Annotated in this window: 48 protein-coding genes and 1 pseudogene (2 of these 49 running past the window's edge); 24 read left to right on the top strand and 25 right to left on the bottom strand. The window is 72.5% G+C overall.

The window, feature by feature from the left end; all coding sequences use genetic code 11:
* The 3 genes from ACVCAH_RS02825 to valS form a co-directional block, all read left to right on the top strand.
* Positions 1–1,771 carry the 3' portion of an ABC transporter ATP-binding protein gene (locus ACVCAH_RS02825; RefSeq protein WP_447134459.1) on the top strand. Its footprint begins 116 nt before the window's first position, so only the last 1,771 of its 1,887 coding nucleotides appear in the window; the start codon falls outside the window, past its left edge; its stop codon occupies positions 1,769–1,771.
* A 155-nt stretch (positions 1,772–1,926) separates the two neighbouring features.
* The gene (locus tag ACVCAH_RS02820; protein WP_447134458.1) at positions 1,927–3,492 is read left to right on the top strand and encodes a S1 family peptidase; all 1,566 of its coding nucleotides are present in this window, start codon (positions 1,927–1,929) and stop codon (positions 3,490–3,492) included.
* Between the two features lie 102 nt (positions 3,493–3,594).
* Positions 3,595–6,159: a valine--tRNA ligase gene (valS, locus tag ACVCAH_RS02815; protein WP_447134457.1), complete on the top strand. Its 2,565-nt coding sequence runs from the start codon at positions 3,595–3,597 to the stop codon at positions 6,157–6,159.
* A gap of 10 nt (positions 6,160–6,169) precedes the next feature.
* Here valS and ACVCAH_RS02810 read toward each other — a convergent pair whose 3' ends face one another.
* The 5 genes from ACVCAH_RS02810 to ACVCAH_RS02790 all read right to left on the bottom strand — a co-directional run bounded on the left by ACVCAH_RS02810 (position 6,170) and on the right by ACVCAH_RS02790 (position 10,636).
* On the bottom strand, positions 6,170–6,793 hold the full coding sequence (locus ACVCAH_RS02810; protein ID WP_447134456.1) for a hypothetical protein: 624 nt from the start codon (positions 6,791–6,793) through the stop codon (positions 6,170–6,172).
* Between the two features lie 383 nt (positions 6,794–7,176).
* The gene (locus tag ACVCAH_RS02805) at positions 7,177–7,887 is read right to left on the bottom strand and encodes an ABC transporter permease (protein WP_447134455.1); all 711 of its coding nucleotides are present in this window, start codon (positions 7,885–7,887) and stop codon (positions 7,177–7,179) included.
* 4 nt (positions 7,888–7,891) lie between these two features.
* The gene (locus ACVCAH_RS02800; protein WP_447134454.1) at positions 7,892–8,848 is read right to left on the bottom strand and encodes an ABC transporter ATP-binding protein; all 957 of its coding nucleotides are present in this window, start codon (positions 8,846–8,848) and stop codon (positions 7,892–7,894) included.
* Positions 8,845–9,729: an ABC transporter permease gene (locus ACVCAH_RS02795; protein WP_447134453.1), complete on the bottom strand. Its 885-nt coding sequence runs from the start codon at positions 9,727–9,729 to the stop codon at positions 8,845–8,847. Before ACVCAH_RS02795 ends, ACVCAH_RS02800 begins: the two co-directional genes overlap by 4 nt.
* On the bottom strand, positions 9,722–10,636 hold the full coding sequence (locus tag ACVCAH_RS02790) for an ABC transporter ATP-binding protein (RefSeq protein WP_447134452.1): 915 nt from the start codon (positions 10,634–10,636) through the stop codon (positions 9,722–9,724). The genes ACVCAH_RS02795 and ACVCAH_RS02790 overlap by 8 nt, the downstream gene beginning before the upstream one ends.
* 232 nt (positions 10,637–10,868) lie before the next feature.
* On the opposite strand from ACVCAH_RS02790, the gene ACVCAH_RS02785 reads away from it, so the two are divergent.
* The 5 genes from ACVCAH_RS02785 to galT all read left to right on the top strand — a co-directional run bounded on the left by ACVCAH_RS02785 (position 10,869) and on the right by galT (position 16,744).
* Positions 10,869–12,389 carry a glycosyltransferase family 2 protein gene (locus ACVCAH_RS02785; RefSeq protein WP_447134451.1) on the top strand — a complete coding sequence of 507 codons (1,521 nt, stop codon included), beginning with the start codon at positions 10,869–10,871 and terminating at the stop codon, positions 12,387–12,389.
* Between the two features lie 105 nt (positions 12,390–12,494).
* Positions 12,495–13,061, top strand: a complete 567-nt coding sequence (locus ACVCAH_RS02780; protein WP_447134450.1) for a DM13 domain-containing protein — start codon at positions 12,495–12,497, stop codon at positions 13,059–13,061.
* 141 nt (positions 13,062–13,202) lie between these two features.
* Positions 13,203–14,732 (top strand): adenylyl-sulfate kinase, encoded by a 1,530-nt coding sequence (gene cysC / locus ACVCAH_RS02775; RefSeq protein ID WP_447134449.1) that lies wholly within the window; start codon positions 13,203–13,205, stop codon positions 14,730–14,732.
* A gap of 117 nt (positions 14,733–14,849) precedes the next feature.
* Positions 14,850–15,671 carry a DeoR/GlpR family DNA-binding transcription regulator gene (locus ACVCAH_RS02770; RefSeq protein ID WP_447134448.1) on the top strand — a complete coding sequence of 274 codons (822 nt, stop codon included), beginning with the start codon at positions 14,850–14,852 and terminating at the stop codon, positions 15,669–15,671.
* Entirely contained in the window at positions 15,668–16,744 is a 1,077-nt protein-coding gene (gene galT, locus ACVCAH_RS02765) for a galactose-1-phosphate uridylyltransferase (RefSeq protein ID WP_447134447.1), read from the top strand. Before ACVCAH_RS02770 ends, galT begins: the two co-directional genes overlap by 4 nt.
* Before the next feature lie 326 nt (positions 16,745–17,070).
* Here galT and ACVCAH_RS02760 read toward each other — a convergent pair whose 3' ends face one another.
* Positions 17,071–18,288, bottom strand: a complete 1,218-nt coding sequence (locus ACVCAH_RS02760) for an NADP-dependent isocitrate dehydrogenase (RefSeq protein ID WP_447134446.1) — start codon at positions 18,286–18,288, stop codon at positions 17,071–17,073.
* A gap of 273 nt (positions 18,289–18,561) precedes the next feature.
* Here ACVCAH_RS02760 and ACVCAH_RS02755 point away from each other — a divergent pair, with 273 nt between their 5' ends.
* Positions 18,562–19,257 (top strand): MBL fold metallo-hydrolase, encoded by a 696-nt coding sequence (locus ACVCAH_RS02755; RefSeq protein WP_447134445.1) that lies wholly within the window; start codon positions 18,562–18,564, stop codon positions 19,255–19,257.
* A gap of 116 nt (positions 19,258–19,373) precedes the next feature.
* Here the strand turns inward: ACVCAH_RS02755 and mdh are convergent, their stop codons facing one another.
* The gene (mdh, locus tag ACVCAH_RS02750; RefSeq protein WP_447134444.1) at positions 19,374–20,324 is read right to left on the bottom strand and encodes a malate dehydrogenase; all 951 of its coding nucleotides are present in this window, start codon (positions 20,322–20,324) and stop codon (positions 19,374–19,376) included.
* Positions 20,325–20,456: 132 nt separating this feature from the next.
* Positions 20,457–21,317 (bottom strand): bifunctional methylenetetrahydrofolate dehydrogenase/methenyltetrahydrofolate cyclohydrolase, encoded by an 861-nt coding sequence (locus ACVCAH_RS02745; protein ID WP_447134443.1) that lies wholly within the window; start codon positions 21,315–21,317, stop codon positions 20,457–20,459.
* Between the two features lie 425 nt (positions 21,318–21,742).
* Between ACVCAH_RS02745 and ACVCAH_RS02740 the strand changes: the two genes are divergently transcribed.
* The 5 genes from ACVCAH_RS02740 to ACVCAH_RS02720 all read left to right on the top strand — a co-directional run bounded on the left by ACVCAH_RS02740 (position 21,743) and on the right by ACVCAH_RS02720 (position 27,477).
* Positions 21,743–23,347, top strand: coding sequence for a peptide ABC transporter substrate-binding protein (locus ACVCAH_RS02740; RefSeq protein WP_447134442.1), 1,605 nt, complete (start codon positions 21,743–21,745; stop codon positions 23,345–23,347).
* Between the two features lie 185 nt (positions 23,348–23,532).
* Positions 23,533–24,471, top strand: coding sequence for an ABC transporter permease (locus ACVCAH_RS02735; protein ID WP_447134441.1), 939 nt, complete (start codon positions 23,533–23,535; stop codon positions 24,469–24,471).
* On the top strand, positions 24,464–25,420 hold the full coding sequence (locus ACVCAH_RS02730; protein WP_447134440.1) for an ABC transporter permease: 957 nt from the start codon (positions 24,464–24,466) through the stop codon (positions 25,418–25,420). The genes ACVCAH_RS02735 and ACVCAH_RS02730 overlap by 8 nt, the downstream gene beginning before the upstream one ends.
* 4 nt (positions 25,421–25,424) lie before the next feature.
* A complete protein-coding gene (locus tag ACVCAH_RS02725; protein ID WP_447134439.1) occupies positions 25,425–26,462 on the top strand; it encodes an ABC transporter ATP-binding protein in 1,038 nt (345 codons plus the stop codon).
* Positions 26,446–27,477 (top strand): ABC transporter ATP-binding protein, encoded by a 1,032-nt coding sequence (locus ACVCAH_RS02720; protein ID WP_447134438.1) that lies wholly within the window; start codon positions 26,446–26,448, stop codon positions 27,475–27,477. Before ACVCAH_RS02725 ends, ACVCAH_RS02720 begins: the two co-directional genes overlap by 17 nt.
* 75 nt (positions 27,478–27,552) lie before the next feature.
* On the opposite strand, the gene purH is transcribed toward ACVCAH_RS02720, so the two are convergent.
* The gene (gene purH / locus ACVCAH_RS02715) at positions 27,553–29,124 is read right to left on the bottom strand and encodes a bifunctional phosphoribosylaminoimidazolecarboxamide formyltransferase/IMP cyclohydrolase (protein WP_447134437.1); all 1,572 of its coding nucleotides are present in this window, start codon (positions 29,122–29,124) and stop codon (positions 27,553–27,555) included.
* Positions 29,121–29,741, bottom strand: a complete 621-nt coding sequence (purN, locus tag ACVCAH_RS02710; protein ID WP_447134436.1) for a phosphoribosylglycinamide formyltransferase — start codon at positions 29,739–29,741, stop codon at positions 29,121–29,123. Before purN ends, purH begins: the two co-directional genes overlap by 4 nt.
* Positions 29,742–29,920: 179 nt before the next feature.
* On the opposite strand from purN, the gene ACVCAH_RS02705 reads away from it, so the two are divergent.
* Entirely contained in the window at positions 29,921–30,220 is a 300-nt protein-coding gene (locus ACVCAH_RS02705) for a CD225/dispanin family protein (protein ID WP_447134435.1), read from the top strand.
* 27 nt (positions 30,221–30,247) lie between these two features.
* Positions 30,248–30,862 carry a DUF4190 domain-containing protein gene (locus ACVCAH_RS02700; protein ID WP_447134434.1) on the top strand — a complete coding sequence of 205 codons (615 nt, stop codon included), beginning with the start codon at positions 30,248–30,250 and terminating at the stop codon, positions 30,860–30,862.
* Between the two features lie 138 nt (positions 30,863–31,000).
* On the opposite strand, the gene ACVCAH_RS02695 is transcribed toward ACVCAH_RS02700, so the two are convergent.
* Positions 31,001–32,296, bottom strand: a complete 1,296-nt coding sequence (locus ACVCAH_RS02695) for a cell division protein PerM (protein WP_447134433.1) — start codon at positions 32,294–32,296, stop codon at positions 31,001–31,003.
* A gap of 156 nt (positions 32,297–32,452) precedes the next feature.
* On the opposite strand from ACVCAH_RS02695, the gene ACVCAH_RS02690 reads away from it, so the two are divergent.
* Positions 32,453–32,713, top strand: a complete 261-nt coding sequence (locus ACVCAH_RS02690) for a DUF4190 domain-containing protein (protein ID WP_447134432.1) — start codon at positions 32,453–32,455, stop codon at positions 32,711–32,713.
* A gap of 48 nt (positions 32,714–32,761) precedes the next feature.
* Here the strand turns inward: ACVCAH_RS02690 and sucD are convergent, their stop codons facing one another.
* The 3 genes from sucD to ACVCAH_RS02675 all read right to left on the bottom strand — a co-directional run bounded on the left by sucD (position 32,762) and on the right by ACVCAH_RS02675 (position 35,640).
* A complete protein-coding gene (sucD, locus tag ACVCAH_RS02685; protein WP_447134431.1) occupies positions 32,762–33,649 on the bottom strand; it encodes a succinate--CoA ligase subunit alpha in 888 nt (295 codons plus the stop codon).
* A 2-nt stretch (positions 33,650–33,651) separates the two neighbouring features.
* Positions 33,652–34,830, bottom strand: a complete 1,179-nt coding sequence (gene sucC / locus ACVCAH_RS02680; RefSeq protein WP_447134430.1) for an ADP-forming succinate--CoA ligase subunit beta — start codon at positions 34,828–34,830, stop codon at positions 33,652–33,654.
* Between the two features lie 405 nt (positions 34,831–35,235).
* The gene (locus ACVCAH_RS02675) at positions 35,236–35,640 is read right to left on the bottom strand and encodes a cobalamin B12-binding domain-containing protein (protein ID WP_447134429.1); all 405 of its coding nucleotides are present in this window, start codon (positions 35,638–35,640) and stop codon (positions 35,236–35,238) included.
* Between the two features lie 432 nt (positions 35,641–36,072).
* On the opposite strand from ACVCAH_RS02675, the gene ACVCAH_RS02670 reads away from it, so the two are divergent.
* Both ACVCAH_RS02670 and ACVCAH_RS02665 read left to right on the top strand, forming a co-directional pair.
* Positions 36,073–36,780 (top strand): M23 family metallopeptidase, encoded by a 708-nt coding sequence (locus ACVCAH_RS02670; protein ID WP_447134428.1) that lies wholly within the window; start codon positions 36,073–36,075, stop codon positions 36,778–36,780.
* Between the two features lie 273 nt (positions 36,781–37,053).
* Positions 37,054–37,824, top strand: a complete 771-nt coding sequence (locus tag ACVCAH_RS02665) for a M23 family metallopeptidase (RefSeq protein WP_447134427.1) — start codon at positions 37,054–37,056, stop codon at positions 37,822–37,824.
* Between the two features lie 65 nt (positions 37,825–37,889).
* Here the strand turns inward: ACVCAH_RS02665 and pcrA are convergent, their stop codons facing one another.
* Positions 37,890–40,292, bottom strand: a complete 2,403-nt coding sequence (pcrA, locus tag ACVCAH_RS02660; protein WP_447134426.1) for a DNA helicase PcrA — start codon at positions 40,290–40,292, stop codon at positions 37,890–37,892.
* Between the two features lie 283 nt (positions 40,293–40,575).
* On the opposite strand from pcrA, the gene ACVCAH_RS02655 reads away from it, so the two are divergent.
* Positions 40,576–40,974 carry a chorismate mutase gene (locus ACVCAH_RS02655; RefSeq protein ID WP_447134425.1) on the top strand — a complete coding sequence of 133 codons (399 nt, stop codon included), beginning with the start codon at positions 40,576–40,578 and terminating at the stop codon, positions 40,972–40,974.
* Positions 40,975–41,169: 195 nt separating this feature from the next.
* Here ACVCAH_RS02655 and ACVCAH_RS02650 read toward each other — a convergent pair whose 3' ends face one another.
* The 5 genes from ACVCAH_RS02650 to ACVCAH_RS02630 all read right to left on the bottom strand — a co-directional run bounded on the left by ACVCAH_RS02650 (position 41,170) and on the right by ACVCAH_RS02630 (position 46,911).
* Positions 41,170–42,183, bottom strand: coding sequence for an ABC transporter ATP-binding protein (locus tag ACVCAH_RS02650; RefSeq protein ID WP_447134424.1), 1,014 nt, complete (start codon positions 42,181–42,183; stop codon positions 41,170–41,172).
* On the bottom strand, positions 42,176–43,198 hold the full coding sequence (locus tag ACVCAH_RS02645) for an ABC transporter ATP-binding protein (protein ID WP_447134708.1): 1,023 nt from the start codon (positions 43,196–43,198) through the stop codon (positions 42,176–42,178). Before ACVCAH_RS02645 ends, ACVCAH_RS02650 begins: the two co-directional genes overlap by 8 nt.
* Before the next feature lie 26 nt (positions 43,199–43,224).
* A complete protein-coding gene (locus ACVCAH_RS02640; protein WP_447134423.1) occupies positions 43,225–44,202 on the bottom strand; it encodes an ABC transporter permease in 978 nt (325 codons plus the stop codon).
* Positions 44,195–45,121 carry an ABC transporter permease gene (locus tag ACVCAH_RS02635; protein WP_447134422.1) on the bottom strand — a complete coding sequence of 309 codons (927 nt, stop codon included), beginning with the start codon at positions 45,119–45,121 and terminating at the stop codon, positions 44,195–44,197. Before ACVCAH_RS02635 ends, ACVCAH_RS02640 begins: the two co-directional genes overlap by 8 nt.
* Before the next feature lie 146 nt (positions 45,122–45,267).
* Positions 45,268–46,911 carry a peptide ABC transporter substrate-binding protein gene (locus ACVCAH_RS02630; RefSeq protein ID WP_447134421.1) on the bottom strand — a complete coding sequence of 548 codons (1,644 nt, stop codon included), beginning with the start codon at positions 46,909–46,911 and terminating at the stop codon, positions 45,268–45,270.
* A 429-nt stretch (positions 46,912–47,340) separates the two neighbouring features.
* Between ACVCAH_RS02630 and ACVCAH_RS02625 the strand changes: the two genes are divergently transcribed.
* Positions 47,341–48,075: a PIG-L deacetylase family protein gene (locus tag ACVCAH_RS02625; RefSeq protein WP_447134420.1), complete on the top strand. Its 735-nt coding sequence runs from the start codon at positions 47,341–47,343 to the stop codon at positions 48,073–48,075.
* 228 nt (positions 48,076–48,303) lie between these two features.
* On the opposite strand, the gene ACVCAH_RS02620 is transcribed toward ACVCAH_RS02625, so the two are convergent.
* The 3 genes from ACVCAH_RS02620 to ACVCAH_RS02610 form a co-directional block, all read right to left on the bottom strand.
* The gene (locus ACVCAH_RS02620; RefSeq protein WP_447134419.1) at positions 48,304–49,446 is read right to left on the bottom strand and encodes a thioester domain-containing protein; all 1,143 of its coding nucleotides are present in this window, start codon (positions 49,444–49,446) and stop codon (positions 48,304–48,306) included.
* A gap of 191 nt (positions 49,447–49,637) precedes the next feature.
* Complete coding sequence (locus ACVCAH_RS02615; RefSeq protein WP_447134418.1) at positions 49,638–50,324, bottom strand: response regulator; 687 nt, start codon at positions 50,322–50,324, stop codon at positions 49,638–49,640.
* Complete coding sequence (locus ACVCAH_RS02610) at positions 50,324–51,562, bottom strand: PspC domain-containing protein (protein ID WP_447134417.1); 1,239 nt, start codon at positions 51,560–51,562, stop codon at positions 50,324–50,326. Before ACVCAH_RS02610 ends, ACVCAH_RS02615 begins: the two co-directional genes overlap by 1 nt.
* A gap of 197 nt (positions 51,563–51,759) precedes the next feature.
* Between ACVCAH_RS02610 and ACVCAH_RS02605 the strand changes: the two genes are divergently transcribed.
* The 3 genes and pseudogenes from ACVCAH_RS02605 to ACVCAH_RS02595 all read left to right on the top strand — a co-directional run bounded on the left by ACVCAH_RS02605 (position 51,760) and on the right by ACVCAH_RS02595 (position 55,453).
* Positions 51,760–53,433, top strand: a complete 1,674-nt coding sequence (locus tag ACVCAH_RS02605; protein WP_447134416.1) for a PspC domain-containing protein — start codon at positions 51,760–51,762, stop codon at positions 53,431–53,433.
* Positions 53,430–53,693 (top strand): annotated as a pseudogene (locus ACVCAH_RS02600) (hypothetical protein); the annotation flags it as partial. The gene ACVCAH_RS02605 and the pseudogene ACVCAH_RS02600, both read left to right, overlap by 4 nt.
* A gap of 512 nt (positions 53,694–54,205) precedes the next feature.
* Positions 54,206–55,453, top strand: a complete 1,248-nt coding sequence (locus ACVCAH_RS02595; RefSeq protein ID WP_447134415.1) for a phosphatidylserine decarboxylase — start codon at positions 54,206–54,208, stop codon at positions 55,451–55,453.
* 54 nt (positions 55,454–55,507) lie between these two features.
* On the opposite strand, the gene ACVCAH_RS02590 is transcribed toward ACVCAH_RS02595, so the two are convergent.
* Together ACVCAH_RS02590 and ACVCAH_RS02585 are read right to left on the bottom strand one after the other, a co-directional pair.
* The gene (locus ACVCAH_RS02590; protein WP_447134707.1) at positions 55,508–56,419 is read right to left on the bottom strand and encodes a CDP-alcohol phosphatidyltransferase family protein; all 912 of its coding nucleotides are present in this window, start codon (positions 56,417–56,419) and stop codon (positions 55,508–55,510) included.
* Positions 56,420–56,837: 418 nt separating this feature from the next.
* On the bottom strand, positions 56,838–57,113 hold the end of the coding sequence (locus tag ACVCAH_RS02585; protein ID WP_447134414.1) for an NUDIX hydrolase. It continues 636 nt past the right edge of the window; only the last 276 of its 912 coding nucleotides appear in the window; its start codon lies off the right edge, out of view — the gene reads right to left on this strand; it ends in the stop codon at positions 56,838–56,840.

Below are 57,113 nucleotides of genomic sequence, written 5' to 3'. Positions count from 1 at the left end.
CACGCCCGAGGCGGTGGCCCGGCTGCGGGCCCGCAGCCGGCTGCTGCTGCGGGACCTGCTCCGCCCGCACCGGCGCCGGCTCGGCGCGGCGGTCACGCTGCTGCTGAGCCAGAACGCGGCCGCGATGGCCGGGCCGTACCTGGTGATGCTCGGCATCGACCGGGCGATCCCGCCGCTGCGCGCCGGCGACGCCGGCCCCCTGGTCGCGGTCGCCGGCGCGTTCGGCGTCGCCGCCGCCGTCGAGTACCTGGCCCGGCGCGGCTTCCTCACCCGCTCCGCCCAGATCGGCCAGGCCGTCCTGCTCGACCTCCGCCAGCGGGTGTACGGGCACTTCCTGCGCCTGCCGGTGGCGTTCCACGAGCGGTACACCTCCGGGCGGATGGTCTCCCGGCTCACCAGCGACCTCGACTCGATCGCCGAACTCGTCGACGGCGGCATCGACAGCCTGGTCCTCGCCGTGCTGTCGATCGTGTCGGTGGCCGCCATCCTGCTCTGGCTGGACCTCCCGCTGGCCGCCGTGACGCTGCTCGCCTTCCCGTTCCTGTTCTGGCTCTCCCGCTGGTTCGCCCGCGCCTCGGCCGGCGCGTACCGGCGCACGCGTGAGGCCATGGCGCTGGTCATCGTCCACTTCGTCGAGTCGACCCGAGGCATCCGCGCGGTGCAGGCGTTCCGCCGGGAGCCGCGCAACCAGCACATCTTCGCGGCGGTGAACGACGACTACCGGCGGGCCAGCCGGGACGCGTTCCGGCTGATCGCGACGTACTCACCGGGGATCAAGGTGATCGGCAACGTCACCGTGGCGGTGGTGCTCTGCTACGGCGGCTGGCGGGTGCTGGGCGGCGCGACCGGGATCGGCGTACTCGCCGCGTTCCTGCTCTACCTGCGGCGGTTCTTCGAACCGATGCAGGAGCTGAGCCAGTTCTACAACTCGCTGCAGTCGGCCACGGCCGCGCTGGAGAAGCTGGCCGGGGTGCTCGACGAGCGACCGGCGGTGGCCGAGCCGGCCCGGCCCGTGCCGCTGCCCGCCGGGCCGGAGCGCGGCGCGGTGGCGTTCCGGTCGGTCACCTTCGGCTACCGGCCGGAGACACCGATCCTCACCGAGCTGGACCTCACCGTCCCGGCCGGGCAGACCGTCGCGCTGATCGGCCCGACCGGGGCGGGCAAGTCGACCATCGCGAAGCTGCTCGCCCGGTTCCACGACCCGCTCACCGGCTCGGTCCGCCTCGACGGGGTCGACCTGCGGGAGGTCGCCGACGCGGAGCTGCGCCGCGCGGTGGTGCTGGTGACCCAGGAGACCCACCTGTTCGGCGGCACGGTCGCGGAGAACATCCGCTTCGGCCGGCCGGCCGCCGACGACGCCGCCGTCGAGGCCGCCGCCCGGGCGATCGGCGCGCACGACTTCATCGCCGCCCTCCCCGACGGGTACGCCACCCAGGTGCACCGCCGCGGCGGCCGGCTCTCCGCCGGGCAGCGGCAACTGGTCGCGTTCGCCCGGGCCTTCCTGGCCGACCCGACGGTGCTGATCCTGGACGAGGCGACCTCGTCGCTGGACGTGCCGACCGAGCGGCTGGTCCAGCACGCGCTCGGCACCATCCTGCGGGACCGGACGGCCCTGGTCATCGCGCACCGGCTCTCCACCGTGGAGATCGCCGACCGGGTGCTGGTCCTCGACGGCGGCCGGATCGTCGAGGACGGCCCGCCGGCACGGCTCGCCGCCGCCGGTGGCCGGTACGCCACCCTGCACCGGCAGTGGCGGGAGTCGCTGCTCTGATCCGCACGGCCGCACCGCGGAGTGGGCCGCGCCGGCCGCCGGCGCGGTGCCGGGCCCCGCGGTGATCATGCGAGCCACTAGACTCCCCTGGTCGAGGGGTCGGGCCCGGCCCGCCGCTCGACAAGGCACCGCCGAGAACACGGGGAGGTCACGGCGTGCGAATCCGACGACGGGTGATGATCGCCGGGGTGGTGGTCGCCGGCCTGCTGGGCGCGGCGGGCGTGGCCCTGGCACCGGACGGCGCGGACCCGACACCGGTCGCCGCGACCGGAGCGCCGGCCGGCACCGCGGAGGTGCCGGCGGACGAAGCGGCCGGCGCGGAGAGCGGCCTCGGCAGCCGACCCGGCGCCAGCGGCGGCGCACGCCGCCCGGCGCAGACCGCCGCCCGGCCGGCCGGCGAGGTCGCCCGGGACACTCCCGCCTCGATGTCCTACCTGCGCGACCGCTATCGGGTCGACCGGGACGAGGCGGCCCGGCGGCTCGCCCTCCAGGAACTCTCCGCACCGCTCGCCGAGCGGCTCGCCACCGAGTTCCCCGACCAGTACGCCGGGATGTGGCTGGACCAGGCCGGCGGCGGCGTGCTCACCATCGCGGCCACCGACCCGGCGCCGCTGCGCGCGGCGGTGGCCGACCTGCCGGACGCGGCACACGTCAAGGTGGTGCCGGTGCGGCATTCGCTGCGCCAGCTCACCGCCGGCGCGACCAAGCTCGCCGGCGCCCTGGACGCCGCCGCCGGCAGCGACGTGGTGGTCGACGTGCAGACCAACGAGGTCGCGGTGCTCACCGGCGACGTAATCGAGGCCGACGACCCCCGGCTGGCCGACGCGCTCGGCGCGGCCGGGGTGCCGGCGAAGGCGCGTACCCGGCTGCCCGCGGGCACGGTCCAGAAGGCGTGCGACCCCCGCTACTGCGCGAAGGCGCCGATGCGCGGCGGGATCCGGCTCGACGTGCCCCGCGACGACGGCACGGTGGGCGGCTGCACCTCCGGCTTCAACCTGCGCGCCCGCTCCGGGGCGTACTACGTGCTGACCGCCGGGCACTGCGTGGTCGGCGGCCGGCACCAGTTGCAGGACCGCACCTGGCACCAGTTCCTCGGGCCGAAGGTGCCGGTCGGGGTCGAGTCGACCAGCCCGGTGCTGGCCGAGAACGCCGCCTTCCCCATCGACTACGCGGTGATCCCGTATCAGCCGGGGGCGCTGGACCGCTGGGCGTACCCGCGCCGCACCACCACCGACCCGCTCAACCTGGTCAACTACTGGTGCGTGCCGGACAATCCGCGCTGCACCGACGAGCAGGGCAGCCGGGACGTGCCGGTGACCGGATACGTGGCGGCGAGCGCGATCCACGTCGGCTGGATCGTCTGCGCCACCGGGTCGGCGTACACGCCGAAGGCCGGTGAGACCTACGTCGACTCGGGGGCCGGCGCGGGTTACGTGCCGGGCACCCGGTGCGGGGAAATCTTCAGCAAGGGCAGCGGCGGGATCGACGTACACATCTGCGCCCGGCCGGGCGACAGCGGCGGGCCGCTCTTCACCGAGTCGGACGGCAAGGCGCTGGGCATCCTGTCCGACGGCGACCCGGGCCAGGGCGCCTGCACCAACCCGACCGAGCGCAACTACTACGCGCCGGTCTCCACCATCCTCGACCGGGTGAACGCCCGCACCGGGCTCGGCTTCCAGCTCCCCACCCGGGCCCCGCTGCTCGGCCCGATCGTGCCGTAGCCACCGATCCCGCCGCTGGCCGCCGGGCCGGCGGCGGGAAATCGGTCGCGGCGCGCGGGATAAGCCGTGGTCCGGGCTCCGGCCGCTGCCTACGATCGACGGATGACCGATACGGCGAGGACGGCCCGCGCCGGCGTCCCCGAGCGTCCCACCCTGGACGGCATCGAGGAGACCTGGGCGCGCCGCTGGCAGGAGGAGGGCACGTACGCGTTCGACCGCTCGAAGCAGCGGTCCGACGTGTACGCGATCGACACCCCGCCGCCGACCGTATCGGGCGAGCTGCACATGGGGCACGTCTTCTCGTACACGCACACCGACCTGGTGGCCCGGTTCCAGCGGATGCGCGGCCGGGCGGTCTTCTACCCGATGGGCTGGGACGACAACGGCCTGCCCACCGAGCGCCGGGTGCAGAACGTCTACGGGGTGCGCTGCGATCCCGCCCTGCCGTACGACCCGGGCTGGCGGCCGCCGGCCACGCCGGTCAGCGAGGCCGCCCGCCGGGACCCGGCGCCGATCTCCCGGCAGAACTTCATCGAGCTGTGCGAGCGGCTGACGGTCGCCGACGAGCAGGTCTTCGAGGCGCTCTGGCACCGGCTGGGGCTGTCGGTGGACTGGTCGCTGACGTACACCACGATCGGCCGGGTGGCCCGGGCCACGTCGCAGCGGGCGTTCCTGCGCAACCTGGCCCGGGGCGAGGCGTACCAGGCGGAGGCGCCGACGCTCTGGGACGTCGGGTTCGCCACCGCGGTCGCCCAGGCGGAGCTGGAGGACCGGGAACGCCCCGGGGCGTACCACCGGCTGCGGTTCACCGGGCCGGGCGGGCGTGAGGTGCTGATCGACACCACCCGGCCGGAGCTGCTGCCGGCCTGCGTGGCGCTGGTCTGCCACCCGGACGACGAGCGCTACGCCGACCTGGTCGGCGGCACCGCGCGCAGCCCGCTCTTCGGCGTCGAGGTGCCGGTGCGCGCGCATCCGCTGGCCGACCCGGCCAAGGGCACCGGCATCGCGATGGTCTGCACCTTCGGCGACCTGGCCGACGTGACCTGGTGGCGCGAGCTGCAACTGGACACCCGCGTGGTGATCGGCCGGGACGGCCGGCTGCTGCCCGAGCCGCCGGCCGGCGTGCCGGTCCAGCCGTACGCGGCGCTGGCCGGGCAGACCGTCAACGGCGCCCGGCGGACCATCGTCGAGCTGCTGGCCGACGCGGGTGACCTGGTCGGCGAGCCGCGGTCGATCACCCACCAGGTGAAGTTCTACGAGCGGGGCGACCGGCCGCTGGAGATCGTCTCGACCCGGCAGTGGTACCTGCGCAACGGCGGCCGGGACGCCGCGCTGCGCGACGCGCTGCTGGCCCGGGGCGGGGAACTGCACTGGGTGCCGGAGCACATGCGGCACCGCTACGAGCACTGGGTCAGCGGGCTGACCGGCGACTGGCTGGTCAGCCGGCAGCGCTTCTTCGGCGTGCCCGTGCCGGTGTGGTACCGGCTCGACGACGCTGGCGAGCCGGACTGGTCCCAGCCTCTCACGCCGGAGGAGTCCGCGTTGCCGGTCGACCCGTCCAGCGACGCCCCGCCCGGATACGAGGAGTCCCAGCGCGGGCGGCCGGGTGGCTTCGTCGCCGACCCGGACGTGCTGGACACCTGGGCCACCTCGTCGCTCACCCCGCAGATCGTCGGCGGTTGGGAGACCGACCCGGATCTGTTCGCCCGGGTCTTCCCGATGGACCTGCGCCCGCAGGGGCAGGAGATCATCCGGACCTGGCTCTTCTCCACGGTGGTCCGTGCCCACCTGGAGCACGGCGTGCTGCCCTGGCGGGACGCGGTGCTCTCCGGCTGGATCCTCGACCCGGACCGGAAGAAGATGTCGAAGTCCAAGGGGAACGTCGTCACCCCGATGGCGCTGCTCGAGCAGCACGGCTCCGACGCGGTCCGGTACTGGGCGGCGAACGGCAAGCCCGGCATGGACCTCGCCTTCGACCCGGCGCAGATCAAGGTGGGCCGGCGGCTGGCCACCAAGCTGCTCAACGCGTCGAAGTTCGCCCTCGGGCTGGGCGCCGCCGACGCGTTGCGCGCCCCGGCGACCGAGCCGCTGGACCGCGCCATGCTCGCCGAACTCTCCGGCCTGGTCGCCACCGCGACGTCCGCGCTCGAGGCGTACGACCACACCGCGGCGTTGCAGGCCACCGAGGCGTTCTTCTGGCGGTTCTGCGACGACTACATCGAACTGGTGAAGGAGCGCGCCTACGGCTCCGGGCCGGGGGCCGACTCGGCGCGGGCGGGGCTGGCCAACGCGCTGTCGGTGCAGTTGCGGCTCCTCGCCCCGGTGCTGCCGTTCGTGACCGAGGAGGTCTGGTCCTGGTGGCGGTACGGCTCGGTGCACCGGGCGCCGTGGCCGACCACCCACGAGGTGGGCCGGGCGATCCAGGGTGAGGGCGATCCGACGCTGCTGCGGCTGGCCGGGGACGCGCTCAGTCAGGTGCGGCGGGCCAAGTCGGAGCGGAAGCTGTCGATGAAGGCGGAGGTGCCGCTGGCCGAGGCGCTCGGCCCGGCCGCGCTGCTGGACCAGCTCACCCTGGTCGCCGACGACCTGCGGGCGGCGGGCCGGATCGGCAAACTCGATCTGCTTCCCGACCGCACCCCGGAACTCGTCATCGCCTGCGCCTTCTGACCCTCCGCGGTCACCAGCCGCGGAGGAGGCGGAGGCCGAGCAGGAAGGCGACCACCGCCGGGCCGACCAGCAGGGTGATCGCCTGGAGCCGGTACGGCATCCGGTGCCGGGTCAGCTCGACCGCGTTGCCCAGCACTATCACGCCGGCCAGCATCAGGCAGGCACCCCAGAGCCGGGCCGCGCCGACCTCGACCAGGCCGACCCGGGTCAGCTGGTAGGCACCGCCGAGCAGCGCGCCGGCGAGCGCCAGCAGGGCGGCGGCCCGGTGCAGCCCGCGGGCCAGCGGGTGGGCCGGCCGCCAGAGGTAGGTGCCGGCGACCGCCAGGCAGGGCAGGATGATCATTACGGGCCAGCCTCGGCCCATCACGCCGAACATCAGCAGCGCCCCGACCGCGAACACCAGCGCCCCGACGCAGGCGATCACGTAGCCGGCGAACGCCCGCCCGCCGCCGCGGGCGAGCAGCGGCCCGCCGGTGGCCGCGATCAGCGCTCCGGGGATCAGCACGAACCCGGCCCACCAGTGGAAGTGACCGCTGCCCTGGGCCGCCGTGGTGGTCGCCGCGGCGGCCGCCCCGGCGACGGCCAGGCTGATCAGCCAGTGCCGACCGGCGGACGACTCACGCGGCATGACCATTCCCGCCTCCACATTCACGCCGACAGCCTTCCCGGTCGGCCCTCCCCCGGTCCATCCGGCCAGCCCTACCATGCACCGCCCTGCTCCCCATCCCACGACCGCCGGGCCCGGCACCCGCCCGGCCCAGACCCGGTCGGCCGGCGCCCGCGGCGGGCGGGCAGGACTGTCCGGTCGACGAGCAGCATTCCGCAGCGGCATAAATATGCCGCTGCGGAATGTCGCTCGACTGCGAAACGGGCCTCCCGGCCCCACGGCCGGCGGGATCTCACCGCTCCGGCCTTGCCGCCAACCGGACGGACTCAGGTGCCGGCCCTTCACCGCGTGCCGGGCGGCTACGCGCTGACGTGGGCGGACTCAGCCGGTCCGCCGGACGACCGCGCGTCTCAACTGGTTTCGCCGGCCACGCTGAACGAGCGGAGGCGGTCGATGGCCAGCACGGTGAATCCGACCGCGATGAGCGCCGTCATCACGGTCGCGACCGGCACCGACACGTCCGTGGCGAGCAGCTCGGTCGGGGCGAACCGGTCGGCGAGCGAGATCACGTACTGCTGGATGGAGAGCACCTTGGTGCCGCTGACGAAGTTGCCGAGCAGCCCCTCCCAGATCAGCACGTAGACCAGCCCGAGCAGCACCGGCCGCCGGGTGACCAGGCTGAGCGCGAGGAACAGCGCGCAGTAGGCCAGCGCCCCGATCGACCCGGCGGCGGCGAGCGCCAGCCCGAGGCGGACCGAGTGGGCGAGCACCCCCGCCACGTAGAGCGGGACGGCGACGGTGACCGCGGTGACGCCGGCGGCCACCGCGAGCTTCGGCAGCACGATCTGCCAGCGCGGCAGCGGCTTGGTGAGGATGTGCACCACGGTGCCGTCGTCGATCTCGGCGCCGAGCACCCCGGTGCCGACGATCAGGGCGATCACCGGCAGCACCACGGCCAGGCCGAGGCCGACCAGCACCGGCGGGCCCCACTCGCCCGGGTCCACGCCCAGGGCGCGGGACAGCACGGCGAGCAGCACCAGCAGCACCGGCAGCGGGAACAGCAGCAGGAAGCGGCGCCGCCCGAACAGCCCGCGCGCGGTGATCCAGGAAACGGTTGACATGTGCTCAGGCCTCCACCAGGTAGGAGAAGACGCTCTCCAGGGACTCGTCCTCCGGTACCAGCTGCCGGACCCGGATGCCGTGGGACAGGGCGATCTTCGGCAGCGCCCGGGTGAAGGCGCCGTAGTCGCCGGCCCGTACGGTCAGCCCGGCGCGGTCCAGCTCCACCCCGGTGACCGACGGCTCGGCCATCAGCGCCACGGCGAGCGCCCGGTCGTCGGTGGACCGCACCGCGAAGACGTGCGGCCGGTTGGTCATCAGGCGGCGGATGGTGCGGAAGTCGCCGGAGGCGGCGAGCCGGCCGGCGACCATCACCTGCACGGTGCCGGAGACCTGCTCGACCTCCTCGAGGATGTGCGAGCTGAACAGGATGGTCCGTCCCGCGTCGCCGAGGCGGTGCAGCAGCTCCATCATGTGCAGCCGCTGGCGCGGGTCCATCCCGTTGAACGGCTCGTCGAGCAGCAGCACCTGCGGGTCGTGCACCAGCGCCGCCGCCACCCGGGCGCGCTGCCGCATGCCCTTGGAGTAGGTGCCGATCCGGCGGGACTGCGCGGCCTCCAGCTCCACCAGGGCGATCGCGCGGCGGGTCGCCCCGACCGGGTCCGGCAGCCGGTGCAGCTTCGCGCTGGCCAGCACGAACTCGTACGCGCTGAGGAAGGTGTGCACCGCCTCCCGCTCGCTGACCAGGCCCAGCCGCCGGTAGACCTCCGGGTTGCGCCAGGTCGGCGCGCCGTCGAGGGTGACCGTGCCGCGCGACGGGGCCAGGAAGCCGGCCATCATGTGCAGCAGGGTCGTCTTGCCGGCGCCGTTGGGCCCGAGCAGTCCGGTGACGCCCGGCCCGAGGCGCATGCTGACGTCGTTGACGGCCACCACGTTGCCGTACCAGCGGGAGACCCCCGTCAGGTCCAGCGTGCTCGTCGTGCGGGTGGGTGCCGTGGTCGGCTCGGCACTGATCGCGCTCATCGGGTGGCCACCTTCCGGTACCGGGCCAGCAGCAGGGTGAGGCAGGCGGCGACGAGCAGCACGGCGGCGAGGGCGTAGACCGGGCCGAAGTCACCGATCGGGATGTCGGCGTCCTGACCCGCCGGCACCAGCAGGTCGCCCAGCGCCCAGGTGCCCACGCCGCCCACCAGGGTCGACGGCGAGGCGAGGAAGGCCAGCTCGTTGACCGCCCGCGAGGGCAGGATGGAGAGGATGCCGACGATCGGCGTGGTCATCAGGAACACCGCCACGATCCCGCCGGCGGCGAACGCCCGCTTGCCGGTGAGCGCGGCGATCAGCAGGCCGATCGAGGCGAACACCACCGCCCAGAGACCGGCGTAGAGCAGGCCCGGCAGCAGGTCGAGCAGCTCGTTCCAGACCCCCCGCATCCCGTCCTTGGTGGTGAACGCGGCGCCCAGGAACATCACCAGCTGCGGCCCGCCGAGCAGCAGCCACAGCGCGGTGACCAGGGCGAGCAGCTTGGCCAGCGGATAGTCCGACCGGGGCAGCGGCCGGGAGAAGTACAGCGGCAGCACGCCGCTGCGCAGATCACGGCTGACCAGCTCGGGGGCAGCCACCGCGACGAAGAAGATGACCAGCCAGCTCATGTTGTCGGCGAACTGCGCGTACGTCAGCACGACCTCGCCGATCTGGCTGCGCACCGCGGTGACCCCGGCGGCCACCAGGGTCACGATGCCCACCACCAGCCAGGGGAAGATCTTCGCCTTGGCGCTGCGGCCGAAGCCGAAGACGGTCCGCAGCCCGTGCAGGTACAGGGCGGCGAAGACGGCGCCCCGGCCCAGTCGGGGACCGGTGTAGCGCTGGTATCCGATGTCGTGGATGACACCGGCCGGCTCAGACATGGCTGGGCTCCCTCGTGGCGAACAGCTCGGCCACCCGGTGCCGGCGCTGGTCCAGCCGGTGCAGCGGCAGGTCCAGCTCGGCGACCGCGCCGAGGATCAGGTCGTAGGTGGCGTCGTCGGCGAGTTCGACGAGCAGCAGCCGCCCCTCGCGGGTCACCGGCAGGCGCAGCGCGGCCAGCCGGGCGGCCAGCTCCTCCGTGCCCTCGCTGACCTCGACCGCGAGGACGTCGGTGGCGGTGGTCATCGCGGAGATGTTGTCGGCGCGCAGCAGCCGGCCGCCGTCGATGGCGACCAGCGTGTCGCAGATCCGCTCCACCTCGCCGAGCAGGTGCGAGCAGACGAGGACGGAGATGCCGAACTCGGTGCCGATCCGGTGCACCAGGGCCAGCATGGCGTCCCGCCCGGCCGGGTCGAGGCCGTTGGTCGGCTCGTCGAGCAGCAGCAGATCGGGGTCGTGCACCAGCGCCTGGGCCAGCTTCACCCGCTGCTTCATGCCGGTGGAGTAACCGCCGACCGGGCGGTAGCGCTCCTCGTAGAGCCCGACGTGCCGCAGTGCCTCGCTGGCCCGTTCGCGGGCCACCGTCCTGGGCAGGCCGCTCATCCGGCCGAGGTGGGTGACCAGCTCGGCGGCGGTGAGGTCGGGTGGCAGGGCGTCGTGCTCGGGCATGTAGCCGACCCGGGCCCGCACCTGGTCAGGTTGGGTGGTCGGGTCCAGCCCGAGCACCCGTACCCGCCCGCTGGTCGGCGGGAGCAGGCCGAGCAGGATCTTGATCAGGGTCGACTTGCCGGCGCCGTTCGCGCCGACCAGGCCGATGATCCCGGGTTCGACCGCGACGGTCAGATCGGCCAGCGCGGTGACCCCACCCCCGTACGTCTTGGTCAGCGACTCGGTCGCGATCAGTGTCACGCCGCCCAGCGTAGGCAGTCCGCGCCCGCCGCGGGCCACATGTGCCCCTGGCGCTCCCCTGATTCTGCCGCCGGCGCCCCCTAGGGTCTGCCGCGCCGGCCGTCCGGGAGGCCGGCGCCCGGGGGCGTCGAGGGCCCCCGACGTGCCGCCCCCACAGCCTGCGGCGACGGGGTCAGAATGGTGCGGTTCATCGAACACATCCTCGACGGGTCGCGAACCCAGGGGAGGAAGCATGGCCCTCGACACCGGCACTCCCCGGGTCAGCGTGGTGGTTCCGGCGTACAACAGCGGGCCGCACCTCGAGAAGCTGGTCGGTTCGCTGCTGCGCCAGTCGCTGCCGGCTGACCAGTTCGAGGTGATCTTCGTCGACGACGGCTCCACCGACGGCACTCCGGCCCGGCTGGACGAGCTGGCCGCGGCGCACCCGCACGTCCAGGTGCTGCGCATCCCGAACTCGGGTTGGCCCTCGCGACCGCGCAACCTGGGCATCGAGCAGGCCCGCGGCGAGTACGTCTTCTTCGCCGACGACGACGACTGGTTCGGCGACGAGGCGCTCGAACGCCTCCACGACTGCGCGGAGACGCACGACGCCGACGTGGTGGTCGGCAAGATGGCGGGACACGGCCGCCGGGTGCCGCGCGAGTTGTTCCGCCGGAACCGCTTCGACGCCACGCTCGCGAACTCCCCGCTGATCGACAGCCTGACCTGCCACAAGCTGTTCCGGCGGTCCTTCCTCGACAAGCACGGGATCCGCTTCCCCGAGGGACCGCACCTGCGGCTGGAGGATCACCGGATGGTGATCCGGGCCTACCTGCTCTCCCGGCGGACCTGTGTCCTGGCGGACTACACCTGCTACCACCACCGGCGACGCCAGGACGCCGGGAACGTGACGGCGAACCGGTTCTTCGACGCGGCCAGCTACTACGCCGGCCTTCGCGAGGCGCTCGACATCGTCGACGCGCACATCGCACCGGGCGAACTGCGGGACCGCCTGCACCGCCGGTGGCTGCGCAACGAGATGCTCAACCGGCTGCGCCGGCGGCGGCTCCTCGACGCCCCGCCGGAGTGGATCGAACAGGTCGCCCGGGAGGTACGGCAGATCATCCGGGAGCGCTTCGCGCCCGGCGTCGCCGCCGGGCTGCCGCCCCTGTACCGGGTGGCGGCCCACCTCGCCGAGCAGGGGCGGGTCGACGACCTGCGCCGGCTGGCCGAGTGGGAGACGGGAGTCTCGGCCGCCGGTACCGTGCACCGCCGTGAGCTGAGCGGCTCGACCCTGACCGTCGCGGTCTCCGCCCGCCTGGAGTCCGACGGCCGGCCGCTGGCCTTCACCGCTGACGGCGGCCGGGAGGTGCTGGTGCTGCCGGTGCCGGGCGTCGACCCGGGGCCGCGTGACTCGACCGGCACGCTCGGCAAGAGCCGGCTCGACCTGATCGCCCGGCGTCGGGAGACCGACGAGGAGGTCTTCCTGCCGGTCACCTCCCGCAGCGAGAAGGTGGCCGGCACCGCGGGTGACGGCACGCTGCACCTCGTCCACCACGCCACCGCCACGATCGACCTGGGCCAGCTCAACTCCGGCCGGACGAAGGGCACCTGGTTCCTGAAGGCCCGGATCGCCAGTGCCGGTTGGACCGCGGACACCTACCTGGCGCTCGTCTTCCACTTCCCCGCCGACGGCGCCCGGCCGGTGGTGCGCACCAGGGTGGGGCTGTGGAGCCGGGCCCGCTGGGCCGTCACGCGCCGCCGCCACGGGTGACCCCCGCTGCCGCCTGCCGGGCGGGGGCGAGCGGCGGGATCGGTAAGCCTTCCGTAACCGGCCGCCGTGATGACCGCCCGCCGCCCGGCCGCGAGACTGGGTGCCATGCTCACCCGCCTGTTCCGTACGCCGTTGGCCTGGGTCGCTGTCGTCGCGCTCGGCGCCGGAGCCGCCCTCGGCCTCTGGTGGTTCCAGCCGTGGAAGCTGGTCACCGACGCCGAGGTCGACGAGGAGCTGTCGGTGGTGGCCACCGCCGCGCCGAGCGCACCGGCGACCGGCGGCCCCTCGGCCACCCCGACGCCCGCGCCGGCCGGGCCCACGGTGGTCCGCAGCGGCGAGTTCGTCACCCACGAGCACGACACCTCCGGCACCGCCCGGATCGTCCGCGACGCGGACGGCCGGCACCGGCTGGAACTCGTCGGGCTGGACACGTCGAACGGGCCGGACCTGCGGGTCTGGCTGACCGACCAACCGGTGCGCGGCGGCACCGCGGGCTGGCGGGTCTTCGACGACGGCCGCTGGGTCGAGCTGGGCCGGCTCAAGGGCAACCGGGGCGACCAGGGCTACCCGATCCCGGCCGGAGTGGACCTGACCGGGGTGACCAGCGTCTCCATCTGGTGCAAGCGGTTCGCCGTGTCGTTCGGGGCGGCGCCGCTGCACCCCGCCGGCTGATCCTCCCGCACCCCACCGGGCTCCGGGCCGCCGCAGCTCACCGACCGGCCACGCCATCGACGCGACGGGAGTGGAGTGGCGCTCTCGACCGATCCACGGTCGACTGAGAAACTGTGTGCCGGTCAGCGGGTTGGGGGTCTGATGAGCAACGGATGGGTGCTGTCCGACGAGGTGCTGCGGGACGCGCCGGCGTACACGCCGCGCCCCGGCGAGCTGGCCGATCTGGAACTGCTGCTGATCGGGGCGTACGCCCCGCTCAACGGCTTCATGACCCGCGCCGACCTGGTCTCGGTCAGCCGCCGTGGCCGGCTCGCCGACGGCACCCCGTGGCAGGTCGCGGTGACCCTCCAGGTGCCCGCGGCGCTGGCCCAGGGGCTCGATCCGCGTGACCCGGCGCGCCGGGTGCTGGTGCTCACCGACGGCGAGGGCGCCCCGGTGGCCGCGCTGGACGTGGCCGACACGTGGCAGGTCCGCGAGGGGGTGGCCGGCGTCGGCGGCACGGTGCGCCGGCTCGGCGACGGCGGCCGCGGGCCGTTCCAGCGGCTGCGCCGCACTCCCGAGGAGGTCCGTGCGCTGCTGCCCCCCGGCCGGGTGCTCGGGGTGGTGGCCGACCGGCCGCTGCACCGGCCGCAGCTGGCCCAGATCGCGCACGCCGCCCGCACGCTCGCCGCGCACCTGCTGGTGATGATCCCGGTGGGCGAGGACGGCACCGGCGGGCTGCCACCGGAGGCGTTGGTACGCAGCATCTTCGCGGCCCGCGACCGGATGCCGCCGGCCACCCTGGTGGCGGTGCCGCTGTCCCGCCGCCGCGACGAGATCAGCGACGCGCTGCTGCGGGCCCGGGTCTCCGCCGCGTACGGGGTGACCCACCTGCTCTCCACCGGCGAGATGCTCTCCGGCGCCGGGCTGCGGGTGCTGGTGCCGCGCGAGCTGGCCTACGACAACCGGGACGGGCAGTGGCGCTGGCGGGAGGACATCCCGCCGCGCAACCGGCGGCTCGCGCTCACCCAGGCCGAGATCGACGACCTGCTGGACCGGGGCTTCCCGCTGCCGGAGTGGCACACCCCGCCGGCGGTCGCCAAGGAGCTGGCCCGGGCCCGGCCGCCCCGGCGGCACCGGGGCCTGGTGGTCTTCCTGACCGGCCTCTCCGGTTCCGGCAAGTCGACCATCGCCCGCGGCCTGGCCGACGCGCTGCGCGAGCAGGGCGACCGGACGGTGAGCCTGCTCGACGGCGACGTGGTGCGCCGGGAACTCTCGGCCGGCCTGGGCTTCAGCAAGACCGACCGGGACCTCAACGTCCGCCGGATCGGCTGGGTGGCCGCCGAGATCGCCCGGCACCGCGGGGTGGGCATCTGCTGCCCGATCGCCCCGTACGCGCAGGCGCGGGCGACCGCCCGGGAGATGGCGCTGGTGGCCGGCGCCGGTTTCCTGCTGGTGCACGTCGCCACCCCGCTGGAGGTCTGCGAGCAGCGCGACCGCAAGGGCCTGTACGCGCGGGCCCGGGCCGGCCTGCTCACCGGGATGACCGGCATCGACGACCCGTACGAGGAGCCGACCGACGCCGACCTGGTCGTCGACACCACGGAGCTGACCGTCGAGGAGGCGGTGCAGACGGTGCTGCACCACCTGACCGAGACGGGTTGGGTCGAGCCCCGGCTCCAGTCCACCTGATCCACCGCACCGCCCGGGGTTGCTTCCGGTGGTCGAGCCGTACGCGCTAGTGTTCATTCTTGTTGGAACACGTTCGACCGCGTGAGAGTGCGCGGCTGGCGCGGGAGGTGCGGCGGGGTGCTCGCGCAGCAGCGGCAGACGGCCATCCTCGACCGGGTGCGCAGCACCGGCGGGGTCCGGGTCACCGAGCTGGCCGCCGAGTTCGGCGTCTCGGACATGACCATCCGGCGTGACCTGGAGGCGCTGCACGAGCGCGGCCTGCTGGCCAAGGTGCACGGCGGGGCGACCATGGCCGGCCCCGGCTCCACCGACGAGCCCGGCTTCCGGGCCAAGTCGGTACGGCAGCTGGCGGAGAAGGCGGCCATCGCGAACCGGGCGGCCGAACTGGTCCGGCCCGGCGCGGCGATCGCCCTCTCCGCCGGCACCACCACCGCCGAGCTGGCCCGCCGGCTGGTCGACGTGCCCGGCCTGACCGTGGTGACCAACTCGCTGCCGGTGGCCGAGATCCTGCACGCCGGCGGCCGGCCCGACCAGACGGTGGTGCTCACCGGCGGGGTGCGTACGCCGTCGGACGCGCTGGTCGGGCCGCTGGCCGTGGGCGCGATCCGGTCGCTGCACCTGGACCTGCTCTTCCTCGGCGTGCACGGGATCAGCGAGCGGGCCGGCTTCACCACGCCGAACCTGATGGAGGCGGAGACCGACCGGGCCCTGGTGGCGGCGGCGGACCGGCTGGTGGTGCTGGCCGACCACACCAAGTGGGGCACGGTCGGCATCTCCTCCATCGTCGAGCTCTCCGCCGCCCACGTGCTGGTCACCGACGACCGGTTGCCGGCCGCGGCCGGTCGGGTACTCGAGGAGCAGGTGGGTGAGCTGGTGATCGTGACCGGTACGGGCGGGGGACGGACCACCACGCCGACGAGTGGAGAGGTGGCCAAGTGAAGCGCACGGCGATCCGGCTGGCCGACGGCCGCGAGCTGATCTACTTCGACGAGCGGGACGACGCGGTCCGCGACCAGCCGGACCGCCGGGAACTGCCGCCGCTCCCGGCCGCGTCGCAGCTGCGCCACGACCCGCTCACCGACGAGTGGGTGGCGGTGGCCGTGCACCGGCAGACCCGCACCTTCCTGCCGCCGGCGAACGAGTGCCCGCTGGACCCCTCCGTCGGTGACCGGCTCACCGAGATCCCGGCGCCGGACTACGACGTGGTGGTCTTCGAGAACCGCTTCCCGTCACTGAGCGGCCGGGTGGCCGACGAGCCCGGGGAGATCACCCCGTTCACCCCGGTCCGGCCGGGCCTGGGGCGGTGCGAGGTGGTCTGCTTCACCGCCGACCACGACGCCTCCTTCGCCAGCCTGCCGCCGAGCCGGGTGCGCACCGTGCTGGACGCGCTGGCCGACCGCACCCTCGCGCTCGGCGAACTGCCCGGGGTGGAGCAGGTGTTCTGCTTCGAGAACCGGGGCGTGGAGATCGGCGTCACCCTGCACCACCCGCACGGCCAGATCTACGCGTACCCCTTCGTGACGCCGCGGACCCGGTCGCTGCTGGCCGCCGCCCGCCGGCACGCCGAGCGCACCGGCGGCGGCAACCTCTACGCCGACGTGCTCGCCGCCGAGCGGGCCGCCGGCGACCGGGTGGTCGCGGCCAACGAGCACTGGACGGCGTACGTACCGGCGGCCGCCCGCTGGCCGTTCGAGGTGCACGTCGCCCCGCACCGGCCGGTGCCCGACATCCCGGCGCTGGACGACGCGGAGCGGGACGCGTTCGGCCCGCTCTACCTGGACCTGCTGCGCCGCTTCGACGCGCTGTTCGACCTGCCGATGCCCTACATCGCCGCCTGGCACCAGGCCCCGGTCCGGATCGACCGCGAGCTGGGGCACCTGCACCTGCAGCTGTTCAGCATCCGGCGGGCGAAGGACAAGCTGAAGTACCTGGCCGGCTCGGAGTCGGGAATGGGCGTGTTCATCAACGACATCGCCCCGGAGCGGGCCGCCGAACTGCTCCGCGCGGCCTGAGCCCCCGGGTCGGCCGGTCCGCGGCCCGCCCGGCGCCACCGGCCGACTCCGCCGGAAGGGGTACGGACAGGGCGCGGGGGGCCCGGGACAGGGCCCCCCGCAGGGAAGGGACGGCTGGCTGTGCACGACAGCCGGGAAGGCTGGCTGATCGGCACTCTGCCGCGAGGCGACCGCGGTCAACCTTCCTGGACGCGACTGGCATCTCGTCCATACAGGTCAACGAGGCGCGCCGAGGATGGTGACGCTGCGTGCGGGTCGGCGCAGCCCGGGACGACGGAAGCCCGCCGGCGGGTGCCGGCGGGCTTCCGTGCGGTGCGGATCGACGATCAGGCGGCGAGGCGGCGCGCCAGGTTCTCGTCGAGCGCGCCCATGAACTCGTCGGTGGTCAGCCACGGGGCGTCGCGCGAGATGAGCAGCGCGAGGTCCTTGGTCATCTGGCCGCCCTCGACGGTGTCGATGATGACCTGCTCCAGGGTGTTGGCGAACTCGGTGACCGCCGGGGTGTTGTCCAGCTTGCCCCGGTGGGCGAGGCCGCGGGTCCAGGCGTAGATCGAGGCGATCGGGTTGGTCGAGGTCTTCTCGCCCTTCTGCCACTGCCGGTAGTGCCGGGTGACCGTGCCGTGCGCGGCCTCGGCCTCGACCGTCCGGCCGTCCGGGGTCATCAGCACGGAGGTCATCAGACCGAGCGAGCCGAAGCCCTGCGCGACGGTGTCGGACTGCACGTCACCGTCGTAGTTCTTGCAGGCCCAGACGAAGCCGCCCTCCCACTTGAGCGCGGCGGCCACCATGTCGTCGATCAACCGGTGCTCGTAGCTGATCCCGGCGGCCTCGAACTCGGCCTTGAACTCGTTCTCGAACACCTCGGCGAAGATGTCCTTGAACCGGCCGTCGTACGCCTTGAGGATGGTGTTCTTGGTGGACAGGTAGACCGGGTAGCCGCGGTCCAGGCCGTAGCGCATGGAGGCGCGGGCGAAGTCCCGGATCGACTCGTCGAAGTTGTACATGCCCATGGCGACGCCGCCGCCGGGGAAGTTGGCGACCTCCATCTCCATCGGCGCGGAGCCGTCGGCCGGGGTGTAGGTGATGGTCACCGTGCCCGGGCCGGGGACGACGAAGTCGGTGGCCTTGTACTGGTCGCCGTGGGCGTGCCGGCCGATGATGATCGGCTTGGTCCAGCCGGGGACCAGCCGCGGCACGTTGGACATGATGATCGGCTCGCGGAAGACGACGCCGCCGAGGATGTTGCGGATGGTGCCGTTCGGCGACCGCCACATCTTCTTGAGGCCGAACTCCTCCACCCGGGCCTCGTCCGGGGTGATGGTCGCGCACTTCACGCCCACGCCGTGCTGCTTGATGGCGTTGGCGGCGTCGACGGTGACCTGGTCGTCGGTCTCGTCGCGGTGCTGGATCGACAGGTCGTAGTAGTGCAGGTCGACGTCGAGGTAGGGCAGGATCAGCTGCTCCCGGATCTGCTTCCAGATGATCCGGGTCATCTCGTCGCCGTCGAGCTCCACGACCGGGTTGTTTACCTTGATCTTCGCCATCGGCCGGCGCTCCTCTCGGGGGACACGTGCTCAAGCAGTACGAGCGTACTGGAACCGGCTGGCGTTCCCCATCCGGCCTCGGTCGGGGCGCTGACCAGCCCGGAGGCGGGCGCCGGCAGAAACGGGGATGCCCGACCACGGCGGCTGGTGGCACCATCGCCGGATGCCGCCGAACCGCACCCTCGGGTCTATCACGGTCACCGCGCTCACCGACGGCGAGGGGCCGTTCTTCCAGCCCCGCGAGGAGGCGTTCCCCGACGCCACGGCGGAGCAGTGGCGCGCGGCCGACCGGCGGGACCGGCCTCGGTCACCGCCGACGGGCGCTGGTGGCTCCGCTTCCGCAGCTTCGCCGTCCGGGTCGGGGACGGGCCGGTCACCCTGGTGGACGCCGGCATCGGCCCGGCCGACTCCGCCGCGGCGAGCTGGGCGCCGTTGCCCGGCCGGCTCCCCGCCGAGCTGGCCGCCGCCGGCATCGACCCGGCCGACGTCCGCACCGTGGTGCTCACCCACCTGCACAGCGACCACATCGGCTGGGCGGTCACCGGCTCACCGGGCACGCCGTACTTCCCGAACGCCGACTACCTGGTGCAGCGGGCCGAGCTGGACGCGATGGAGTCGATCAACCCGGCGCTGCCGGCCGGGCTGGTCGCGCCGTTGCGTGCCGCCGGCCGGCTGCGGGTGGTCGACGGCGACACCACCCTCACCCCGGCGGTACGCGTGCTCAGCACGCCCGGGCACACCCCCGGACACCAGTGCGTGCTGCTGGACGACGGGACCGAGCGCGTGCTGCTCACCGGCGACCTGCTGGTGCACGCCGTGCAACTGGTCGACCCCACCCTGGCGTACGCCCACGAGCTGGACCCGGACGCGGCCCGCACCTCCCGCACCACCCTCCTGCACACCCTCACCACCGGCACCCCCGCAACCCTCGCCACCCCCCACCTCGGCACCCCCTTCGTGACCCTCTGACGACCGCACCCCACCCCACCTGCGGGTCTGACGGGCGCGACCGGATCGGGGCGGGGAGGGTGGAGACGGCGAAGGGCACGCCGCGCAGCGGCGTGCCCTTCGGGTGGAGCGGGAGATCACATGTTGGCGACGTCGGCCTGCTTGGCGCGGACGGCCTCGGCGGCCTGCTTGAGGCTGGCCAGCTCGTCGGCGTCCAGGTCGGTCTCGACGACCCGCTTGACGCCCTCGGCGCCGATCTCGGCCTCGACGCCGAGGTAGACGCCGGAGATGCCGTACTGGCCGTCGACCCAGGCGCAGACCGGCATGACCTCGCCGGAGTCCTCGGCGACCGCCTTGGCCATCCGGGCGGCGGCGGCCGACGGCGCGTAGTACGCCGAACCGGTCTTGAGCAGGGCGACCACCTCGGCGCCACCGTTGCGGGTCCTGACCACCAGCTCCTCGATCTGCTCGGCCGGCATGACCTCGCGCAGCGGCTTGCCGTTGACGGTGCTCTTCGACGGCACCGGCACCATGGTGTCGCCGTGCGAGCCGAGGGTCAGCGTCTTCACCGACTTCACCGGTACGTTCAGCGCCTCGGCCACGAAGTTGCTGAACCGGGCGGTGTCCAGCATGCCGGCCTGGCCGAGCACCCGGTTCTTCGGGAACTGGGTGGCGAGCTGGGCCAGCGCGGTCATCTCGTCGAGCGGGTTGGAGACCACGATGACCACGGCGTTCGGGGCGTACTTGGCGACGTTCTCGGAGACCTGACGCACGATCTTGGCGTTCGTCTCCAGCAGGTCCATCCGGCTCATGCCCGGCTTGCGCGGCAGGCCGGCGGTGATGACCACGACATCCGAGCCCTCGATCGCCTCGTAGCCCTCGCCGTTCGGGCCGGTGGTCACGCCGACCACCTTGGTCTCGAAGCCCTCGACGGCCCGCGACTGGTTGAGGTCCAGGGCGAGACCCGCGGGCTTGCCCTCCACGATGTCGGTGATCACGACGGTGTCGAAGACGTCGTACTCGGCCAGGCGCTGTGCGGTGGTCGAGCCGTAGAAACCGGCGCCGACGACAGTGACCTTCTTACCCATGGTCGTCCCACTCCCTGATACCAGTCGGTTTTCCGGACCGTATCAGTCATCCTGGCACCGATCCGGCCAGGGGCGGACGGTTATGACGTCGCTGGGCGGAAGGCGTTTCGCGGTGCGGGATACCGCACCCGGTCAGCCCCGTTCGGCGCGCTCGACGACGTTGGTGAGCAGCATGGCCCGGGTCATCGGGCCGACACCGCCCGGCATCGGCACCAGCGCCCCGGCCACCTCGGCGACCTCCGCGGCCACGTCGCCGGTGTAGCGGCCCCTGCCGTCCGGGCCGATCACCCGGGTGATGCCGACGTCGACCACCACCGCGCCCGGCGTGACCATGTCCGCGGTGAGCAGCCCGGGCACTCCGGCCGCCACGATGACGATGTCGGCGGCCCGGGTGTGCGCGGCCAGGTCGAGGGTGCCGGTGTGGCACAGGGTCACGGTGGCGTTCTCGCTGCGCCGGGTGAGCAGCAGGCCGAGCGGACGGCCGACCGTGTTGCCCCGGCCGACCACGGCGACCTTCGCGCCGCGCAGCGCCACGTCGTGCCGGCGGAGCAGCTCGATGATGCCGCGCGGGGTGCACGGCAGCGGGGCGTCGTAGCCGAGCACCAACCGGCCCAGGTTCACCGGGTGCAGGCCGTCGGCGTCCTTGTCCGGGTCGATGAGTTCCAGCACCCGCTGGGTGTCCAGCTGGGGCGGCAGCGGGAGCTGGACGATGTAGCCGTGGCAGGCCGGGTCGGCGTTCAGCTCGGCGAGCACCCCGTCGACCTGCTGCTGGGTCGCGTCGGCGGGCAACTCCCGGCGGAGCGAGGCGATGCCCACCTCGGCGCAGTCACGGTGCTTGCCGTTGACGTACGCCTGCGAGCCGGGGTCGGCACCGACCAGCACCGTGCCCAGTCCCGGCGTGACGCCCCGTTCGGCCAGCGCCTTGACCCGCGTACGCAGCTCGTCCTTGATCTCGGCCGCGGTCGCCTTGCCGTCCAGAAGCGTCGCCGTCACGCCCAGATCGTCTCATGGCGGACGGCTCCGGGGCCGATGACCACGATCAACCGGTCCCGCTGCCCCGTTTGGTGACGATGAGTCATGGACCACTAATCACGTTGAGTAATCGGGTGTGAATCGCGCCATAGCCCGATCCGGGCTCCCGGGTGGCGGCCACGCAGCCGGGCACAGTCACCCGAGGGGGTTCGGAAGCGCCCGGCGCCGATCGAATCGGGCACACATAATCGCAGTTCGCGGGCGAAACGACGAGTGCCGGGATAGCAGAGCCGGGCGCCCGGCCAAGGGTTCCCGGCACGGACCGTTATCGCTTCGCAACGCCTTCGTTGTCGAACCGGATCGAACCGCCTACCGTTGCCCAGCGTTGCGCAGCGTGAAACCAGCGCCGGGTCTGACTGCGCTGCGTGAGGAGATGAGGAGGCTCAATGCGAGTTCGTAGGCTCGCCGCCTGGACCGCCCTCCCGCTCGCGGTGACCCTGGGCCTCGCGGCCTGCGGCAGCGGCGGAGACGGCGGATCCGGCGGCAGCGACCCCAGTGCGGCGGTCAGTATCCAGATCGCCGAGCCGCAGCACCTGGTTCCGACGAACACCACCGAGACGTCCGGCTCGCAGGTGCTCGCCGGCCTGTTCACCCCGCTCGTCGACTACGACGCGCAGAACAAGCCGTACGAGGTCGCGGCCGAGTCGGTCACCTCGTCGGACAACAAGGTCTGGACGATCAAGCTCAAGGACGGGTACACCTTCCACAACGGCGAGAAGGTCACGTCCGAGGACTACATCAACGCCTGGAACTACGGCGCCTACGCGCCCAACGGCCAGGGTGCCAGCTACTTCTTCGAGAAGATCGCCGGCTACCAGGACCTGCAGGGCGAGCAGCCGAAGGCCAGGACGATGTCCGGCCTGAAGCAGGTCGACGACCTGACCTTCCAGGTGACGCTCGCCGAGCCGTACATCGACTTCAAGACGATGCTCGGCTACAACGCGTTCTACCCGCTGCCGGACGCGGCGTTCTCCGCTCCGGGCGTGCTCAAGGACTCCTACGAGCAGGCGCCGATCGGCCAGGGCCCGTTCAAGATGAAGGGCACCTGGCAGCACGACGCCAAGATCGAGGTCGAGCGCTACGACGCGTACCCGGGCGAGAAGCCCAAGGTGAAGGACGTCGAGTTCCGGGTCTACCAGCAGCTCACCGCGGCCTACGCGGACGTGCTGGCGGACAACCTGGACGTGCTGCCGACGATCCCGACCGAGAACCTGAGCACCGCGCCGACCGACCTCGGTGACCGGTACCGGACCAGCCCGATGTCGTCGTTCCAGTTCCTGGCCTTCCCGACCTTCGAGAAGGAGTACAGCAACCCGGACGTGCGCAAGGCGATCTCGATGGCGATCGACCGTGACGAGATCACCAAGTCGATCTTCAAGGGCTCGCAGCAGTCGGCCCGCTCCTTCGTCTCGCCGGTGCTGCCGGGCTACCGGGAGAACACCGCGGGCGCGGCCGGCGAGTTCAACCCGATCGAGGCCAGGAAGCTGTACCAGGCCGCCGGCGGCCCGTCGAAGATCGTCATCTCCTACAACGGGGACGGCGGTCACAAGGACTGGGTCGACGCCACCGCCAACCAGCTGAAGGCCAACCTGGGCGTGGACGTCGTCGGCTCGGCCGAGCCGAAGTTCGCCGACCTGCTCACCAAGGTCGAGAAGAAGCAGCCGGTGGGCCTGTTCCGGATGGGCTGGGTGATGGACTACCCGTCGATGGAGGACTACCTCGGCCCGCTGTACAGCACCAACGGCTCGTCGAACTACTACGGCTACAGCAACCCGGAGTTCGACCGCCTGGTGAAGGAGGGCTCCGCCGCTCCCACCCAGGAAGAGGCGATCAAGAAGTACCAGCAGGCCGAGGACATCCTGGCCAAGGACATGCCGGTGATCCCGCTGCGCTTCGGCGAGAACGTGTTCGGGCACTCGTCCACGGTCAAGAACGTCGAGATGGACCTGTTCCAGCGGGTCAACCTGATCAAGATCGAGGCGGCCAGCTGAGCTGACCGCGGCACGGGCCACCCGCGGGAGACCCCGGGTGGCCCGAACCATGCGCGCGCCGCCCCGCCGCAGATCACCCGGAAGGGTCCCGGGCGGCCGGACGGCGTTTGGTCGCGGGGTATTCCCGGTACGCCAGAGATGTCGTCCCGCGACCATTTCGCACTTTTCCGGAGAGACTGGCAAGCATGTTCCGCTACATCCTGCGGCGCCTCCTGCAGATGGTCCTCGCGTTCTTCGGGACCACCCTGATCGTCTACGCGCTGATGTTCGCCGGCCAGGGCGACCCGATCCAGGCGCTGGCCGGCGAGCGGCCGGTGACCGCGGCCCAGCGGGCGTACCTGACCGAGAAGTACCACCTCGACCAGACCGGCGTCGGCGGCTTCTTCTACCGCTACCTGGACTACGTGCGGAACCTGCTCCAGGGCGACCTGGGCCAGTCGCTCACCGGTCGGCAGATCGGCGACATCCTGCAGCAGGCCTGGCCGGTCACCGTGAAGCTGGCCCTGATCGCACTCGCCGTGGCCGTCCTCTTCGGCGTCACCGCCGGGGTCATCGCCGGCATCCGCCGGGCCAGCATCTTCGACAACTCGACCCTGGTGCTGACCCTGCTCGTGCTCGGCATCCCGACCATCGTGCTGGCGCCGCTCGCGCAGTACTTCCTCGGCGTCAGGTGGGCGCTCTTCCCGCCCACCGCCGGGTCGGACCCGAGCCTCTACGCGCTGCTGCTGCCCGGAATCGTGCTCGGGTCGCTGTCGCTGGCCACCGCGCTGCGGCTGACCCGCACCTCGGTGGCGGAGAACCTGCGCGCCGACTACGTCCGGACCGCCCGGTCGAAGGGCCTGCTCAGGCGGCGCATCGTGAGCGTGCACGTGCTGCGCAACTCGCTCATCCCGGTGATCACCTTCCTCGGCGTCGAGCTGGGCAACCTGATGAGCGGCGCGATCATCACCGAGGGCGTCTTCAACATCCCCGGCGTGGGCTTCAACCTCTTCCGCGGCATCCGCACCGAGGACGGTCCCCTGGTGGTGGGCATCGTCAGCGTGCTGGTCGTGGTCTACCTGGTCTCGAACCTGGTGGTGGACGTCCTGTACGCCGTACTCGACCCGAGGATCCGCTATGAGTGACTTCGAGACGGTGGCGGCCACGGAGAACCAGGCCGCGCGGCGTGGGCCCTCGGGTGAGCCGGGCACGCCGAACCAGCCCGGCGCCCCGCAGAAGCCGCGCAGCCTGGCCGGCGACGCCTGGCGCGACCTGCGCCGTAACCCGATCTTCTGGGTCTCGCTGGCGCTGGTGCTGATCGTCACCCTGATGGCACTGCTCCCCGGGGTGTTCACCACGAACGACCCGCGGAGCTGCCTGCTCTCCCGGCAGCACGCCGGGCCGTCCGGCGGGGCGATCTTCGGGTACGACTTCCAGGGCTGCGACACGTACTCCCGCGCCGTCTACGGCACCCGGGCATCGCTGCTGGTCGGCGCGCTCTCCGCGCTGGCCACCGGGGTGATCGCGCTGGTGATCGGCATGCTCGCCGGCTACTTCGGCCGGTGGGTCGACGCGCTGCTCTCCCGGGTGATCGACATCGTGCTCGGCATCCCGCTGCTGCTGGCCGCGATCGTGCTGCTCAAGCGGGTGGGCAGCGACAGCCCGACCGCCCGGATCAGCGCGGTCATCTTCGTGCTGGCCGTCCTCGGCTGGACCACGACGGCCCGGGTGGTCCGCTCGTCGGTGATCACCGCCAAGGAGCAGGACTACGTGGCGGCGGCCCGGATGCTCGGCGCCGGCCACGGCCGGATCATGTGGCGGCACATCCTGCCGAACGCGCTGGCCCCGGCCATCGTGGTGCTGACGATCGCGCTCGGGTCGTTCATCGCCGCCGAGGCCACGCTCTCGTTCCTGGGCATCGGCCTGAAGGCGCCGACCATCTCCTGGGGCCAGGACATCGACACCGGCCGGATCCACATGCGCGAGTCGGCGACCCCGTTGATCGTCCCGTCGACCTTCCTCGCGCTGACCGTGCTGGCGTTCATCATGCTCGGCGACGCGATCCGTGACGCCTTCGACCCGAAGCTGCGGTGACCTGATGACCCACTCCACCGTCCAACCCACGCCCGCCTCGGCCACGCCCGAGGGCGGCCACCTGCTCGAGGTACGGGACCTGCACGTCGAGTTCCGCACCGGCGAGGGCGTCGCCAAGGTGATCAACGGCGTGTCGTACCACCTCGACGCCGGCGAGACGCTCGCGGTGCTCGGCGAATCGGGCTCCGGCAAATCGGTCACCGCCCAGGCGATCATGGGGATCCTGGACACTCCGCCCGCGGTGATCCGCTCCGGGGAGATCCGCTACCGGGGTCGCGACCTGCTGAAGCAGTCGGAGGAGCAGCGCCGGCAGGTGCGCGGCAAGGAGATCGCCATGATCTTCCAGGACGCGCTCTCCGCGCTGAACCCGGTCTTCCCGGTCGGTTGGCAGATCGGCGAGACGCTGCGCCAGCGCGAGGGGATGTCCCGGGCCGACGCGCGCCGCCGCGCCGTCGAGCTGATGGACGTGGTGCAGATCCCGGGCGCCGCCAACCGGCTCCGCGACTACCCGCACCAGTTCTCCGGCGGCATGCGGCAGCGCGTCATGATCGCGATGGCGCTGGCCCTGAACCCGAAGGTGCTGATCGCCGACGAGCCCACCACCGCGCTCGACGTCACCGTGCAGGCGCAGATCATGGACCTCCTCGCCGACCTGCGTCGCGACCTCCACATGGCGATGATCCTGATCACCCACGACCTCGGCGTGGTGGCCGGCGTGGCGGACCGGATCGCGGTCATGTACGCCGGCCGGATCGTCGAGCACGCCGACGTCCGCTCGCTCTACCGGGCGCCGGCCCACCCCTACACCAAGGGACTGCTGGAGTCGATTCCTCGGCTGGACGTGCGCGGCCAGCAGCTCGCCACCATCAGGGGGCTGCCGCCCAACCTGATGCGCATCCCCAGCGGCTGCCCCTTCCACCCCCGGTGCCCGTACGTGCAGCAGGTCTGCGTGGACGTGGTGCCGCACGACCTGGTCCTCGGCGACGGCCGGACCAGCGCGTGCCACTTCGCCCAGGAGGTCCGTGATGACAGCGCCCGCTAGCCCCACCAAGGTCCGGGGCGAGACCATCCTCTCGGTCGACAACGTGGTCAAGCACTTCCCGATCAACCGCGGGGTGCTGTTCCAGCGGCAGGTCGGCGCGGTCAAGGCCGTCGACGGGGTGAGCTTCGAGCTGCGCCGCGGCGAGACCCTCGGTGTGGTCGGCGAGTCCGGCTGCGGCAAGTCCACCCTGGCCCGACTGCTGATGCGGCTGGAGACGCCGACCGCCGGCCGGGCCACCCTGGAGGGGAAGGACCTGTTCAAGGCCTCGGGCGCCGAACTGCGCCGGCTGCGGCGCAACATGCAGATGGTCATGCAGGACCCGTACACCTCGTTGAACCCGCGGATGACGGTGGGCGACATCATCGGCGAGCCGTTCGAGATCCACCCGGAGGCGGCCCCGAAGGGCAGCAAGCAGCAGCGGGTCCGGGAGCTGCTGGACGTGGTCGGGCTCAACCCTGAGCACATCAACCGCTACCCGCACCAGTTCTCCGGCGGGCAGCGGCAGCGCATCGGCATCGCCCGCGCGCTCGCCCTGCGGCCCGAGATCATCGTCTGCGACGAGCCGGTCTCCGCCCTGGACGTGTCGATCCAGGCCCAGGTGATCAACCTGCTGGAGCAGCTGCAGGACGAGTTCGGGCTGTCGTACATCTTCATCGCGCACGACCTGTCGGTGGTCCGGCACATCTCGGACCGGGTCGCGGTGATGTACCTCGGCCGGATCGTGGAGATCGGCACCGAAGAGGAGATCTACGAGCGGGCGACCCACCCGTACACCCAGGCGCTGCTCTCGGCGGTGCCGGTGCCGGACCCGGAGGCGCGCCACGAGCGCACCATGATCCGGCTGACCGGGGACGTGCCGAGCCCCGCGAACCCGCCGTCGGGCTGCCACTTCCGCACCCGCTGCTGGAAGGCGCAGGACGTCTGCGCCCGCGAGGACCCGCAGGCCGTGCCCCGCGCCGCCGATCCGCACCCCTCCGCCTGCCACTTCGCCGAACTCCGCCCCGTCACCCCCTGATCCCGGTTGATCATGAAGTGGTCGACAACCTCATGATCACCGGGAGTCCGGGACGGGACGTGATCCCGTCCCGGGTCAGTGGAAGAAGTGGCGGGTGCCGGTGAGGTACATGGTCACGCCGGCCTCCTTGGCCGCGGCGATGACCTCCTCGTCGCGGATCGACCCGCCGGGCTGCACGATGGCCCGGACGCCGGCCTCGATGAGGATCTTCGGCCCGTCGGCGAACGGGAAGAACGCGTCCGAGGCGCAGACCGAGCCGCGGGCCCGCTCGGCGCCGGCCCGGCTCACCGCCAGTTGCGCGGAGTCGACCCGGTTGACCTGCCCCATCCCGACACCGACGGTCGCCCCGTCCTTCGCCAGCAGGATCGCGTTGCTCTTCACCGCGCGTACCGCCCGCCAGGCGAAGGCCAGGTCGCGCAGGGTCGCCTCGTCGGCCGCGTCGCCGGCCGCCAGGCGCCAGTTGGCCGGGTCGTCGCCCGGGGCGTCCACCCGGTCCGCCATCTGCACCAGCACGCCGCCGCCGACCTGCCGCCACTCCGCCGGCGCCGGGTTCCAGGCCGGCGCGCGCAGCAGCCGGATGTTCTTCTTGGCCTGGAGCACCTCCGCCGCACCCGGCTCGAACCCCGGCGCCACCACCACCTCGGTGAAGATCTCGGCGACCTGGCGGGCCAGTTCCACCGAGACCGGCCGGTTGACCGCGATCACGCCGCCGTACGCGGAGACCGGGTCGCAGGCGTGCGCCTTGCGGTGCGCCTCGGCCACGTCGGCGCCGACCGCGATCCCGCACGGGTTGGCGTGCTTGATGATCGCCACCGCCGGCTGGTCGGCGAAGTCGTTCGCCGCCCGCCAGGCGGCGTCCGCGTCGACGTAGTTGTTGTAGGACATCTCCTTGCCGTGCAGCTGCTCGGCCTGGGCGAGCCCGGCCGGGGCATCCGGGTCGGTGTAGAGCGCCGCCGCCTGGTGCGGGTTCTCGCCGTAGCGCAGCGTCCTGGTCGCCCGCAGCGCCAGGCCGGCGAAGCCCGGCCACTCCTGCCCCTCGGGCCCGAGCTGGACGGCGCACCAGTTGGCCACCGCCGCGTCGTACTCGGCGATGTCGGCGAACGCCCGGGCGGCCAGCGCGCGGCGCTGGGTCAGCGTGAAGCCGCCCTCGCCGAGGGCGGCCAGCAGCGCCGGGTACGCGGACGGGTCGGTGACCACGGCGACCGAGGCGTGGTTCTTGGCCGCCGCCCGGACCATCGCCGGACCGCCGATGTCGATCTGCTCCACGCACTCGTCGACGGAGGCGCCGGAGGCGACCGTGGCCTGGAACGGGTAGAGGTTGGACACCAGCAGGTCGATCCCCGCGATGCCGTGCTCGTCGAGCTGGGCGACGTGCGAATCCTTGCGCAGGTCGGCCAGGAGCCCACCGTGGATCTTCGGGTGCAGGGTCTTGACCCGGCCGTCGAGGATCTCCGGGAACCCGGTCACCGTCTCCACCGGGGTCACCGGCACCCCGGCGCCGGCGATGGTGGCGGCCGTGCTCCCGGTCGAGACGAGTTCCACCCCGGCCGCGTGCAGCGCTCGGGCCAGCTCGACCAGGCCGGTCTTGTCGTAGACGCTGACCAGCGCCCGCTTGATCGGGCGGCGCTCGTCCTGAGTGGAACTCACGGAACGGTGACCTTTCTTCCGGTGATCGTCCAACCTTCACGGACCAGGCGGCCCACCTGCTCGACGAGCTGGCGCCGCTCGGCTTCCTTGATGCGCTCGGTGAGCGTCTCGACGTCGTCGTCGTCGCGCACCGGCACGGCCACCTGGGCGACGATCGGGCCGGTGTCCATCCCGGCGTCGACGAAGAAGAGGGTGGCCCCGGTGATCTTCACGCCGTAGGCGAGGGCGTCGCGCGGGCCGTGGATGCCGGGGAACGCCGGCAGCAGGGTGTTGTGCGTGTTGAGGTAACGGTCGCCGAACGCGGCCAGGAAGTGCGGGCCGACCAGCTTGAGGAAGCCGGCGGAGATGACCAGGTCGGGCCGGTGCTCGGCGACGTGCGCGGTGAGCGCGGCGTCCCAGTCCTCCCGGGAGGGGTACGCCTTCACCTCGTCCACGAAGGTCGGTACGCCGGCCGCGGCGGCCCGGTCCAGTCCGCCGATGCCGTGCCGGTCGGCGCCGACGGCCACCACCCGGGCCCCGTACGCCGGGTCGGCGCACGCGTCCAGCAGCGCCTGGAGGTTGCTCCCGGAGCCGGAGACGAGAACGACGATGCGGGCTGCGGACGCGGGCTCGGTCACCCGGCCACCCTATCGGGCAGGTCAGCGTGCCCATCCGTTGGGCGGCGCGACATTCGCCGACAGCCAAGCTCGCACGAATTAGGTACGCTGCCCGTCGCTCGGGCCATGCGCACGTCCGGCCCGCACCCCGTCAGTGAACCGGCACGCGAGCCGTGCCGATGAAATGAGGAGTTCCCAGGATGCAGCCCGGATACCAGCCCCAGCAGCCGCCGCAGATCAACAACAACATGACGATGTCGATCGTCGCGATCTTCCTGTTCTGGCCGCTGGCCATCCCGGCCATCATCAACGCATCCAAGGTCAACCCGCTGCTTCAGCAGGGTGACTACGCCGGCGCGCAGGCCGCCGCCGCCGAGTCGAAGAAGTGGTCCAAGTGGGCCCTGATCGTCGGCATCGGCTGGTACGTGATCGTCCTGGTGTGCTGCCTGCTCGGTGGCCTCGCCGGGCTGATGGGCGCCGACACCAGCAGCACGTACTGACAGACCAAGCCGAGGAGCGTCTTCGACATGCAGCCCGGACAGCCCGGCCAGGACCCGTACGGACAGCAGCCGCACCAGGACCCGTACGGACAGCAGCCGCACCAGGACCCGACCGCACCCCCGCCGCACACCCCGTACGCCCCGCCGTACGGCCAGCAGCCCACCTCCGGCCAGCCCTACGGCCAGCCGAGCGACCCGTACGGCCAGCCGCCCGCCGCGCCCTACGGCCAGCAGCCCACCTCGGGGCAGCCGTACGGCCAGCAGCCCACCTCGGGGCAGCCGTACGGCCAGCCGTACCAGGACCCGTACGCCCAGCAGCAGCAGCCGTACGGCGCGGCGCCGGGCTACCCGAACGCGGGCTACCCGCAGCCGCAGGGGCAGCAGAACACCCTCGGCCTGGTGTCGATGATCCTCGGCATCGCGTCGATCCCGCTGGTCTGCTGCCTCTACCTGGGCATCCCGGTCGGCATCGCCGCCGTGGTGACCGGTTACCTGGGCAAGCAGAAGGCCGACCAGGGGCTGGCGTCCAACGCCGGCCAGGCCAAGGCCGGTCTGATCTGCGGCGCCATCGGCGCCGGTCTCGGCATCCTGTTCATCATCCTGGGGCTCGTGGCCAACGTCGCCCTGCCGACCCAGCCCTGACCACCGCACCGCACGAGGGGCGTCCCGGCCACGGCCGGGCGCCCCTCGTCGTTGTCCCGGGCCCACGTGCCGGCCGGGGTGGTCAGCTACGGCTGGGGCCTACCCGCTCGCAGCGGCCGGTCTCGCCCGGCGCTGACCTCAGCGCGTGGCGGCGGGACGGGTGAGCAGCTGGGTGGCGGCGGCGCCGAGCAGCGCGCCGGCCCCGACGACCCCGGTCGCCACGGCCGCCACCTGCCAGCCGACCGGGCCGATCTCGGCCAGCCGGCCCCCGCCGAGCGGACCGGCGGAGGCGGCGGCCGCCGCTCCGAGCAGCAGGCCGGCCACCGGACCGGCGAGCGCGGCCGGCCCGAGCAGCGTGGCCCAGCCCAGCGGCGACCGCTCGTCGGCGGCCAGCCGGAGCAGTCGGCGGGCAAGTAGGCAACCCGCGGCCATCCCGGCGAGCACCGGAACCGCGAGCAGCCCGGCGCCCAGCCCGTCGACCGGCCCGCGCGGCAGGCCGGCCAGCAGCGGTACGGCCGGCAGCGCGGCGACCGAGACCTCGCTGGTGCGGACCGCCGTGTCGGTGCCCACCGCGAAGCCCGGACCGAGCAGGTAACTCACCGACCAGATCGTGGCGTTCGGCGCGTAGGCCAGGCTGACCAGTGTGATCCCGGCCTGCCCGGCGACCCCGGTGCGGTAGGCGCCGATCATGTCGGCGGCGTCCCCACCCCCGGTCGCCACGGCGAGCCCGGCCGCCCCGGCCCCAGCTGCCAGCAGCAGCAGCCCGGCGACCAGGCCGGTGCGGAGCCCGTCGCGCAGCGGCGCCGGGACCCGCGCGGCGAGCAGGCCGGTCACCCCGGTGGTCCGGGCGGCGCCGGCCAGGGCGGCGAGCACGCCGACCACGCCGAGGGTCACGCCCGCCCGCACCGGCGACACCCCGGGCCCGCCCGCGCCGAGCGCCAGCGCGGCGAGCACGCCGAGCAGGGCGTACGCGATGCCGACCGCGCCGGCCGCGACGAGCGTCCGGGACAGCGACCGGCTGCCGCGGGCGCCGATCGCCCGGCTAGTGTGCACCCCCGCCCGGGACAGCCGCCAGACCGCCAGCACGGTCAGCGCCAGCGGGGCCAACCCGACCGGGCCGGCGCCGGTGGCCAGCGGGACCCCGTGCCCGAGCAGCCAGCCGGCCAGCCCGGCGCGCACGGCGCCGAGCAGGGACGCGGCGTCCTCGCTGAGCTGGAACAGCCAGAGCACGACCACGACCGGCAGGCACGAGGTGATCGCCGCCCACCCGGCGGCCACCCCGGCGGCGACGGCGAGCGGCGCACGGCTGCGCGGCGGCTCCCCGGTGCGGGGTGGGGGCACCCGCCGCCCCCCGCCGGGCCGGCCGGGTGGCCGGGCGTCGGGGCCGACGTCGGCGATGGGACGGCTGGGCTGGTCAGGGGTGACGGAGGACATCGCGTCTACTCTGGCATGCCGAGCCGGCGGCGGCAGTCCGATACCGCTCCGCGCCGGCGGCGAGTTCGGTGATCCATCGTCCGCGGCGCCGGATCCGGTTTAGCCTCGGCGCAGGACGCGACGGCAGTCGCGGCACCGACCGCTCGGAGGGAAGCCGTGAACGCTCCGAATCCGCCGCCCCCGCCCGCCGGCGGCCGGGACCGCACCACGCTCTGGGGCATCCTGGGCATCATCACCGGCCTGCTCTGCTGCGGCATCCTGGGCGTCATCTTCGGCTGGCTCTCCATCCGCGACGCCAAGCGTTACGGCCAGTCGCCGGTGCTGGGCTACCTGGCCATCACCTTCGGCGTGATCAACATTATCGGCAGCGCGATCCTGCGGGCCACCGGCAACTATCCGCTCTGGGGCAACGACTGAGGGGGCCGACCGGACCCGGTCGACCCCCTCGGCTCGTCGCTCGTCCGCTCAGCCGGCGGACATGATCTCCCGCATCAGGCGAGCGGTCTCGGTCGGCGTCTTGCCCACCTTGACCCCGACCGCCTCCAGCGCCGCCTGCTTCGCCTCCGCGGTGCCGGCCGAGCCGGAGATGATCGCGCCGGCGTGCCCCATGGTCTTGCCGGGCGGGGCGGTGAAGCCGGCGATGTAGCCGACCACCGGCTTGGTCACGTTCGCCTTGATGAACTCGGCGGCCCGCTCCTCGGCGTCGCCACCGATCTCACCGATCATCACGATCGCGTCGGTGTCCGGGTCGGCCTCGAACGCGGCGAGGGCGTCGATGTGCGTGGTGCCGATGATCGGGTCGCCACCGATGCCGACGCAGGTCGAGAAGCCGATGTCGCGCAGCTCGTACATCATCTGGTAGGTCAGCGTGCCGCTCTTGCTGACCAGGCCGATCCGGCCGGAGCCGGTGATGTCGGCCGGGATGATGCCGGCGTTGGAGGCGCCCGGCGAGGCGATGCCCGGGCAGTTCGGCCCGATGATCCGGGTCCGCTCCCCCTTGGCCACGTTGTACGCCCAGAACGCGGCGGTGTCGTGCACCGGCACGCCCTCGGTGATCACCACGGCCAGGCCGATGCCGGCGTCGATCGCCTCGATCGTCGCGGCCTTGGTGAACTGCGGCGGCACGAAGATGACCGTGACGTCCGCCCCGGTCTCCTTCATCGCGTCCGCGACGGTGGCGAAGACGGGCAGCTCGGTGCCGTCGAAGTCGACGGTCTGGCCCGCCTTGCGCGGGTTGACGCCACCGACGATGGTGGTGCCGGCCGCGAGCATCCGCTTGGTGTGCTTGGAACCCTCGGAGCCGGTCATCCCCTGGACGATGACCTTCGAGTCCTTGGTCAGCCAGATTGCCATTGTCAGACCCCCGCAGCCGCCAGCTCGGCGGCCCGCTCGGCCGCGCCGTCCATGGTGTCGACCCGCTCGATCAGCGGGTTGTTCGCGCCGTCGAGGATCGCCCGACCGGCCTCCGCGTTGTTGCCGTCGAGCCGGACGACCAGCGGCTTGGTGACCTTCTCGCCGCGCTGCTCCAGCAGGCCCAGCGCCTGCACGATGCCGTTGGCGACCGCGTCGCAGGCGGTAATGCCGCCGAAGACGTTGACGAAGACGCTCTTCACCGACGGGTCGGAGAGCACGATCTCCAGCCCGTTCGCCATCACCGCGGCGCTGGCGCCGCCGCCGATGTCGAGGAAGTTGGCCGGCTTGACGTGGCCGTGCCGCTCGCCGGCGTACGCGACCACGTCGAGGGTCGACATGACCAGACCCGCGCCGTTGCCGATGATGCCGACCTCGCCGTCGAGCTTGACGTAGTTGAGGTCCTTCTCCTTGGCGGCCTGCTCCAGCGGGTCCACCGCGGCCTGGTCGACCAGCGCCTCGTGGTCCGGGTGCCGGAAGGCGGCGTTCTCGTCCAGGCTGATCTTGGCGTCGAGCAGCAGCAGCTTGCCGTCGCCGTTCTTGGCCAGCGGATTCACCTCGACCAGGGTGGCGTCCTCGGCGACGAACGCCTGCCAGAGCTTGACGGCGACCTCGACCACCTGGTCGGCGACGTCGGCGGGGAAGCCGGCGGCGGAGACGATCTCGCGCGCCTTCGCCTCGTCCACTCCCTCGACCGCGTCGATCGGGGCCTTGACGACCTTCTCCGGGGTCTCGGCGGCGACCTGCTCGATGTCCATCCCGCCGGCGACGCTGGCGATGCAGAGGAAGGTGCGGTTCGCCCGGTCCAGCAGGTAGGAGAAGTAGTACTCCTCGGCCACGTCCGCGGTCACGGTGATCATGACCTTGTGGACGGTGTGGCCCTTGATGTCCATGCCGAGGATGTCGGTGGCGCGGGCCACCGTCTCCTCCGCGCCCTCGGCCAGCTTGACGCCGCCGGCCTTGCCCCGGCCGCCGACCTTCACCTGCGCCTTGACGACCACCCGACCGCCGAGGCGTTCGGCGATCGCGCGGGCCTCCTCCGGGGTCGTGGCGACGCCGCCGGCGAGCACGGGCAAGCCGTGCCGCTCGAACAGGTCCCGCCCCTGGTACTCGTACAGGTCCACGTTTGCGCGTCCCGTCCCGTCTCCGCGGCGCGCCGTCGCGCCGCCACCAGCGTTATGGAAAACAGTTTGACGCCTGTCATCAGTTGAAGCAGGCCATTGGGCGCAGCCTAGCGAGGTGGGCACCGCCGGCAACCGAGCGGGTGCGCGGTGTGCGGTAATGCACAGCCGCCCGCCGGGGCGGGCGCCGCCGGCCCGGTCGTCAGCCGTCCGGGCGATGTTCGGGCAGGTGCGTAACCCCCCGCTGGGGGCGTCGTTGAGTCAGGTGTCGGAGCGCTGCACAGCGCGAAGACGGGAGACGGCCGATGCCCTGTCGGTCGAGGGGTGGCGGCGGGGCATCGTGCATAGAGGGGCCGGACGTGTGAGGGGTGCGTCCGGCCCCTCCCCCGTGCCCGGGTCCGCCGGGTGTCAGCCGACGGGCTGCGCGACGTTCGCCCGCACCCACTCCACGATCGACCCGGTGGTTGCGCCCGGCGTAAAGATCTTGGCGACGCCGAGCTGCTCCAGCTCGGGGATGTCGGCGTCCGGGATGATGCCGCCGCCGAACACCACGATGTCCCGGGCGTCCCGCTCGGCGAGCAGCTCCAGCACCCGCTTGAAGAGCGTCATGTGCGCCCCGGAGAGCACGGAGAGCCCGACCGCGTCGGCGTCCTCCTGGATCGCGGTCTCCACGATCTGCTCCGGGGTCTGGTGCAGGCCGGTGTAGATGACCTCCATGCCGGCGTCCCGGAGGGCACGCGCGACGACCTTGGCGCCGCGGTCGTGGCCGTCCAGGCCCGGCTTGGCGACGACGACCCGAACACGAGAGCTCATCAGCGCATCCCTTTCACCGGCTTCGCGGCTTCACCTGAACGAACGGTAACCCGCCCCGCCCGGCCCGGGAAATCCGGGCCGGGAAACCGGCGGCCCGCGCCCGCCCCGGGCGGGCGACCGCACCGGCCTTCACCGTGGTCCGACAGGCACCCGCGTCAAGCCGGACGACTCCGCCGTTCGGTCACGCTGCGCGACGAACGGGCAGTAACGAGGGCGCCGTTTGACGGGTACGAGGCATGACAATCGCGGACGCAATTGGACAGAACGTGGCACCAATTCGGCGCTCCGGCTTGTGACTCGTCTGGTGGTTGGCTAACGTGTCCACGGTTGTCATCAGGTCCACGGACGGGTGGCGACGCGGCCCGCCGACGTTCACCAGAGCTTCACGACGCCGGCGCGACCGCCTCGAGACCCCGACAACGGAGGGTGTGCGTGCGCCAGCGCCTGTCGTCTGAGCCCGATCGATATCGCGGCCGCCGCCGCGTACCCACCCCCCCGCGGAGCCGTTACGCCGCCGTCGTCACCACCGCGTTCGTCGGAGCCGGTGTCGTGGCCCTCGGCGCGGGAGCCATGCCGGACGCGAAGAGCGTCAACCCGTCGGTCCTCGACGAGCTCAAGGCGGCCTCCACCCTCAGCCAGGACGCGGCCGCCCGCGCCGACTCCGCCGAGCGCGCCTCCCGCGACAGCGGACGCGCCGAGGAGGCGCAGCCCGAGGTCTGGCTGCTGCCCCTGCAGGGCTACGACTTCAAGTCCCCCTACGGCATGCGGTGGGGCAAGCTGCACAGCGGCGTCGACCTGGTCGCGCCCGAGGGCACCCCGTACGTCGCGATCCACGACGGCACCGTCACCAAGGCGGGCTGGTGGGGCGGCTACGGCTACACGGTGATCGTCCAGCACGCCGACGGCAGCGAGGCCATCTACGGCCACTCCTCCGCGCTGAGCGTCCAGGAGGGGCAGCAGGTCAAGGCCGGCGACCAGCTCGGCCTGGTCGGCAACACCGGCCACTCCTACGGCTCCCACCTGCACCTGGAGATCCATGTCAAGGGCCAGCCGCTCGACCCGGTGCCCTACCTCCAGGAGCGCGGAGTGGACATCCAGCTACAGGTCGAGGCAATCTACAACGAGGTAGCCGCCTCCTGACACTGCGTATCGACCGTTGACCGCCCGGATCTACCGATCCGGGCGGTTTTTCGTTGCCCCATGGCGGCGAAAGTTTCCCGGGTCACAGTCGCCGATGTGACGCAGGGCACGGGCGTACATGATCACTTTTCGGGACGCCGCCCACCAGATCGGGACATAGCCGGTCAGTCGCCTGGCGATCGGGCCGTGGCACCCGCTGTCCCGGTACCCGGCACGGGTCGGGCCGACACCAGTATTTCGAGGTCAAGTGCCCCTCGACTGTGAAGGTCAACCGTGCAGGAAGACAGCTCCGTCCAGAACGAGAAGACCCCGAACGCCCCCGCCCGGCACCGGCGGCGGACGGGCGGGCGCACCCGACACGTGGTCATCGGCGCGGCGGTCCTGGTCGCGCTCGGTCTCGGCGGCGTCGCCGTGGCGACCACCGGCGCCGACGACCGCACCCCGGCCAGCGTCTCCCTGGACGCGCAGGCGCGGGCCGGGGCCGCCGACCGCGCCGACCGGTCCGCCCGCGAGTCGACGGCCCCGGTCACCCCCACCGCCACCCCCACCAGCCCCACGCCCAGCCCGTCGACGGCCAGCCCGTCCGCCAAGCCCAGCCCGAAGGCGACCACCGCCAAGCCCAGGCCGAAGGCCAAGCCGAAGCCGACCTGGGTCATCCCGATGAAGGGCGCCGAGATCACCTCCTGCTACGGGCAGCGGTGGGGCACCCTGCACGCCGGCATCGACTTCGCCATGCCGGCGGGCACCCCGATCCGCGCCGCCTACGGCGGCACGGTGGTCAAGGCCGGCGACGCCGGCGACGGCTACGGCATCTCGGTCTTCGTCGACCACGGCAACGGCTACCTGACCCACTACGCGCACCAGAGCCGCACCGCGGTCAGCGTGGGCGACAAGGTGGGCGCCGGGGAGGTCATCGGCTACGAGGGCTCGACCGGCGACTCCACCGGCCCGCACCTGCACTTCGAGGTGCACCAAAGCCAGATGTGGAACCAGATCGACCCGGCGCCCTTCCTGCGCGCCCGGGGCATCGACGTGGCCTGCTGACTTCGGCCGGCTGACTTCGGCCGGTGCCGCCCGGCCCGGCACCCGCCGGGCCGGGCGTCAGCGGCTCAGAGCTTGTCGAGCGGCGCGTGCCGCAGCACCAGCCACATCGTCTGGTCGCCGAAGTCGATCTGCGCCCGGGCGCTCGGCCCGTGCCCCTCGACGGCGAGCACCCGGCCCAGCCCGTAGCGCTGGTGGTTGACCCGGTCGCCGGCCGCCACCTTAGGCCCCTGCGGCAGCTCGCTGGCGGTGGCGAGCCGGCTGCCGTCGACCCCGAGCCGCTTGGCCAGTTGCGCCGCCTTGGGCGTACCGCCGGTGAAGCCGCCGCGCCCGCCGGGGGTGCGGTCCGCGCGGCCGCCGACGCCGCCGCCTCCGCCGCCCCACGAGGTGTACGACCCCTCGGTGCGCTCCCAGCGCACCAGTTCCGGTGGCAGTTCCTCGACGAACCGGGACGGCGGGTTGTAGGCCGGCGCGCCCCACGCGGAGCGGGTCACCGCCCGGGACAGGTAGAGGCGCTGCCGGGCCCGGGTGATGCCGACATACGCCAGCCGGCGCTCCTCCTCCAGCTCGCCGGTGTCGCCGAGCGAGCGCAGGTGCGGGAAGACGCCGTCCTCCAGCCCGGTCAGGAACACCACCGGGAACTCCAGCCCCTTGGCGGTGTGCAGCGTCATCAGGGTGACCACGCCCTGGTGGTCGGGGTCGTCGGTGGGCACCTGGTCGGCGTCGGCGACCAGCGCGACCTGCTCCAGGAACCCGGCCAGGGTGGCCCGTTCCCCCTCGGCGCCGAGCGCCTCGACCCGCTCGGTGTACTCCCGGGCGACGCTGACCAGTTCCTGGAGGTTGTCGACCCGGCCGGCGTCCTGCGGATCCAGGCTCTCCTCCAGCTCGGTGAGGTAGCCCGAGCGGGTGAGCAACGCCTCCAGCACCTCCTCCGGGGTGCCGGTCTCGGCCAGCTCACGCGCGCCGTCGAGCAGGGCGACGAACTCGGCGATGCCGTTGGCCGCCCGGGTGGAGATGCCCGGCGCGTCCTTGGCCCGGCGCAGCGCGGCGCCGAAGGAGATCCGGTCCCGGCTGGAGAGCGCCTCCACGCAGGCCTCGGCGCGGTCGCCGATGCCCCGCCGCGGGGTGTTCAACACCCGGCGCAGGCTGACCGTGTCGTCATCGTTGACCACGGCGCGCAGGTAGGCCAGCGCGTCGCGGACCTCCTTGCGTTCGTAGAAACGCACCCCGCCGACCACCTTGTAGGGCAGGCCGACCCGGATGAACACCTCCTCGAAGACCCGGGACTGGGCGTTGGTGCGGTAGAAGACCGCCACGTCGCCCGGGCGGGTGTCGCCCGCGTCGACCAGGCGGTCGATCTCCCGGGCCACCCAGTCCGCCTCGGCGTGCTCGGTGTCCGCGACGTAGCCGACGATCTGTTCGCCGGCCCCCGCCTCGCTCCACAGCCGCTTCGGCTTGCGGGAGGTGTTGCGGTCGATCACCGCGTTGGCCGCGTTCAGGATGGTCTGGGTGGAGCGGTAGTTCTGCTCCAGCAGGATCGTCCGGGCGTCGCTGAAGTCCCGCTCGAACTCCAGGATGTTGCGGATCGTCGCGCCGCGGAACGCGTAGATCGACTGGTCGGCGTCACCGACCACGCAGAGCTCGGCCGGCTCGACCCCCTCGGTGCCGGAGACCAGCTCCTTGATCAGCACGTACTGGGCGTGGTTGGTGTCCTGGTACTCGTCGACCAGCACGTGCCGGAACCGCCGGCGGTAGCTCTCCGCGACGTGCGGATGCGACTGGAGCAGGTGCACCGTCGTCATGATCAGATCGTCGAAGTCCAGCGCGTGCGCCTCGCGCAGCCGCCGCTGGTAGAGCGTGTAGGCCTCGGCCAGCGCCCGCTCGTTGGGGCCCTTGGCGCGGCCGGCGAACTCCTCCGGGTCGACCAGTTCGTTCTTGAGGTTGGAGACCTGGGCGGCCAGCCCGCGCGCCGGGTAGCGCTTCGGATCGAGGTCGAGCTCCCGCGCGACCAGCTGCATCAGCCGGCGCGAGTCGTCGGCGTCGTAGATGGAGAAGGTCGACTTCAGCCCGGCGTGCTCGTGCTCGGCGCGCAGGATGCGCACGCACGCGGAGTGGAACGTCGACACCCACATCAGCCGGGCGCGCGGGCCGACCAGGGCGGCCACCCGCTCCTTCATCTCCCCGGCGGCCTTGTTGGTGAAGGTGATCGCGATGATCTCGCCCGGATGCACGTCGCGCGCGGCGAGCAGGTAGGCGATCCGGTGGGTGAGCACCCGGGTCTTGCCCGAGCCGGCGCCGGCCACGATCAGCAGCGGCGAGCCGGCGTGGGTGACCGCGTCGCGCTGCGGCCCGTTCAGGCCGGTGAGCAGGGCCTGCGGGTCGAGGCGGGCGGCGGCGGACCCGGGCCGCGCACGCGTCGGCGCGGGCGTCGGCGCGGGCGGGGACACGGGGATGTCGAAGAGAGGATGCATCGCAGGGCGAGTCTATGCCGCCGGCCGGACACTTCCCCGCCGCGGACACCCGGCGGGCCGCCATCCGCCCGGCTCGCCGGATTTCTTGCGCGGGACGCCCGCCGGGCGGCATACTCGACGGCGTGTTCGGTCAGCGCTACTACTTTTACTACGGCACCGGGAGTCCGGCAGCCGTAGGTCGCGCCTGATCAACCAGACCTACGAAAAGCCCCGGGCTCCTGGAGCCCGGGGCCTTTTCGTCCCGGGATCCCGGCACCGGGCACCACAGCGCGAGGGGTACCCGATGATGACAGACGTGGTGGAGCAGAGCGGCGGTCCGGCCCGGCCCGGTGCGGGCGGCGCCGGCGCGGAAGCCGACGGCGCGGCGGCCAATGGCGCGGCGGCCCGGGCCGGCAAGCCCGGTACGACCGCCCCGGGCACCGGCACCGCGGAACCGTCCGCCGCCGCCCGGATCGTCGAGATCCGCGAACGGATCGACCAGATCGACCGGGCGCTCATCGAGCTGTGGCAGGAGCGGGCCCGGCTCTCCCAGGAGGTCGGCGCGACCCGGATGGCCTCCGGCGGCACCCGGCTGGTGCTCTCCCGCGAGCGAGAGATCCTGGAGCGCTTCCGGGTCGCCCTCGGCGCCGACGGCACCCAACTGGCGCTGCTGCTGCTGCGCGCCGGTCGCGGGCCGCTCTGAGGAGTACGCCGGCCCGGCGGGATCCACGCCGCCCCGCCGGCCGGTCAACGCCCCCCAGCCCGCAGCCCGCAGCCCGCAGCCGCGGCGCGGTCGCGCGGTCGGCCGGTCGGGCGGTCGGGCGGTCGGGCGGTCGGGCCGGAAACGCGGAACCGCCTGCCGGCGTCGTGACGACGCGGACAGGCGGTTCCGGAGATGTCACGCCTCGTGCGTGGCGACGATCTCCCGCTTCTCGGCGAAGTGGCAGGCGCTCGGGTGGTCCGAGCCCCGCCGGATCTCCAGCAGCGGCACCTGCTCGGCGCAGACGTCCTGCGCCTTCCAGCACCGGGTGCGGAACCGGCAGCCCGAGGGCGGGCTGACCGGCGAGGGCACGTCACCGGTCAGGCGGATGATCGCCTTGTTGTCCCGCACGGTCGGGTCCGGCACCGGCACCGCCGACAGCAGCGCCTGGGTGTACGGGTGCGTCGGCCGCTCGTAGATCTCGTCCTCGGTGCCGATCTCCACGATCTTGCCGAGGTACATCACCGCGACCCGGTCGGAGAGGTGCCGCACCACGGACAGGTCGTGCGCGATGAACACGTACGAGAGGTTGAACTCGCTCTGCAGCTGCTCCAGCAGGTTCATCACCTGGGCCTGGATCGACACGTCCAGGGCCGAGACCGGCTCGTCGCAGACGATGATCTCGGGCCGCAGGGCCAGCGCCCGGGCGATGCCGATGCGCTGCCGCTGCCCACCGGAGAACTGGTGCGGGTAGCGGTTGATGTGCTCCGGGTTGAGGCCCACCAGGTCGAGCAGTTCCTTGACCTTGCCCCGGCGGCTGCCCTTCGGCGCCACCTCCGGGTGGATCTCGAACGGCTCGCCGATCAGGTCGCCGACCGTCATCCGCGGGTTCAGCGAGGTGTACGGGTCCTGCATCACCAACTGGATCTGCCGGCGCAGCCGACGCAGCGCACCGCCGGACAGCTTGGAGATGTCCTGCCCCTTGTAGTGCACGCTGCCGGCGGTCGGCTTCTCCAGGTTCATCAGCACCCGGGCCAGCGTCGACTTGCCGCAACCCGACTCGCCCACCACACCCAGGGTCTCGCCTGCACCCAGGTCGAACGAGACCCCGTCGACCGCCTTGACCTGACCGATGGTCTTCTTGAACACCACACCGCGGGTGACGGGGTAGTGCTTGACCAGGTCACGAACCTGGAGGATGTTCTCAGTCACGGTTCACCAGCTCCTCGGCGAAGTGGCAGGCGCTGGCCCGACCGGCACCCACCTGCAGCAGCGGCGGGACCTTCTCCCGGCAGACCGGCTGCGCCATTGGGCAGCGCGGGTTGAACGGGCAGCCCGGCGGGATGTTCATCAGGTTCGGCGGGAGGCCCTTGATCGTCCGGAGCTGCTGCCCCTTCTCGTCCAGCCGCGGGATCGAGTTGATCAGGCCGATCGTGTACGGGTGCGCCGGCTTGGCGTACAGGTCGTACACGTTGGCTTCCTCGACGATCCGGCCCGCGTACATGACCGCGATCCGGTCCGCGACGTCGGCGACCACGCCGAGGTCGTGGGTGATCAGGATCATGCCCATCTGCCGCTCCCGCTGGAGCTCGGCCAGCAGGTCCATGATCTGGGCCTGCACCGTCACGTCGAGCGCGGTGGTCGGCTCGTCCGCGATCAGCACCTCCGGGTCGAGCGCCAGCGACATCGCGATCATGGCGCGCTGCCGCATACCGCCGGAGAACTGGTGCGGGTAGTTGTTGAACCGGCCCTTGGCGTTCGGGATCTTGACCTGGTCGAGCATCTCGATCGCGCGCTTCTTGGCTTCGGCGCGGCCCAGGCCGCGCCGGACCCGGAACTGCTCGGCGATCTGGAACCCGACGGTGAAAACCGGGTTGAGCGCGGAGAGCGCGTCCTGGAAGATCATGGCGATCCCCTCGCCGCGGATGCGGCGACGCTCCTCGGCGGACATCCGGAGCATGTCCTTGCCGTGGAAGCGGACCTGACCACCGGTGACGAAGCCGGGGGGCGTGTCGAGGATGCCCATGATCGTCTGGGCGGTGACGCTCTTACCGGAGCCGGACTCGCCGAGCACGGCGAGGGTCTCCCCCGCGTCGACGTGGTACGTGACACCGTTGATGACCTTGGCGACGCCGTCCCGGGTACGGAACTCCACGCGCAGGTCGTCGACCTCGAGCAGCCGGCCGGCGGGGCGCCCGGAGGTACCCGCCGCGGACTGCTCGGACACGAGAATGTCGGACAACTGAATCGCCCCTAGCGGAGTTTCGGATCGAGGGCCTCGCGGACCGCCTCACCGAGCATCACGAAGCTCAGCACGGCGGTGACGAGGAACGCGGCGGGGAAGAAGAGCAGGAACGGCGAGACGCGGATGTAGTTCTGCGCCTCGCTGATCATGATGCCCCAGGACACCACCGGGGTCTTCAGGCCGACGCCCAGGAACGACAGCGTGGCCTCGGCGCCGATGAACGAGCCGACCATGATCGTGCCGTACACCAGCAGCGGCGCCAGGCAGTTCGGCAGCAGGTGCTTGAGGATGATCCGGCCGGTGCCGGCGCCCAGCGCGCGGGCCGCGACGATGTAGTCCGCCTCCTTGGTGGCCAGCACCGAGGAGCGCATCAGCCGCATCACCACCGGCCAACTCAGCACCGTCAGGGAGAGGATCACCAGGCCCATGATCTCCGGGGTGCTGTTGTCGGTGCCCGAGCTGTTGAAGGTGGTCAGGATGACGATGGCGCCGAGGATGAACGGCAGGCCGAAGAAGACGTCGGCGATCCGGGACAGCAGGCCGTCGACCCAGCCGCCGCGGTAGCCGGCGATGATCCCCATCGTGCCGCCGATCAGCAGCGTGCCCATCACGGACAGCACGGCCACCACGATCGAGGCGCGGGCGCCGTAGATCGTCCGGGCGTAGACGTCGCGACCCTGCACGTCGTAGCCGAACCAGGCGTCCGCGGACGGCTCCACCCGGCTGTTCGACAGCGCGCCGTTGACCGGGTCGCCGGAGGTGAACAGCGACGGGAACGCGGCCATCACTAGGAAGATCGCGATGAACGTGGCCGAGATCCAGAACAGCGGCTTGCGGCGCAGGTCACGCCACGCGTCCCCGAGCAGGCCGCGCGGCTTCTCCTTGCGGGCGCTCTCCGGCAGCCCGGCGTTGACCGGCGCGCCGATCTCGGTCGGCTGCTCGGGACGGGGGGTGCTGACGATCGATGCGGTGCTCGGGTCACTCATAGCGGATCCTCGGGTCCAGGGCGGCGTAGAGCAGGTCGACCAGCAGGTTCATCAGCAGATAGACCAGCACCAGGACCACCACGATGGAGACAACGGTAGCGCTCTCCTTGGTGACGATCGCTCGGAAGACCTGGCGACCGATCCCGTTGATGCCGAAGATGCCCTCGGTGACGATCGCGCCACCCATCAGGGCGCCGAGGTCGGTGCCGAGCAGCGTGACGACCGGGATGAGGGAGTTGCGCAGCAGGTGCACCCCGACCACTCGGCGCATCGGCAGGCCCTTGGCGATCGCCGTACGCACGTAGTCGGCCCGCCGGTTCTCGGCGATGCTCGTCCGCGAGACCCGGGCGATGTACGCCATCGAGGCGCTACCCAGCACGAAGCCGGGCACGATGAGCTCCGAGAGCCGCATCTCGTTGGAGACGGTCGGCTTGACGATGCCCCACTGCACACCGAGTACCCACTGCAGCACGAAGCCGATGACGAAGACCGGCAGCGCGATCAGGAACAGCGTGGAGACGAGGACCAGGTTGTCCAGGAAGCCGTTGCGGCGCAGGCCGGTCAGCACGCCCGCGGTGAGGCCGATCAGGGCCTCGATGGCGAGGGCGACGACGGCCAGCTTCAGCGTGTTCGGGTACGACGTGGCGATGATGTCGCCGATCGGCCGGCCACCGTAGGTGGAGCCGAAGTCGCCCTGGAACAGGTTCTGCATGTAGGTGGCGTACTGCACCCAGATCGACTCATCGAGCTGGTACTTCTCGGTCATCATGTTGACGTACGCGTCCGGGCAGGCGCGTTCACCACACTTGCCGGCGAACGGGTCGCCCGGCACCGACCACACGAGCCAGTAGATCAGGAACGTGGTGCCGATGAAGACCGGGATGAGTTGGAGCAGCCGTCTCAACAGATAACGGCCCATGGGGTGGTCCTCCAGACAGGGGGCGCGTCGGACGGCCGACACGGGGATGACAGACCTTGCGAGGAGATGTTGTAACACCTGCTCACGGAACGGCCCGGGTCGGGCCCACCGGTAGGTGAGCCCGACCCGGGGTCAGACCGTTCGGATCAGAGCTCGACCGAGGTGATGTCGAGTTCGCCGACGTTGCTCAGCTCCATCTTCTTGACCTTCTCCGAGTGGCCGGACTGCTGGCCACCGAAGTAGATCGGCACAGACGGAACGTCCGCGTCGATGAGCTTGACCGCCTCGGCGAACTTGGCGTGCGAGGCCTCGAGGCTCGGCGCGCTGCTGGCCTCCTTGGCCAGGCGGTCGACCTCCTTGTTGCTGTACAGACCGTCGTTCGAGGAGCCACCGGTCACGTAGAGCGGGTTGACCCAGTTCTCCACGTCCGGGTAGTCCTGCTGCCAGCCGGCGCGGTACATGCCGGTCATCTTGTGGGCGTTGATGTTCTGGCGGAACACCGCGAAGGTCGGCACACCCTCGGCGACGGCGTCGATGTTCAGGTTGGTCTTGATCTGCTGCGCGACGGCCTCCATCCACTCCTTGTGGCTGGCGTCCGCGTTGTAGGCGAGGGTCAGCTTGCCGCTGAAGCCACCGGCCTCGGCCAGGAGCTTCTTGGCCTCCTCCGGGTTGAACTGGCAGGAGGTGCAGTTACCCGGCGCCGCGCCCGGGGTCAGCGGGTTCGCCCAGCTGTCGGCCGGCTTGCGGTTGCCGAAGAAGATCTTGTCGCTGATCTCCTGGCGGTTGATCGACAGCGAGATCGCCTTACGCAGCTTGGCGTTCTGGAAGCGCTTGTCGTAGATCGGGAAGGCGATGATACCGGTCGACGGGGTGGTCGAGGAGATCGCCCGCTCGCCCAGGTCGGTCTTCCACTTGTCGCCCGCGAGCGAGGACACCGGAACCTGCTGCATGAAGTCGATGTTGCCGGACAGCAGGTCGTTGTAAGCGGCCGTGTCGTCCTGGTAGATCTTGACGTTGACGTCCTTGATCTTCATCTTGTCGCGCAGCTGGTAGTCGTCGAAGCGCGTCAGCTTGAGCATGACGTCGTCTTCCCACGACACGAACTTCACCGGGCCGTTACCGATCGGCTTGCGGCCGAACTCCTCGGCCTTCTGGGTGAAGAACGCGTCCGGCAGCGGCATGAAGGTGCTGTAGCCGAGCTTGGTCGGGAACACGGCGGTCGGGGCCGCGAGGGTGACCTCGAAGCTCCAGTCGTCCAGGACCTTCAGGCCGGACATCTCCTTGGCCTTGGGCTCGGGGGCCTTCTGCGGGCCCTCGGCGCCGTCCGGGTCCTCGGTGTGGACGTCGGTGAAGCCCTGGATGTCGGCGAAGAAGCTGCCGTTCTGGGCACCGTTCGGGGAGTACGCGCCCCAGTTCCAGGCGTCCACGAAGTTCTTGGCCTTGACGGGGGTCCCGTCGTGGAACTTCGTGTTCTCCTTGATCTTGATCTTGTAGACCTTGGAGTCGGTGGTCTCGATCGACTCGGCGAGGGCGTTCCGCGGAGCACCACCGTCGTTGGGGTACTCGACCAGGCCGGTCCACATCCAGTCGATGATCTTGCCACCACCGGTCTCGGTGGTGTTCGACGGCACCAGGGGGTTCTCCGGCTGGGTGCCTTCGATGGTGATCGCGCCGTCGGTGCTGGCGCCGGCGTCGCCGCCGTCGCCGTCGCTGCCCGAGCAGCCGGACGCGACGAGCGCGAAGGCCGCGCCCAGCGCGACCGCGCTCGTTGCCCGCTTCGAGACTCTCATTCCGAGGGGCCTCCTCTTTCTAACCTGGTTCGTCGTGGGTTTCACGCACGTTGGGGGTGACACCGCCGCCGACCCCGTACCGCGGGCCGCCGGTCCTACCGCAGAGAAATCGGGACACCCTGAGGTACCGATCCGCCGGGCCACCCCACCCACCACGCTCGGCACGCGCACGGGGGTACGCCCACCAACCGCACCGCTCGCGGCGGCGGAGGTGGTCGTCAGGCCGTACGGAGTGCCTCACACGAGGGGTGAGGTGCTGCCACTGTGACACCCACTTGCCGGTTGCGTGAAGGTGCCGTTATCAAGACGTTAGTTGCCCGCCACGTTGCCGATACTTGAGAAAAGATCATGAAACGTGCCGGGGGTACCGCCCTGAGCTGCGAAGATACACCCACGCGGGGTGCCGGCACGGGCGTAGGCTGGGCGGCTGTGAGCTTCCCCGCGTCGGCTCCGGTGCTCTCCGGGGTCAGCCGTGCGCTGGCCGTATTTGCCCATCCGGACGATATGGATTTCGGCTGTGCGGGCACGATAGCAAGCTGGGTGGACGAGGGTATCGAGGTGGGGTACCTCATCGTCAGCCGGGGCGACGGGGGCGAGTTCGACGGCGTACCGCGCGAGCGGGTACCCCGGCTGCGGGAGGACGAGCAGCGGGCGGCGGCCGCCGCGGTCGGCGTCCGGCGGGTGGACTTCCTCGACGGCTACGTCGACGGAACGATCACCCCGACGCTCGCGCTGCGCCGGGAGATCACCGCGGCGATCCGCCGGTTCCGCCCGGAACGCGTGCTGACCAGCTCGCCCCTGCGGCGGTGGGAGCACCTGGTCGGGCCCGGCCACCCCGACCACCAGGCCGTCGGCGAGGCCACCACCTGCGCCGTCTACCCCGACGCGCGCAACCGGTACTCGTTCCCGGAACTGCTGGCCGAGGGGTTGGAGCCGTGGGTCGTCCGGGAGCTCTGGTACGCCGGCGGTCCGGCGCCGGACCACGTCGTCGACGTCACCGCGCAGTACGACCGCCGGGTCGCCGCGATGCGCGCACACCACTCGCAGACCGACCGCCTGGACGTGCCGACCTGGGTACGCGACCGGCTCACCACGGCGGCCGACAACGCCGGGCTGCCGACCGGCCGGCTGGCCGAGGCGTTCACCGTCCTCCGCACCGAGTGACCCGCCCCACCGACCCCGCCCGCGCCCGGCGCCGCCCCGGATTTCCACCCGATCCATGATCGTCTGACGTCGGGAAGGCGAGAACGCGCTTCCCTGCCCTGCTGCGGATCAGACGATCATCAGAGTCTCGATCGGCGACCGCGGCGCGGCGGCCGGCCGGGGGGAACGGGTCCGGCCCCGGCGCCCGCCTGTGCGGGTGCCGGGGCCGGAGCGTCGAGCTGCGGTGGGTCAGGCCGTGAAGCGGACCTTGCGCCGCCGGACCACCAGGACGGTGACCGCGCCGGCGGCGAGCAGCACCAGACCGGCGGTGATCGCGGTGGCGATCGGGGAGCCGGTCAGCGGCAGGTTGCCGCCGTTCGAGGCCGGCGAGGTGGACGGCGCCGGGCTGTCGGCCGGGGCCGACGGCGACGGCGTCTCGGCCGGCGTGCTCGGCGTCGGGGACGTGGTCGGCGTCGACGGGGCCGCGGTGAACGTGGCGGCCGCCTTGGCGGTCACCGTCTCGCCGGCGCTGCCGCCGAGGATCAGCTTCTGCGCCCGGCCGCCGGTGTAGAGGAAGACCCGGCCGAAGGAGACCGAGTCCTCGGCGGAGAGGGTCACGTCGACCTCGCCGGCGCCCTCGGCGGTCAGCCAGAACTGACCGCCGTTGGTGGTCGTGGTGACCGGCTTGCCCTGGGCGTCGACGGCCACGCCGCCGGTGACCTTCAGAGCGATCTCGCCGGCCGGGCCCTTGACGGTGAACGGGCCGGCCTTCTCGCCGGCGGTAGCCTTGGCGCTAGCCGGGTCAACGGTCAGCTCGGCCTTCGGCTCCGGCTGGTCGGTGGCGTTGGCCACCAGGTAGTCGTGCACCTTCTTGACCACGTCGTACTGCTTCTTGCCGAGCAGGCCCTTGCCCTCGACCCAGGCGCCCAGCTCGATCTCGTCGCTGAAGTGCCAGACCGCGGTCTGGGTGCCGAAGTAGAGCAGCTTGTCGGCGTCGGCCTTCGCCGGCACCGTCGCACCGGCGGCGGCGAGCAGCTTCGCCGGGTCGGCGTTCGGGTAGCCGTGGGTCAGCACCCACTGCACCTTGCCGAGGTTGTCCACCTGGGACTCGTCCCAGGTGCCCTCCTTGTACTCACCGTTGATCGCCACGTTGGTGTGGTAGTCGATGCAGAAGGCGGGCACGGTCTTGCCGTCGATCTCCAGCGCCAGGGCGCTGGTCGCCTTCGCCTTGCCGTCCAGCAGCAGGGTGACCTTGCTGCCGGGGACCGACTTGGCCACACCGGTGGCCGGGGCCTCGGCGGCGGCCGGCGCGGCGAAGCCGAGCGCCAGCGCACCACCCGCGACGACGCCCAGGGCGATCCGCGCCCAGCGCCGTCCTCGTTGTCCGGTCATGAGATTCGTGTACCTCTCCCCAGGGGTGACCCGCTCCGGGCGGGTTGCGTGAGCTGCCGTTCCCGCGGGATGCGCACCACCCGCGCGCGAGAACGCGACGGGGAATTATCGGACGCGAATTGATCGTCTGTCAGCCCCCTGCGGACCAGATCCATTAGCATCTGTCCGGATTGTCGAGGTGGAGGAATAGGTCACACCAGGCGACGATCGGCCGCCCAGCGGGACAATTCGTACCGGTTGGACATCTGGAGCTTGCGGAGCACGTTGGACACGTGCGTCTCGACCGTCTTGATCGAGATGTAGAGCTCCTTGGCGATCTCCTTGTACGCGTACCCCCGGGCGAGCAGCCGGAGCACCTCGCGTTCCCGGTTGGTGAGCTGGTCCAGCTCCGGGTCGGCGACCGGGGCGTCCGGCCGGGCTGCGAAGGCGTCCAGCACGAACCCGGCCAGCCGGGGGCTGAACACCGCGTCGCCGTCGGCCACCCGCCGGATCGCGGCGGCCAGCTCGTCCGGCGAGATGGTCTTGGTGACGTAGCCCCGGGCGCCGGCCCGGATCAGCCCGATCACGTCCTCGGCCGCGTCCGAGACGCTCAGCGCCAGGAACCTCACCTGCGGGTGGGTACGCCGCATGGCGTCGAGCACCGCACGGCCGCCGCCGTCGGGCATGTGCACGTCGAGCAGGACCACGTCGGGCAGGGTGGCGGCGATCCGGCTGACCGCCTCGGCCACGGTGCTCGCCTCGCCCACCACCTCGACGTGCGCGCCCAGTTCGGCGCGGACCCCCGCGCGGAACATGGCGTGGTCGTCGACGAGGAACACCCGCAGCCGTTCCGGGCGGGCACCCGCCGGGTCGACCGGTTCCATCGACTGCTCGGCCATCATCTGTCCCTTTCCGCTGTGGACGAGTCCCGGGAGATCGGCAGGATCAACCGGACCTCGGTCCCCTCCCCCGGTCCGGAGCGGATCTCCGCCCGGCCGCCGTGCCGCTTCATCCGTCCGATGATCGAACCCCGGACGCCGTGCCGGTGATCCTCCACCGTATCCGGGTCGAAGCCCTTCCCCCGGTCCCGGACGAAGACGCTGACCTGATCGGGCTCGGCCTCGGCGTAGAGCGAGACGGTCTGCACCCCGGCGTGCCGGGCCGCGTTCACCAGCGCCTCGCGGGCGGCCGCGACCAGCGCGCCGACCCGTTCGTCGGTCTCCCGGTCGCCCACCACCACGGCCTCGACGGTGATCGCGTAGGTGTCCTCGACCTCGGCGGCGGCCTGCTCCAGCGCGGCGGCGAGCCGCTCGGTGGGCGACGCGGTGGGCTTGTAGAGCCAGTTGCGCAGCGAGCGTTCCTGCCCCCGGGCGAGCCGCTGGACGGTCTTCACGTCGCCGGCGTTGCGCTGGATCAGCGCGAGGGTGTGCAGCACCTGGTCGTGCACCATGGCGGCCAGTTCGGCCCGCTCCTGCTCCCGGATCCGCCCCTCGCGCTCGGAGCGGAGCTGGTTGTACGTCCGCCAGAGCACCGGCGCGGCCACCACGCCCACCCCGGCCAGGCCGACCAGCGCGAAGATCACCCCGTTGAGCACGGCGTCGAAGTTCTGCGCCGGTGAGTAGACCGCGGCGACGCCGATGATGCCGACCGCGACCAGCACCCCGCCGCCGATGAACCGGAGCACGAAGGCCCGCCGGTCGCTCTCCTCCACGACCGCGCCCAGCCACGGCACCGGCATCGACTCGCCCCACCGCTGCCGCCGCTCCGGGGCGGACTGGTGCCAGATCACCCCGGCGCCGACCGCGATGATCGCGACCAGCCAACCGGCGGTACCGGCCGCACCGACCGAGTCGAAGACCATCACCTGGATCAGCAGCACGCCGAGGCCGATCGCCACGAACGGCAGCAGCTGGGCGACGTCACGCCGGGGCGGCGCCGCGGTGTCGCCCGGTCGCAGCGGCACCACCGCCCAGAACGCCGCGTAGAGCAGCAGGCCGAGCCCGCTCAGCCCGAGCAGCACCATGAAGGCGATCCGCACCCGGACCACCGAGATGCCGAGATGGTCGGCGATGCCGGCGGCCACCCCGGCGGCCATCCGGTGCTCGGGGGCGCGGTAGAGGCGCGGTGGCTGGGTCACGATGCTGATCGGAGGCTCCCTGATCTGGTGGGCGGGGGCGGGCGGCCGTCCGCTGCCGGCGCCGGTTCGATCGTCACACGCTGCGCCGCCGCCCGGCCACGGGGACGCCCCCGACATTCGGCGCGCCGGGATCTCAGGGTGGCGTCAGGGTCGGGTCCTGAGGTCGTCCGGGCGGTCGGCGCAGCAGGATCGAGGGCATGACCGAGGAAGCTGCCCAGTCGCCCCGTCCCGGGGCGGCACAGCCGGGTGGACCGCCACCCGGGCGCGCCGCCGGCGGGACCGCGTCCAGCATGTTCGGGACGCCGCCGCCGGTGGCCGCGCCGGGCGCGGCCGGTGGCGACGCCGGGACGCCGCCGCCCGGCGCCGGCCCACTCCCGCCACCCGGCACCACCGGCTTCACCTCCCGGTACGGGCTGGTGCGCCCGCGCGACGGCCGCTACCTGGCCGGCGTCTGCGCGGCGATCGGCCGGGCCACCAACACCGACCCGGTGCTGTGGCGGGTGTTGCTCGCGGTGCTCGGCTTCTTCGGCGGCATCGGCATCCTGGTCTACGTCACCGCATGGCTGATCATCCCCGGCGAGGGCGACAGCGCCTCCCCGGTCGAGTCGATGCTGGGCCGGGGCCGGTCGAGCATGTCCCCGGTCACCGTGATCGTGCTCAGCATCCTGGTCGCGGTCAGTTTCGGCTACATCGTCACCGACGCGTTCCGCGCGGTGCTGCTCGGCGCGGCCATCCTGATCGGTGGCGCCCTGCTGCTCAACCGGGAGAACCAGGGCCGGCCGGCGGCCGGTCCGGTCCCGCCCACCCCGGCGCCGCCGCCCGGTCCGGTCCCGCCGGTCAGTTACCCCGCGCCGGCGGCGTACCCGGCACCGGCGGCCGGCCCGGTCGTGCCCGCGGCGGCACCCGCCCCGGCGTACCCGACCGGCGAGGTGGGCGCCCCGCCGGTCTCCGGTCAGCCGGCCGATTCCACCGCCGAGCTGCCCGCCTGGCCGCCGGCCCCGCCGGCCGCGCCGACCACGGGTTGGCCCCCGGCGGCCGGTCCGGCCACCGGCTGGCCGCCCGCCCCGCCCACCTCCGGCTGGCCCTCGGCCGCGCCGACCAGTTCCGCGGCACCGACCAGCGGTCAACCGGTCACCGCGCCGCTGCCGCCGACCGGCTACCGGGCCCCGTTCGCCCCGCACGGCCCGTACGCCGGAAAGACCGCCGCGGCGCCCGCACCGCCGAAGCCGCCGAAGCCGCCCAAGCCGCCGAAGCGGCCGCGCGAGCGGTCCCCGCTGGGCGCGGTGACGTTCTCGCTGATCTTCCTCGCCCTGGGCGTGGTCGCGGTGCTCGACCTGCTGGACGTCTTCGCCGTCGGCGCGTCGGCGTACTTCGCGGCGGCGCTGGCCACCATCGGTCTCGGCCTGCTGGTCGGCACCTGGTTCGGCCGGGCCCGCTGGCTGATCGCGCTCGGCCTGGTGACCGCCGCCGCGCTGGCCGTGGCCACCGTCGCCGAGTCGTACGACCGGGTCCGCGGCGTGGACGGCGCGGTCACCTGGGCACCCACCGACTACCGCGACCTGGCCGTCCGCTACGAGAACAGCTTCGGCGACGCGGTGCTCGACCTGCGGGCGGTCGACTTCGACAAGAAGGACACCGAGATCACCGTGTCGATCAACTTCGGTGAGGCCACCGTGGTGGTGCCGCCGAACGTGGACGTGACCACGGTCGCGGACGTCAACGCCGGTGACGCGAACATCTTCGGCCGGCGCTCCGGCGGGCTGGACGGTCCGCTGCGGGAGACCACGGACCTCGGCCCGGACGGCGCGGGCGGCGGAAAGCTGCGCCTCTACATCCACGTCAACGCCGGCAACCTGGAGGTGACCCGGTGAAGGCCCACCGCACGGACGTCGTCTCGTTCGCCTTCGGGCTGATCTTCGTCGGGCTCTCCGCCTGGTGGCTGCTCGCCCAGTTGCTCGGGCTGGCCCTGCCGCCGGTGGGTTGGTTCCTGGCCGGCGCCCTGATCCTGATCGGCCTGCTCGGCCTGGTCGGCGCGCTGCGCTCGGGCCGGTCCGCCAACCGGGAGGAGCAGCCCGGCGCACCGGCCGCGGCCGAACCGGACGCCGGCACCGGGCCCGCCGAGGTCGAGCGGACGGCCTGGGACCTGCCGGCGACGGCGGACCCGTCGGCCGCGGACGCGCAGGGCTGGACGACCGGCCGGTCCGAGTGGGAGGTGTCCGCCCCGATGTCCGGCGCCCCGATCGCCGGTCCGAGCGGGACCGGGCGGGACGAGGCTGACGAGTGGCCGACCGAGGCGGTGACCGACCGGCCGCTCGACGGGGTCGAGGACCGGCCCGCCGACGAGGACCGGCGGGTCGGCGCGGACCGGCCGGACGAAGAGGACCGACGGGTCGGCGCGGATCGGCCGGGCGAGGAGGACCGGCCGACGGCCGCGGAAGGCCGGCCCGAGCGGCCCGCCGGGGCGCCGGTGACCGGGCCGCCGGCCGGTGAGGAGAGCTCACGCGGCTGACCCGCGCCGGTGCGGCCCCGGCCCGGGGACGCCTATGCTGGCCGGTGGAGCCCTTCGCCTCCGCCGGCCGGCCCGCGCCGCCGTGGCGGTCCGCCGCGATGCCCGTCGCTACCCCCGTCAGGAGCCCGTCCGACATGACCCAGTCCCCCGCCGTGCGCACCTCCGGCCGGCCCGGTCCGGTCCGCCTCGGCGAGCGAGCCGCCCGTACCCTCGTCGCCGAGTTCGCCCGGATCAACGACCCGAAGGCCGCCCTGCTGGTCGGCGCCACCCCGGAGTCCGCGGTGCTGGCCGCGGCGATCGAGGCGCTGCTGCCGGGTGACACGCTCACCCTCGTGCCGGCCGGGGCGGCCAGCTCCGCCGGGCTGCGGGAGCACGTCACCGCCCAGGGCCGGTGGGTCGCCGAGCGGGTCCGCGTGGTGGACACGCTCGCCGAGGCCGAGCCGGCCGCCGTGGTCGTCGCCGGTGAGGCGTTCGTCGGCACGGCCGACGAGGCCCGCACCAGCATCGAGTCCCTGACGACGTACCTCGCCGACGGCGCGGTGCTCAGCGTGGCCACCGTCCCGGGCCGCACCGCCGGCGCCGCGGCCGAGCTCGACCGGCAGAGCGCGCTGTACGGCGTCGGCACCGACCTGGTGCTGCGCAACTCCCCGCCGGTACGAGTGCACCGGCTGCGCTTCACCCCGGCCGACGCCGCCGCGGCGACCCGGCTGGCCCCCGCCTACCGCCCATCGAGCGTCCCGCTGACCCGGACGATGCACATCGACTCGAACGGGGTCGCGGCGGCCGGCATCAGCCTCGGGCTGGCCGCGCTGGCCCGGATGGCCCGGCCGAAGTCGAAGCTCTGGCTGCTGCCCGCGCTGGCCGCCGCCCCGGTCGCGGCGTTCTTCCGGGACCCGGAGCGGGACGTCCCCGAGGACCCGTCGGCCGTTGTCGCCGCCGCCGACGGCCAGGTGCTGTCGGTGCAGCGGCTGCACGACGAGCGCTTCGGCGACGCCGAGTGGCTGCGGATCGCGGTCTTCCTGTCGGTGCTGGACGTGCACGTCAACCGGTCGCCGGTGGCCGGCAAGGTGGTCGACTACTTCGTCGCCGACGGCGGCTTCGTCAACGCGATGAAGCCGGCCGCGGAGCACAACGTGGCGGCCTACACGGTGCTGGACACTCCGCACGGCACGGTCGTGGTGGCGCAGCGCACCGGCCTGATCGCCCGCCGGATCGTGCAGCGGGCACCGGTCGGGACGCTGCTGGCCCGGGGCGAGCGCTTCGGGTTGATCCGGTTCGGCTCGCGGACCGACGTCTACCTGCCCGCCGAGGCCGCCGAGCCGCTGGTCGGCCCGGGCGACAAGGTGGTCGGCGGGTCGACGGTGATCGCCCGCTGGCGCTGAGCAGACGAAAAGGGGCGCCGCGGGATCGCGGCGCCCCTTTCTTCGTGTACGGGGTCAGGCGGTGCGGCGCTGGCGCAGCCAGAGCACCGGACCACTGACCAGGTAGCCGACCACGACCAGGGCGAAGGTCAGCCGCACGTCGACCAGCGCGCCGATCACCGGGGCCAGCCACAGCCACGGGGGCAGCTTGACCAGCCGGGCGAGCTTGGCGTACGGGAAGCTGGAAACCATCGTGAAGGCGAGCACGGCCACCCCGGCCACCAGCACCGGGCCCGGCACCGGCAGCCCGATGGCGACGGTCAGCGCGAGCACCGCGGCGGCCATCGTGGTGGGCACCCCGCAGAAGAACCGGCCGTCCTTGGGCGAGACGTTGAACCGGGCCAGCCGGATCGCCGCGCACGCCGCGACCAGCGCGCAGGCCACCGCGGCGGCCGGCGTGGAGACCGACCCGGCGAGCGAGGCGTAGACCACCACCGGGGCGGCGAGGCCGAACGAGCACATGTCGGCGAGCGAGTCCATCTGCGCGCCGAACGGGCTGGCAACCCCGAGCCTGCGGGCCAGCGCGCCGTCCAGGCCGTCGAAGGCGACGCAGGCGATCAGGCATAGCGCGGCCATCCGCACCTCGCCCTGCATGGCGAGGAAGATCGCCAGCATGCCGAGCATCAGGCTGGCCAGGGTGCACCCGTTGACCACCGCGAACTTCATCCGGCGGGCGGCCGAGCGCTCGCCGGGCAGCAGCGGGATCGACATCGAGGGCGACTCGTCGACCGGCGCGGCGGGCGCGAGGGCCGGACTGACCGGCATGACCGCCTCGATCTCGGCCCGGCGGCTGAGGCCGTAGCGGCGGCGCGGCCGGTCGGCGTAGTGGCGCTCCGGCAGCGCCACGTCGGCGGACTGCAGGTCACCGTCGCGGCGGCCCACCCGGACCAGCAGCACCTGGCGGGCGAACGTGCCGCTGCGGCGCAGCGGGCCCGCCCAGCGACGCCCTGCGGGGCGCGGACTGTCGGTCGTACGACGCCGGCGCCAGATGGCTCTCGGCACGTTTTCCTCCATCACCGGATCGGCTGGCCCGCCGCTCGGGCGGGGGCGTCCGGCTGTCTCGTGCCGGACCGCTCTGGCCCGGCAGCCGTTTTGCGGAGTACACCATCGCATAGGGGAACGGGGATTGGCGATAGCTGCCGGCGGTACTTATATCTCCCTTAAACCGCGCGAACCGCTTTCTTATTCCCATCCCGGGCTTCATCGCCCGTTTCCTCCACCAACCCCACCTCGACTGTACCGGAGCGCCCCCACATCGGCTCGACGGCCGGGTGCTCGCCGCCTCGATGTCCGATCCCCGCCCAGCGAGGTGACGAACCGGTACGAAGCGGCGGTGACCGGCCGGTCAGCGGCGGCCCGGACGCGGGACCACCTTCGCGGCGATCTCGGTGAGCGGGAGCCCGGCCAGCTGCTCCGGGGTGAACCAGGCGGCCCGGGCGGTGGAGCCGCCGGCCAGCTCGGTCACCCGGGCCTCGGTGGGCGCGTCCACCGCCACCCGGTAGATCACCCGGACGCCGTGCCAGTCCAGCGGGCGCCCCTCCGGGCCGAGGGCGGCCGGGTTGTGCAGGTTGTCCACCCCGATCAGCTCGACCACCCGGCCAAGCTGGCCGCTCTCCTCGAC

It is taken from the genome of Micromonospora sp. LZ34 (genome assembly GCF_052981855.1).
The sequence above is the reverse complement of the archived record's forward strand: the minus strand, read 5'-3'. Positions and strand labels throughout refer to the sequence as shown.

Excerpts from the sequence above, each read along its gene's own strand:
- valS (WP_447134457.1), top strand. The coding sequence starts at position 3,595 with ATGACCGATACGGCGAGGACGGCCCGCGCCGGCGTCCCCGAGCGTCCC.
- ACVCAH_RS02810 (WP_447134456.1), bottom strand. The coding sequence starts at position 6,793 with ATGGTCATGCCGCGTGAGTCGTCCGCCGGTCGGCACTGGCTGATCAGC.
- ACVCAH_RS02805 (WP_447134455.1), bottom strand. The coding sequence starts at position 7,887 with ATGTCAACCGTTTCCTGGATCACCGCGCGCGGGCTGTTCGGGCGGCGC.
- ACVCAH_RS02800 (WP_447134454.1), bottom strand. The coding sequence starts at position 8,848 with ATGAGCGCGATCAGTGCCGAGCCGACCACGGCACCCACCCGCACGACG.
- ACVCAH_RS02795 (WP_447134453.1), bottom strand. The coding sequence starts at position 9,729 with ATGTCTGAGCCGGCCGGTGTCATCCACGACATCGGATACCAGCGCTAC.
- ACVCAH_RS02785 (WP_447134451.1), top strand. The coding sequence starts at position 10,869 with ATGGCCCTCGACACCGGCACTCCCCGGGTCAGCGTGGTGGTTCCGGCG.
- ACVCAH_RS02780 (WP_447134450.1), top strand. The coding sequence starts at position 12,495 with ATGCTCACCCGCCTGTTCCGTACGCCGTTGGCCTGGGTCGCTGTCGTC.
- cysC (WP_447134449.1), top strand. The coding sequence starts at position 13,203 with ATGAGCAACGGATGGGTGCTGTCCGACGAGGTGCTGCGGGACGCGCCG.
- ACVCAH_RS02760 (WP_447134446.1), bottom strand. The coding sequence starts at position 18,288 with ATGGCGAAGATCAAGGTAAACAACCCGGTCGTGGAGCTCGACGGCGAC.
- mdh (WP_447134444.1), bottom strand. The coding sequence starts at position 20,324 with ATGGGTAAGAAGGTCACTGTCGTCGGCGCCGGTTTCTACGGCTCGACC.
- ACVCAH_RS02740 (WP_447134442.1), top strand. The coding sequence starts at position 21,743 with ATGCGAGTTCGTAGGCTCGCCGCCTGGACCGCCCTCCCGCTCGCGGTG.
- ACVCAH_RS02735 (WP_447134441.1), top strand. The coding sequence starts at position 23,533 with ATGTTCCGCTACATCCTGCGGCGCCTCCTGCAGATGGTCCTCGCGTTC.
- ACVCAH_RS02730 (WP_447134440.1), top strand. The coding sequence starts at position 24,464 with ATGAGTGACTTCGAGACGGTGGCGGCCACGGAGAACCAGGCCGCGCGG.
- ACVCAH_RS02725 (WP_447134439.1), top strand. The coding sequence starts at position 25,425 with ATGACCCACTCCACCGTCCAACCCACGCCCGCCTCGGCCACGCCCGAG.
- ACVCAH_RS02720 (WP_447134438.1), top strand. The coding sequence starts at position 26,446 with ATGACAGCGCCCGCTAGCCCCACCAAGGTCCGGGGCGAGACCATCCTC.
- ACVCAH_RS02705 (WP_447134435.1), top strand. The coding sequence starts at position 29,921 with ATGCAGCCCGGATACCAGCCCCAGCAGCCGCCGCAGATCAACAACAAC.
- ACVCAH_RS02700 (WP_447134434.1), top strand. The coding sequence starts at position 30,248 with ATGCAGCCCGGACAGCCCGGCCAGGACCCGTACGGACAGCAGCCGCAC.
- ACVCAH_RS02695 (WP_447134433.1), bottom strand. The coding sequence starts at position 32,296 with ATGTCCTCCGTCACCCCTGACCAGCCCAGCCGTCCCATCGCCGACGTC.
- sucD (WP_447134431.1), bottom strand. The coding sequence starts at position 33,649 with ATGGCAATCTGGCTGACCAAGGACTCGAAGGTCATCGTCCAGGGGATG.
- ACVCAH_RS02675 (WP_447134429.1), bottom strand. The coding sequence starts at position 35,640 with ATGAGCTCTCGTGTTCGGGTCGTCGTCGCCAAGCCGGGCCTGGACGGC.
- pcrA (WP_447134426.1), bottom strand. The coding sequence starts at position 40,292 with ATGCATCCTCTCTTCGACATCCCCGTGTCCCCGCCCGCGCCGACGCCC.
- ACVCAH_RS02655 (WP_447134425.1), top strand. The coding sequence starts at position 40,576 with ATGATGACAGACGTGGTGGAGCAGAGCGGCGGTCCGGCCCGGCCCGGT.
- ACVCAH_RS02640 (WP_447134423.1), bottom strand. The coding sequence starts at position 44,202 with ATGAGTGACCCGAGCACCGCATCGATCGTCAGCACCCCCCGTCCCGAG.
- ACVCAH_RS02635 (WP_447134422.1), bottom strand. The coding sequence starts at position 45,121 with ATGGGCCGTTATCTGTTGAGACGGCTGCTCCAACTCATCCCGGTCTTC.
- ACVCAH_RS02630 (WP_447134421.1), bottom strand. The coding sequence starts at position 46,911 with ATGAGAGTCTCGAAGCGGGCAACGAGCGCGGTCGCGCTGGGCGCGGCC.
- ACVCAH_RS02620 (WP_447134419.1), bottom strand. The coding sequence starts at position 49,446 with ATGACCGGACAACGAGGACGGCGCTGGGCGCGGATCGCCCTGGGCGTC.
- ACVCAH_RS02615 (WP_447134418.1), bottom strand. The coding sequence starts at position 50,324 with ATGGCCGAGCAGTCGATGGAACCGGTCGACCCGGCGGGTGCCCGCCCG.
- ACVCAH_RS02605 (WP_447134416.1), top strand. The coding sequence starts at position 51,760 with ATGACCGAGGAAGCTGCCCAGTCGCCCCGTCCCGGGGCGGCACAGCCG.
- ACVCAH_RS02595 (WP_447134415.1), top strand. The coding sequence starts at position 54,206 with ATGACCCAGTCCCCCGCCGTGCGCACCTCCGGCCGGCCCGGTCCGGTC.